Origin of the sequence: Streptomyces sp. NBC_01003 (assembly GCF_045162695.1) — a bacterium.
Classification (GTDB): domain Bacteria; phylum Actinomycetota; class Actinomycetes; order Streptomycetales; family Streptomycetaceae; genus Streptomyces.
The window spans coordinates 7,617,501-7,675,171 of sequence record NZ_CP108707.1; the positions used below are offsets into that span (position 1 = coordinate 7,617,501).

Consider the following 57,671-nt stretch of genomic DNA (forward strand, 5'->3'; position numbering starts at 1 on the left):
AAATAGTACCTGAAACCGTGTGCCTACAAGCCGTGGGAGCGTCGCGCAAGGAACTTGTTCCTTGCGTCGTGACTGCGTGCCTTTTGAAGAATGAGCCTGCGAGTTTGCGGTGCGTTGCGAGGTTAACCCGTGTGGGGAAGCCGTAGCGAAAGCGAGTCCGAATAGGGCGATTCAGTAGCGCGCTCAAGACCCGAAGCGGAGTGATCTAGCCATGGGCAGGTTGAAGCGGAGGTAAGACTTCGTGGAGGACCGAACCCACCAGGGTTGAAAACCTGGGGGATGACCTGTGGTTAGGGGTGAAAGGCCAATCAAACTCCGTGATAGCTGGTTCTCCCCGAAATGCATTTAGGTGCAGCGTCGTGTGTTTCTTGCCGGAGGTAGAGCACTGGATAGGCGATGGGCCCTACCGGGTTACTGACCTTAGCCAAACTCCGAATGCCGGTAAGTGAGAGCACGGCAGTGAGACTGTGGGGGATAAGCTCCATGGTCGAGAGGGAAACAGCCCAGAGCATCGACTAAGGCCCCTAAGCGTACGCTAAGTGGGAAAGGATGTGGAGTCGCACAGACAACCAGGAGGTTGGCTTAGAAGCAGCCACCCTTGAAAGAGTGCGTAATAGCTCACTGGTCTAGTGATTCCGCGCCGACAATGTAGCGGGGCTCAAGCGTACCGCCGAAGTCGTGTCATTCATACAATAGGGCCAACGCCCGTATGGATGGGTAGGGGAGCGTCGTGTGCCGGGTGAAGCAGCCGCGGAAGCGAGTTGTGGACGGTTCACGAGTGAGAATGCAGGCATGAGTAGCGATACACACGTGAGAAACGTGTGCGCCGATTGACTAAGGGTTCCTGGGTCAAGCTGATCTGCCCAGGGTAAGTCGGGACCTAAGGCGAGGCCGACAGGCGTAGTCGATGGATAACCGGTTGATATTCCGGTACCCGCTGTGAAGCGTCAAACATTGAATCAGGCGATGCTAAGTCCGTGAAGCCGTTCCGGACCCTTCGGGAAAGGAAAGTGGTGGAGCCGACGGACCAGACTTGTAGTAGGTGAGTGATGGGGTGACGCAGGAAGGTAGTCCAGCCCGGGCGGTGGTTGTCCCGGGGTAAGGGTGTAGGCCGTGTGATAGGTAAATCCGTCACACATTAAGGCTGAGACCTGATGCCGAGCCGATTGTGGTGAAGTGGATGATCCTATGCTGTCGAGAAAAGCCTCTAGCGAGTTTCATGGCGGCCCGTACCCTAAACCGACTCAGGTGGTCAGGTAGAGAATACCGAGGCGTTCGGGTGAACTATGGTTAAGGAACTCGGCAAAATGCCCCCGTAACTTCGGGAGAAGGGGGCCATCACCGGTGATTGAATTTACTTCATGAGCTGGGGGTGGCCGCAGAGACCAGCGAGAAGCGACTGTTTACTAAAAACACAGGTCCGTGCGAAGCCGTAAGGCGATGTATACGGACTGACGCCTGCCCGGTGCTGGAACGTTAAGGGGACCGGTTAGTGCACTTTCGGGTGTGCGAAGCTGAGAACTTAAGCGCCAGTAAACGGCGGTGGTAACTATAACCATCCTAAGGTAGCGAAATTCCTTGTCGGGTAAGTTCCGACCTGCACGAATGGCGTAACGACTTCTCGACTGTCTCAACCATAGGCCCGGTGAAATTGCACTACGAGTAAAGATGCTCGTTTCGCGCAGCAGGACGGAAAGACCCCGGGACCTTTACTACAGTTTGATATTGGTGTTCGGTTCGGCTTGTGTAGGATAGGTGGGAGACTTTGAACTCTGGACGCCAGTTCAGGGGGAGTCGTCGTTGAAATACCACTCTGGTCGTGCTGGATGTCTAACCTGGGTCCGTGATCCGGATCAGGGACAGTGTCTGATGGGTAGTTTAACTGGGGCGGTTGCCTCCTAAAGAGTAACGGAGGCGCCCAAAGGTTCCCTCAGCCTGGTTGGTAATCAGGTGTTGAGTGTAAGTGCACAAGGGAGCTTGACTGTGAGACCGACGGGTCGAGCAGGGACGAAAGTCGGGACTAGTGATCCGGCGGTGGCTTGTGGAAGCGCCGTCGCTCAACGGATAAAAGGTACCCCGGGGATAACAGGCTGATCTTCCCCAAGAGTCCATATCGACGGGATGGTTTGGCACCTCGATGTCGGCTCGTCGCATCCTGGGGCTGGAGTCGGTCCCAAGGGTTGGGCTGTTCGCCCATTAAAGCGGTACGCGAGCTGGGTTTAGAACGTCGTGAGACAGTTCGGTCCCTATCCGCTGTGCGCGTAGGAATATTGAGAAGGGCTGTCCCTAGTACGAGAGGACCGGGACGGACGAACCTCTGGTGTGCCAGTTGTCCTGCCAAGGGCATGGCTGGTTGGCTACGTTCGGAAAGGATAACCGCTGAAAGCATCTAAGCGGGAAGCCTGCTTCGAGATGAGTATTCCCACCCCCTTGAGGGGTTAAGGCTCCCAGTAGACGACTGGGTTGATAGGCCAGATCTGGAAGCCCGGTAACGGGTGAAGGTGACTGGTACTAATAGGCCGAGGGCTTGTCCTCAGTTGCTCGCGTCCACTGTGTTTGTTCTCAGATAACGAACAGTTGTGTCGGCTGAACGGCTGCACTACTTAATTGAAGAGTGTGCTTGTTCGCTGCCTTGTTCGGGAACCCGTTTCCTTGAAACGGGACACTGATAGGGTTTCGGTGGTCATAGCGTGAGGGAAACGCCCGGTTACATTCCGAACCCGGAAGCTAAGCCTCAAAGCGCCGATGGTACTGCAGGGGGGACCCTGTGGGAGAGTAGGACGCCGCCGAACAATTTTTAGAGGACCCCTGGTCCCAGCACACACGCTGGGACCAGGGGTCCTTTTTGTTTTGTCGAAGCGCGCCGGCTACCCGGCTGCGCGAGAATGACTGCGGTACCGAAGACAGGAGTCACCCATGTCCACCAACTCTCCCGACGAGCGACCGGAACGCGACCAGCGACGCCGGGACAGTGGTGACCGGGACCGAGGCGGACCGCGACGCGACAACGACCGCGGCGGCTACGCGCCCCGCCGGGACGACCGCGATCGCGGCGGCGACCGGGACCGTGGCGGCGATCGCGACCGTGGTCCCCGTCGTGACGGCGACCGTCCCCCCTTCCGTCGCGATGACCGCGGTGGCGACAACCGTGGCGGCGGCTTCCGCCGTGACGACAGCCGCGGTGGCGACAACCGTGGCGGTGGCGGTTACCGCCCGCGTGACGATCGCGACCGTGGTCCCCGTCGTGACGGCGACCGTCCCCCCTTCCGTCGCGATGACCGCGGTGGAGACGACCGTCGTGACAACGACCGCGGTGGATACCGCCCCCGCGATGACCGTCGTGACGACCGCCGCGATGACAACCGTGGTGGCGGTTTCCGTCGCGATGACCGTGGTGGCGACAGCCGTGGTGGTGGGTTCCGTCGTGACGACCGTGGTGGCGACCGCCCCGCCTTCCGACGTGACGACCGTGGTGGTGACAGCCGTGGTGGTGGGTTCCGTCGTGACGACCGTGGTGGTGACAGCCGTGGTGGCGGTTTCCGTCCGCGTGACGACCGTGACCGTGGGCCGCGTCGTGATGGTGACCGTCCCGGTGGCGACCGCCCCGCCTTCCGACGTGACGACCGTGGCGGTGACAGCCGTGGTGGCGGTTTCCGTCGTGACGACCGTGGTGGTGACAGCCGTGGTGGCGGTTTCCGTCCGCGTGACGACCGTGACCGTGGGCCGCGTCGTGATGGTGACCGTCCCGGTGGCGACCGCCCCGCCTTCCGACGTGACGACCGCGGTGGTGACAGCCGTGGTGGCGGTTTCCGTCGTGACGACCGCGGTGGTGACAGCCGTGGTGGCGGTTTCCGTCCGCGTGACGACCGTGACCGTGGGCCGCGTCGCGATGGCGACCGTCCCGGTGGCGACCGCCCCGCCTTCCGACGTGACGAGCGTCGCGACACCGACCGCGGTGGGTTCCGTCCCCGTGACGACCGGCGCGACGACCGCCGCGACGACAACCGTGGTGGCGGCTTCCGTCGCGACGACAGCCGCGGTGGTGGGTACCGCCCGCGTGACGACCGCGACCGTGGGCCGCGCCGCGAAGACCGTGGTGGGCGGCCCGGCGGGTTCCGTGGGCGTGACGACCGTGGGGGCGACGACCGCCGTGGTGGCGGACGCTACCGCGACGAGCGTGACCGCGACCGCGAGCCCATCCGCCGGCTGCCGATCCCCGAGGACGTCACCGGCGACGAGATCGACAAGGACGTACGGCAGGAGCTCCAGAGCCTGCCGAAGGGCCTGGCCGAGGACGTCGCCAAGAACCTGGTGATGGTCGCCAAGCTGATCGACGAGGACCCCGAGCAGGCGTACGAGTACTCGAAGATCGCGCTGCGGCTCGCCTCCAGGGTCGCCGCCGTGCGCGAGGCCGCCGGCTTCGCCGCGTACGCGAACCAGAAGTACAGCGAGGCGCTCGCCGAGTTCCGCGCCGCCCGGCGCATGACCGGCAACGTCGAGCTGTGGCCCGTCATGGCGGACTGCGAGCGCGGTCTCGGGCGGCCCGAGAAGGCCCTCGACATGGCCGGTGCGCCCGAGGTGGCCAAGCTGGACAAGGCCGGACAGGTCGAGATGCGGCTCGTGGCGGCCGGTGCCCGGCGGGACATGGACCAGCTCGACGCGGCCATCGTGACGCTGCAGGGCCCCGAGCTCGCCTCGAACTCCGTACAGCCGTGGACCGCGCGTCTGCGGTACGCGTACGCCGATGCGCTGCTCGCGGCCGGTCGTAAGGACGAGGCGCGCGAGTGGTTCGCGAAGGCCGTCGAGTCCGACCGGGACGCCAGCACCGACGCGTCCGACCGGCTCGCCGAGATGGACGGGGTCGAGTTCGTCGACGCCTTCGCGGACGAGTCCGGCGAGGCGCCCGCCGCAGCCGCGGGGCCCAAGGCTTCCGCGGGTGACGACGACGAGCCCTGGGTCGAGGACGACGAGGACGTCGAAGAGTTCTACGACGAGGACGACGAGGAGTTCGAGCCCGAGAACGACAAGGGCTGAGCTCGGCGCTGTGAGCGGCTGACCGACGGCCGCGCATGACGCAGCACGATGAACGGGCGGGATCCCAGCAATGGGGTCCCGCCCGTTCGTCGTATGCGCCTACGGCCCACGCGCGCGTGCCTCGCGGTCAGTCCGCGAGCGTGCGCAGCACCAGACCGGTCGCCGGCTTCGGGCCGAACGAAGTCGACTTGCGGGGCATCGTCACGCCCTGCCGTGCCAGGTCGCGGACCACTTCCTCGCGCACCGGGTGCATGAGGACCGCCGTGCCGCCGTCACGTTCCGCCTTCGCGACCGTGGCGGCCGCGTCGTGGATGTACGCGATGTGCTCCGGCGCGTCCTCGGGGATGCCCCAGACATGGTCCAGGAGCGTGGAGTGCAGGACCGTCGCGTCCAGCGTGCGCCAGGCCTCCGGGCGGTCGGCAGGGATCGTACGGGCCAGGAGGTCCGGGGACGGGGCGTCCGCCAGGTGGAAGGAGCCGGCGCCGGCGAGGAGGAACGCGTTGCCGTGGGCGGCCGCGTCGGCGAGGGCGTCCAGGGCGTGCGACAGCGGGCCGGGGACTTCACGCAGGCGGAAGGAGTCCTTCAGGGCTGCCAGGGCGTCCGGGACCGCGAGGCGGTGCAGGAGGCGATGGATGGCGCGGACGCGCAACGGGTAGCGGGCCGTGTCCACGAGGAGGACCAGGCCGAAGTCCCACGGGGAGGGGGACGGCTGTTCGGAGCGCAGGCGCAGATACGTCGCCCAGCGGTGGTGGCCGTCCGCGATCAGGGCCTGGTGGTGGGCGAGGTCCACGCGGATCTCCGCCAGCTCGGCCGGGTCGGTGACCGACCACATGCGGTGGCCGAAGCCGTCCTCCGTGGTCGTCGCGAGGAGCGGGGGGCGCTTGACCGTGCGTTCGACGACCGCGGTCGTGCCGGTCGCGTTGCCCTCGCTGCGGTAGGTGAGGAGCAGGGGTTCGAGGTTGGCGGCCGTGGCGCGCATCAGGCCCGCGCGGTCGGCGACCACGTGCGGCATGACGTCCTCGTGGGGCAGGACGACCCCTTCGGACGGCTCGGACAGGCGCAGGGCACCGATGACGCCGCGCTGGAGGTGGTCGCCGCCGCGCTGCTCGTAGACGTACAGCGCGGGGGTCTCGTCGGGGGCCAGGACGCCCTCGGAGAGCCAGCGGCGCAGGGTGTCGGCCGCGAGGGCGTTACGGGTGTCCGGGGAGACGGCCTGCGGGAGGATCAGGCGGACGATGTTGTGCGGGTCCGCGGACTCCAGGTGGTGCAGACCGTCGGGGCGTACGACCACGTCGTACGGCGGTGACGTCACGGCGGCGAGGCTGCCCACGCGCTCGGGGACGTACCGCACACCCCTGAACGGGATCAGGTCGAGGCCGTCGCTGTCTGTCGGACCTGGGGGACCTGCAGTGTTCATTGCTGCATCGTATGTGTGTCAGTGGCATGAGCGATGATCGGGGGAGTGGGATCGAACGAGGAGCGATGTGTAATGAGCCAGACCGTCAGGACGCGGCCCGAAGGCAGTGAGCGGGCGCTGAACGAGGCGTACGACACGGCGCTGCTCGACCTCGACGGGGTGGTGTACGCGGGCGGTGACGCCATCGCGCACGCCCCCGAGTCACTCGCTGTGGCGCGCGGCGCGGGCATGGGGCTCGCGTATGTCACGAACAACGCGCTGCGTACGCCGGACGCGGTGGCCGAGCATCTGACGGAGCTGGGAATTCCGACGGAGGCGGCGGATGTCATCACGTCGGCGCAGGCCGTGGCACGCCTGATCAGTGAGCAAGTGCCGGACGGGTCACGGGTGTTGGTGATCGGCGGGGAGGGGCTGCGGGTCGCGCTGAGAGAGCGCGGGCTGGAGCCGGTGGACTCGGCCGACGACGAGCCGGTGGCGGTGGTGCAGGGGTATGGCGGGCCCGACCTGGCCTGGGGGCGGTTCGCGGAGGCCTGTTACGCGATCGCGCGTGGTGTGCCGTGGTTCGCGTCCAATACGGACCTGACCATTCCGAGCGCGCGCGGCATCGCTCCGGGCAACGGCGCGGCGGTCGAGGTCGTCCGAATCGCGACGGGTGCGCAGCCGCAGGTGGCCGGCAAGCCGCTGCCTCCGATGCACCGCGAGACGATCCTGCGGACCGGCGCGGAGCGGCCGTTGGTGATCGGCGACCGCCTCGACACGGACATCGAGGGCGCGTTCAACGGGAAGGTGGACTCGCTGCTCGTCCTGACCGGCGTCACCGACGGCGCGCAGCTGCTCGCCGCGCCGCCCCAGCACCGGCCCACGTATGTCGACGTCGACCTGCGGGGCCTGCTCACCGGGCAGCCGGATGTCGTGGCGCAGGGGGACGGGTTCGCGTGCGGGGGCTGGGTCGCGACCGCGCGAAACGAGCATCTTGAGCTGGAGGGGGACGGCGAGGCGATCGACGGGCTGCGTGCCCTGTGCGCGGCGGCGTGGACGGCGGCGGGGGACGGGACCTGCGGGCTCGACGGGGCGAAGGCGCTGGCGCGGCTGGGGGTTTGAGGCGGCGGGGGCGGGGAGGCGTGCCGGTGGGTGCGGCGTTTCCCGCGCTTTCCCGCTGCCTGCTTCCTCGCGCAGCTCCCGTCGGCAGCGATGCCGGTAGCGACCTCGAAGGGCGGGGAGGGTAGGCTAACCTAACCACGTGTTGGTCGACAGTCCCCCCGAACAGCGCGCGGACACCGCCGCCGCGCCCCCGAACCGCTGGGCGATACGTACGGTCGGGCTCCTCGGAGCCGTCGTCGTACTGCTCGTGCTCCTGGTCATGAGCATCGCGATCGGGGCGAAACCCCTGTCCGTGGACCAGGTGTGGCACGGCCTGTTCGACGACAGCGGGACGTTCAGCGACGTCGTGGTCGGCGAGCGGCTCGCGCGTACGCTGCTCGGGCTCCTCGCCGGTGTCGCGCTCGGACTCTCCGGCGCGGTCCTCCAGGCGCTGACCCGTAACCCGCTGGCGGACCCCGGACTCCTCGGCATCAACATGGGCGCCTCGGCGGCCGTCGTCACCGCCATCAGCTTCTTCGGCGTCAGCTCGCTGACCGGCTATGTGTGGTTCGCCTTCCTCGGGGCCGCGGCCGTGGGCGTTCTCGTCTACGTCCTCGGGGGGACCCGCAGCGCGACGCCGGTGCGGCTCGCGCTCGCCGGGACCGCCATCGGTGCCGCTCTCTACGGCTATCTCCAGGCCGTGATGATCATGGACAACGCGGCGCTCGGCAAGATGCGCTTCTGGACGGTGGGTTCGCTCGTCTCCGCCGACATGTCGACGATCCGGCAGGTGCTGCCGTTCATCGCCGTCGGTACGGTGCTCGCCCTCGCGCTCGCGCGGCCGCTCAACGCCATGGCGATGGGCGATGACACGGCCCGTGCCCTCGGCGCGAACCTGAACAGGACGCGTGCGCTGTCCATGGCGGCCGCCACGCTGCTGTGCGGCGCCGCGACCGCCGCCTGCGGGCCCATCGTGTTCGTCGGTCTCATGGTGCCGCACGTCGTGCGCTCCTTCACCGGCCCCGACCTGCGCTGGATCCTGCCGTTCTCGGCCGTCCTGTCGCCCGTACTGCTGCTCGGCGCCGACGTCGCCGGCCGGCTCGTGGCACGGCCCGCCGAGATCCAGGTCGGCATCGTCACCGCGATCATCGGCGGCCCCGTCTTCATCTACCTCGTGCGCCGGCGGAAGGTCACCCAGCTGTGAAGGCGATCCGTATCCGGGGCGGTATCTCCCTGCGCCTCGACATCCGCGCGTTCGTCGTCGTCCTCGTGCTGCTGTGCGCCGCGCTCGCCGCGAGCGTCGCGCTGATCGGCACCGGCGACTTCCCCATCTCCGCCACCGACGTGATCCGCACGCTGCTCGGCAACGGTGACCCGGGGCAGGAGTTCATCGTCAACGACCTGCGGCTGCCCAGGGTCCTCGTGGGCCTCCTCGTGGGCGCGGCGCTCGCGCTCGGCGGCGCGCTCTTCCAGGCCATCTCCCGTAATCCGCTGGGCAGTCCGGACATTCTGGGCCTCGGCCAGGGTTCCACGGCCGGTGCGCTCGTCATGATCGTGCTGTTCTCGGGGGGAGCCGTCCAGGTCGCGCTCGGGGCGCTCGTCGGCGGTCTGGTGACCGGGTTCGGCATCTATCTGCTTGCCTGGAAGCGCGGCGTGCACGGATACCGGCTCGTCCTGGTCGGCATCGGAATGTCCGCCATCATGACGGCGGTCAACGGCTATCTGCTGACCAAGGCCGACATCGTCGACGCCGCCCGCGCGACGGTCTGGATGACGGGATCGCTCGACGGTCGCGACTGGAAGCAGGTCTGGCCCCTGCTCGCCCTGTGTGCCGTCCTCGTACCCGTGGTCCTCACGTACGCGCGGCCGCTGCGCATGCTGGAGATGGGCGACGACGTGGCGAACGCGCTCGGGGTGCGGGTCGAGCGGACGCGGCTCGTCCTGCTCGTGGCCGCCGTGCTGCTCACCGCCGCGGCCACCGCCGCCGCGGGACCCGTCGGATTCGTCGCGCTGACCGCCCCCCAGCTGGCCCGGCGGCTGACCCGCTCGCCCGGTCCGAACATCGCGGCGTCCATGTGCATGGGCGCGGCCCTGCTCGTCAGCGCCGACTGGATCTCGCAGCGCGCCTTCGGCGCCGACCAGCTGCCCGTCGGGGTGGTCACCGGAGTCGTCGGCGGTGTCTATCTGCTGTGGCTCCTGGTCTCCGAGCGGAAGGCCGGCCGGATATGAGCGACAGGAACCCCAGCCAGAGCAGCAACCGGAGGAGCAACACCGTGAACCGACTGTCCGCCGAGAACGTCACCCTGGGCTACGACCAGCGTGTGATCGCGTCGGAGCTCTCGGTCGAGATCCCCGACAACTCCTTCACCGTGATCGTCGGCCCGAACGCCTGCGGCAAGTCCACGCTGCTGCGCGCGCTGTCGCGGATGCTGAAGCCCTCGGCGGGCCGGGTGCTCCTCGACGGGCAGGCCATCCAGTCGATGCCGGCGAAGAAGGTGGCACGCACGCTCGGGCTGCTGCCTCAGTCGTCGATCGCGCCCGACGGCATCACCGTCGGCGACCTCGTCTCCCGCGGCCGCTACCCCCACCAGGGCCTGCTGCGCCAGTGGTCCGGCGAGGACGAGCGGATCGTGCAGGAGTCGATGGCCTCCACCGGAGTCGCCGAACTGGCCGATCGCTTTGTCGACGAACTGTCCGGCGGTCAGCGCCAGCGCGTATGGATCGCGATGGCGCTCGCCCAGCAGACCCCGCTGCTCCTCCTCGACGAGCCGACCACGTATCTCGACATCCAGCACCAGATCGACGTACTGGACCTCTGCGCGGAGCTGCACGAGGAGCAGGGGCGCACGCTCGTCGCGGTCCTGCACGACCTCAACCACGCGGCCCGTTACGCCACCCACCTGATCGCCCTGCGCGGCGGCGAGGTCATCGCCGAGGGAGCGCCGGGCGACATCGTCACCGCGGACCTGGTCGAGCGGCTCTTCGGGATGAAGTGCCAGGTCATCGACGATCCGGAAACCGGCACGCCGCTGGTGGTGCCGGCCGCGCGGAAGGCCAGGAAGGGTCTGGTGCGGGACGCGGAGGCGCCCGCGAAGGCGGTGGCTAAAGCAGCGTCCTGAGCCGCAGCAGGTCGCGGAAGCCGGCCTCCAGCCTGATCCGGCCGGAGGCCCAGGCCTTCGCGAAGTTCAGCCTGCCGTCGACCATCGCGACCAGGTCGTCGCCGGTCATCGCGAGCCGGATCTGCGCCCGGTCGGGCGGCGGCCCGTCGACCGTGTCGAGCACCTCGATCCGGCCGTTCTCGAGCCGGCCCGTGAACGTGATCTCGAGGTCCGTGACATGGCAGCTCAGAGAGCGGTCGAGCGCAGCAGCGCTGCGTACCCCGCCCTCCGCGCCCGCCAGATTGTCCGAGAGTTTGTCGAGTGCGGCACGGCACTCCTGCGTCGTCGCCATCGCGGTCGACCGTACCCCAGTGCTACGGGGTAGCGTCGTGGCATGAACGACTCTCATCCGGACCCCGACCAGGTGCCGGACCAGGCGGCCGGGGCCCCGGAGGTCCAGGACGAACCGTCGTACGAGCCTGCGGCCCCGGCCCTCCTCGGCGTCCCGCGCACCCCCACGGGGAACGCGGACGTGGACACCGGGCTCGACCGGCTCGCCGACGTCGACCACCTCACTGCCGACGGACACATCGAGGTGTACGAGGATGTACACGGGGGCCTGCGTGACGCGCTGACCGCGCTGGACGCACGCCCCGAGCCCTCACCCTTGAACCGACACAGGAGCTGAACCGAACGTGGCAGGAGTGGCACGACGCCGCCTCGACGCCGAGCTCGTCCGCCGGAAGCTCGCCCGCTCGCGCGAGCACGCGAGCCAGCTGATCGCCGCGGGGCGCGTCACGGTCGGCAAGACCACCGCGACCAAGCCCGCCACGCAGGTGGAGACAGCCGCCGCGATCGTGGTCACGCAGGACGACAGCGACCCCGACTACGTCTCGCGCGGCGGCCACAAACTCGCGGGGGCGCTCGCGGCCTTCGTGCCGCAGGGGCTCGCCGTCGAGGGGCGCCGCGCGCTCGACGCGGGGGCCTCCACGGGCGGGTTCACCGACGTACTGCTGAGGGCCGGCGTCGCCCATGTCGTCGCCGTCGACGTCGGGTACGGGCAGCTCGCCTGGTCGCTGCAGAGCGATGAACGCGTCACCGTCAAGGACCGTACGAACGTACGCGAGTTGACGCTGGAGGCGATCGATGGAAAACCCGTGGACCTGGTCGTCGGAGACCTGTCCTTCATCCCGCTCGGCCTGGTGCTGCCCGCCCTCGCGCGGTGCGCCGCGCCCGACGCGGACCTGGTGCTCATGGTGAAGCCCCAGTTCGAGATCGGCAAGGAGCGGCTCGGCAGCGGCGGTGTCGTGCGGAGCCCGGAACTGCGGGCCGAGACGGTGCGCACGGTGGCCCGGCAGGCGTTCGAACTCGGCCTCGGCGTACGGGGTGTGACGGCGAGCCCGCTGCCCGGGCCGTCCGGAAACGTCGAGTATTTTCTGTGGCTCCGCGCCGGTGCGCCAGAACTCGACCCGGCAGACGTTGACCGTGCAGTGGCGGAGGGGCCGCGTTGACACAGACTCGAGCTCGAACTGTTTTCCTGCTCGCGCACACCGGGCGGCCCGCCGCCATCCGGAGTGCCGAACTCGTCGTCGAGGGGCTGCTGCGCAGCGGCATCGGCGTGCGGGTCCTGGAGTCGGAGGCGGCGGACCTGCCGCTCCCGGCGTCGGTGGAGCTCGTCAAGGAGGCGACTCCGGAGTGCCTCGACGCCTGTGAGCTGCTCGTCGTCCTCGGCGGCGACGGGACGCTGCTGCGCGGCGCCGAGTTCGCCCGCGCCTCCGGCGTCCCGATGCTCGGGGTGAACCTCGGCCGCGTCGGCTTCCTCGCCGAGGCCGAGCGCGACGACCTCGACAAGGTCGTCGACCGCGTCGTCACCAAGGCGTACGAGGTCGAGGAGCGCATGACGATCGACGTCGTCGTGCACAGCAACGGCGATGTCGTGCACCGCGACTGGGCGCTCAACGAGGCAGCCGTGCAGAAGATGTCGGCCGAGCGGATGCTCGAGGTCGTCCTGGAGATCGACGGGCGTCCCGTCACCGGCTTCGGCTGCGACGGCATCGTGTGCGCGACGCCCACCGGCTCCACGGCCTACGCGTTCTCCGCCGGCGGGCCCGTCGTGTGGCCCGAGGTCGAGGCGCTCCTCATGGTGCCGATCAGCGCGCACGCCCTGTTCGCCAAGCCGCTGGTGACGTCGCCGGAGTCGGTGCTCGCCGTCGAGGTGCAGCACCACACTCCGCACGGCGTGCTGTGGTGCGACGGACGGCGGACCGTGGAACTGCCCGCGGGGGCGCGGGTCGAGGTGCGGCGCGGGGCGGTGCCGGTGCGGCTCGCGCGGCTGCACCACGCCTCGTTCACGGATCGACTTGTCGCCAAGTTCGCGCTGCCCGTCTCCGGCTGGCGCGGTAAGCCCCAATGAGTACGTAGGTGATCACGTCCGTACGACGGTGATCGCGCGGTGGCGCATCACCGACCGCACCGGGACACCGGTCGCGAGCAGCGTCAGCAGGAGCGTGCCCGCGACCGTCCCGGCAGCCAGGGTCCAAGGGACGTACGGCACCGGGGAGCCGAACGCCGTGTCGAGGATCGGCGCCAGCGTGACGAGCGCGATCAGGACGCCGAGCAGCAGCGCCGTACCGGCGACGACGACGGCCTCCCACGCGGCCATGGAGCGCACCTGGCCGCGCTGGGTGCCGACGACCCGCAGCAGGGCCACATCCCGTCGCCGCTCGAACGAGATCATGGCGAGCGTGTTGGCCGCGGCGATGGCGGCGAACCCCGCGTACAGCGCCGTACCCATGTAGTCGAGCCACACTTCGCCGGTGCTGCCCGCCGAGCCCGTGCGGTGCTGCGCCGTCGTGTGCAGCGTGACCTTGGTGAGGCCGAAGCCGACGACGAGGACGAGCGGGACGACGGCGGCCGAGAAGCGGCGGGGCTGCGAGCGGACGTTGAGCATCGCGAGCCGCGCGCTCGCGCCGAAACGGCCCACGAGCGCCGAGACCAGCCAGGCCGCGGGGCCCACGATGCGCGGCCCGAGCAGGCCCACTCCCACGCAGAACAGGATCAGGACGAGGAACGCGCCCTGGCCCGCCTCCTCGGCGTCCTGCCGGGACAGCAGCACCGAGAGGAAGCACGCCCCGGCCACCGCGACCAGGCCGAGCGGCGCCCTGAGCAGGCCGAGGCGCCGCCTGCCCGCCGCCGCCTCGGACAGTGCGCGGGCTGGGCGCAGGAGCGAGAACCGCAGCGACGAGAGCAGCGCGGCGGCCGTCGACGTCACCACGGCCACCCCGAGACAGACCGGCAGCGCGACCCAGCTGAAGCGGAACGGCACCCCCGGCGGGATCAGGCCGTGCGTGACCATCCCGGAGAACCAGGCCCTGGCGAGCAGCCCGCCTGCCGCGAAACCCGCGAGCGCCGCGGGGACGGACGCGGCGAGTGCCTGCCTCGCCACCGCGCGGCGCACCTGACGCGGGCGGGCCCCGATCGCGCGCACGAGGGCGAGCTCGCGGTGCTGCTGCGTGACGGCCGTACCCATCGTCGAGACGACCACGAAAATCGACATGTAGATCGAACCGATGAGGAGGACGGCCGCGATGTCGCCGACGCCGTTCTCCGTGATGCGGTGGCGTGCGCCGGCCGGCAGCCCGTCGGTGCTGGTGGCGAGCAGCACCGTCGTCGACGCGCTCACCACAGTCGCCGCGAACAGTGCGGCGACCGCCGTGCCGACGAAGGCGGGACGGTGTGCCCCAAGGGCCGCTCGGGCCAGTCCGGTAGTCATGGGATCCAGGGTGCGGGCGCCCGGGGTGCGGGCACCATACGGCGGGCATCCGCTCCGGCAGGGGGATATCCCCACCCTCGCGGGTGACAACGGATGACAAAAGGGCCGGACGCAGCCGCTCACGACCTGCGAATTCGGTCCAAGGGGAGGGAAGCGGGGCAGGGCCCGTCGCACACATGGCTCCCGACCTCGTAAGGTCGTGTCCGTGTTGGAGGAGATGCGGATACGGTCGCTCGGAGTCATCGACGACGCGGTGGTCGAGCTGTCGCCGGGATTCACCGCCGTGACCGGCGAGACCGGTGCGGGCAAGACGATGGTGGTCACCAGCCTCGGCCTGCTGCTCGGCGGGCGCGCGGACCCAGCCCTCGTAAGGATCGGCGCCAAGGCGGCGGTCGTCGAGGGCCGGATCACCGTGCCCGAGGGCACCGCGGCCATCGTGCGCGCCCAGGAGGCGGGCGCCGAGCTCGACGACGGGGCGCTGCTCATCAGCCGTACCGTCTCTGCGGAGGGGCGCTCACGGGCGCATCTCGGCGGGCGTTCGGTGCCGGTGGGCATGCTGACCGAGCTCGCCGACGAGCTCGTCGCCGTGCACGGCCAGACCGACCAGCAGGGGCTGCTCAAGCTGTCCCGGCAGCGAGGGGCCCTCGACCGGTACGCGGGAGACGCGGTCGCCGTGCCGCTCACCAAGTACCAGGCCGCGTACCGTCGGCTCCGGGCCGTCAGCGCCGAGCTCGACACCATCGTCACCCGCGCGCGTGAACGCGCTCAGGAAGCCGATCTGCTGCGTTTCGGACTCGACGAGATCGCGGCCGTCGAGCCGCGCGCCGGCGAGGACGTCGAGCTGTCGGCGGAGGCCGAGCGGCTCGGTCACGCGGAGGCGCTCGCCTCGGCCGCCTCCGCCGCGCACGCCGCGCTCGCGGGCAACCCCGAGGACCCCGAGGGCGTCGACGCCACCACCCTCGTCGGCGGCGCGAACCGGGCGCTCGACGCCGTACGTTCGCACGACCCGGCCCTGTCCGCGCTCGCCGACCGGATCGGCGAGATCGGCATCCTCCTGTCCGACGTGGCGGGAGAACTCGCCGGATACGCCGACGATCTCGACGCCGACCCGCTGCGGCTCGCCGCGGTCGAGGAGCGGCGGGCGGCGCTGACACAGCTGACGCGCAAGTACGGCGGGGCCGGCGGGAGTACGGACGAGGTGCTCGCCTGGGCCGAGCAGGGCTCCGCGCGGCTGCTCGAACTCGACGGCGACGACGACCGGATCGGTGAGCTGACCGCCGAGCGGGACGGGCTCCGCGGTGAACTGGGCGGCCTGGCACAGGCGTTGACGGACTCCCGCACGGAAGCGGCGTCACGCTTCGCCGCGGCCGTCACGCAGGAGCTGGCCTCGCTCGCCATGCCCCACGCGCGCGTGTCCTTCGACATCCGCCGCACCGACGACCCGGACGGCGTCGAGCTCGACGGGCGCACGGTCGCGTACGGCCCCTCCGGCGTGGACGAGGTCGAGCTGCTGCTCGCCCCGCACCCCGGCGCCCCGCCGCGGCCGATCGCCAAGGGGGCCTCGGGCGGTGAGCTGTCCCGCGTGATGCTCGCCGTGGAGGTCGTGTTCGCCGGGACCGATCCCGTGCCCACGTATCTGTTCGACGAGGTCGACGCGGGCGTCGGCGGCAAGGCTGCCGTGGAGATCGGCAGGCGTCTCGCCAAGCTCGCCAAGTCGGCGCAGGTCGTGGTCGTCACGCACCTTCCGCAGGTGGCGGCGTTCGCCGACCGGCAGCTCCTCGTCGAGAAGACGAACGACGGGACCGTGACCCGGTCCGGTGTCACCGTCCTCGAGGGCGAGGACCGGATCCGTGAACTGTCCCGGATGCTGGCGGGCCAGGAGGACTCCGAGACGGCGCGCGCGCACGCGGAGGAACTGCTCGCCACCGCCCGAGCGGACGCGTAACCGCCCATGGAAAAGCGTGTGGTGGGCCGGTTCGCGGCCCTCGCGGCCGGTGCCGTCGTGGCCCGGGCAGGGTTTGCGGCGCTGCGGCGGGCCAGGCCGGGTGGGCCGGGTCTGTGGGAGCGGACGAACTTCGCGGGCCGGGCCGTCGACCTGTGCGCCGGGCCGGCCGTCGTGGCCGGTGCCGTCGCCGGTGCGGCCGCCGCCACCTCGGGTCGGGATCGCCGGGCCGCGGTCCTGGCCGTGCTCGCCGCCGGGGCGTGCGGCGCGTACGACGACGTGGCGGGTGCCGGTGATCCGCGCAGCGGGTTCCGGGCCCATCTGTCGGCGCTGCGCGACGGTGAACTGACCAGCGGGGCCGTGAAGTTGATCGGTATCTCCGCCGCGGGGCTCGCCGCGGGTTCGCTGCTCGAGGAACGGATCGTGGACAAGGCGCTCGCCGGTGTCGTGATCGCCGGCGCGGCGCACTTCGTGAACCTGGTGGACGTACGGCCCGGGCGGGCGGCCGCGGCCGTGCTCGCGCTCGGGGCGCCCGGACTGCTGATGGGGGCCATCGCCGCGGCCCCCATGGGCGCGGTGGCCGCCGTCCTGCCGGAGGATCTCGACGGGCGCACCATGATCGGCGACACCGGGGCACACGCCCTGGGCGCGGCGCTCGGCGTCGCCGTCGTCGCGGGGAACGGGCGCGCCGGACTCCTCGCCCACGCGGCCGGACTGGTCCTCGCCGCGGCATACGGGGACAAAGTGACTGCAATGGCCCGCGGGGCGGAGTCAGTTCGACACGCCTGAATTCACGCGTGTGGGTGATCCCGTACGACGTGTTGCCCACTCCGACACGGTGGGGACTCCGGGCCGGTGCCGGAACGCCCGTACGGGCTGGCATCCTTGGCCCAGACCGTTACGGCGCGACATCCCGCGCGTCCCGCACCGACCGACCCAGGAGCCCCGGCCACGTGAGTCACGTGAGCAGCCAGCCAGCGCACGGCCAGTCACCGCTGCGCACCGTGCAAGTGCTCGGCGGCGGCAGCGCCGGAAGCAGCACGCACGTCAGGTCGCTGGCCGCCGGGCTCGTCGCCAGAGGCGTACGCGTCACGGTGTGCGCACCCGTCGAGGTCGCACACGTCTACGGCTTCGCGGACGTCGGCGCGCAGCACGTCACCGTGCCCCGCAGCAGCGACCCCGGGTCCGTCGCGGCGCTCCGGGTCGCCTGCGCCGACGCCGACCTCGTCCACGCGCACGGGCTGCACGCCGCGCTGCGGGCCTCCCTCGCACTCAGCGGCAGGACCACGCCCCTCGTCGTCACCTGGCACACCCGCTCCCACGCCGAGGGCGCCCGCGCCCATCTGCTGCGTCTGCTCGAACGGCGCGTGGCCCGGGCCGCGTCCGTGGTCCTCGGCACCTCGTCGGACCTCGTCGAGCGGGCCCGCGTCCGCGGCGCCCGCGACGCAAGGCTGGCCGCGGTCGCCTTCCCGGCGCCGCGCCGCCCCGATGCATCGGAAGCCGCGCCGGTGCCGGGACCCGAGGGGCCCGAGGACCCGGAGCGCCTGCGGCACAAGTCACGGGCCGAACTCGGCGCTGTGGACCGGCCGTTGCTGATGGCCGTCGGCAGCCTCGTGAAACACCGCGGGTACGGGACGCTGCTGGACGCCGCGCGCACCTGGCGCCATCTCGACCCGCTGCCGCTGCTCGTCATCGCGGGCGAGGGGCCGGAGCGGGGCGCGCTCCAGCGCCGCATCGAGAGCGAGCAGCTGCCGGTACGGCTCGTGGGGCGCCGTGACGACGTCTCCGAGCTGCTCGCGTCCGCCGATGTGGCTCTGCTGACCAGCAGTTGGGAGTCCCGGTCGATCCTCGCGCAGGAGGCGCTCCACGCGCGCGTGCCGCTCGTCGCGACGGACGTCGGCGGTATCCCCGAACTCGTCGGCGACGCCGCGGAACTCGTCCCTTACGGCGACGCACGGGCCCTCGCCGACGCCGTCACCCGTCTCCTGTCCGACCCCGCGCGCCGCGACCGACTCAGGGAGCGTGGCGCCGTACAGGCGGCGTCGTGGCCGACGGAGGACGAGACGGTGGCCCAAGTGCTCAGCGTCTACGACGAGTTGACGGGCGCACGGGCGTAGGGCCGACCTGCTTCAGCCCTGGCGGCACGCTCACCCCACATGCCTGCGCGCCCGCAGAGCAAGGCTCAACGCGAGCACCGTCTGCGGGTCGTCGAGGTCCGTGCCGAGCAACTCGCTTATGCGGGCGAGGCGGTTGTAGAGCGTCTGGCGGTTCAGATGGAGTTCGCGGGCCGTCTCCGCCTTGCGGCCCGCGTGCGCCAGATACGTCTGGAGTGTGGGAAGCAGCGGGGGCTTGGCGCGGCGGTCGTGGGCCTGGAGGGGGCCGATCGCGCGCTCCACGAACGCCGCCAGGTCCGGGTGGTCCCGCAGCCGCCACAGCAGCAGGTCGATGTCGAGGCGCCGCGCGTCGTACCAGGGCCGGTCCGACAGGCCCTGCGCCGCCGTGGCCGTCTCGGCCGCGTGCCGCAGGCCGGCCGCGGCCGCGGCCCAGCCGCCCGCGCCGCCGACCACGACGACCGGCGGCTGCGTCCCGGCACGCTGCATGCCCGCCCGCTCGACCCCCGCCCGCAGCGCCGCGGCCACCCGGTCCGCGACCGCCGTGCGCTCCGAGTCCGACCGCAGCCCGAGCAGCAGGGGAACGCGCCCCTCGACGGGCCGTACGCCGAGCAGGACCGGAACGCCCACCGCGGCCAGCTCCTCGGCCACCGCCCTGGCGAGGACCGCCCAGCCGCCGCCGGGGGAGAGGCCCACCGAGCCCACCGACGCCTCGGGCAGCCGCATCACGACCGGCAGCAGCGGCCCCTGGCCACCCGGCTTGAACCCGAGGACGCGCGCCTGCGCCGGGGCGTCGTCCGGCGTGATCCGGCCCTCCGCGAGATCCGTGAGGAAGTCACCGCGGCCGCGCGCCGCCAGCTCCTCCTCCTGGCGGGCCTGCATCAGCACGACGGCGAGGCTGCTCGCCGCCCGTTCCGCCGCGATCCGGTGCACGGGCGCCAGCGGTGCCGCGACCGGCAGCAGCACGAGGCGTGCCCGCACGGACCCGGTACCGGGCCCGCCGCCCGGCACGTCGACGAGCACGGCTCCGGCGGGAGGCTCGTCCCGGTCGGCGGGCTTGCCGCGCATCCCTTCCCACACCTGGAGCGGGTCTGCGACCTCGGGCTCGCCCCCGGCCGCGTACAGGAGCTGCCCGTCGGCTGTCTCCAGGAACACCGGGTTGCCGCTGAACTCCGCGAGGATGCGCAGGACTTGGGGCACTCCGCCGCCGCCGAGCAGGGCCTCGGTGCAGCGCCGGTGCACCTCCTCGGCGCGCTGGAGGAGCGCGTAGTGCCCGTTGACGATCTCGGTGTGGACCTCCTCGGTGACCGTCACGAACGGCACCTCGCGGTGCAGCTGCACCAGGGGGAGGCCGGCCGTGCGCGCGGTCTCCACGAGTGCGGCCGGCAGCCGTGCGAAGCGCTGGCCCAGCTCGATCACGAGGGCGGAGATGCCGCGGTCGGCGAGCTTGCGGACGAAGGCCCGCTGCTCGGCGGGGCGCGTGCCGATGCCGAACCCGGTGGTCAGGAGCAGCTCGCCGCCCTTGAGGAGCGAGGCGATGTTGGGCACCTCGCCGGCGTGCACCCAGCGCACCGTGCGCTGCAGCCGGTCCGCGCCCGCCACCACTTCCGGGAGCCCGCTGCGCAGACCTGGCAGTTCCAGGGCCCGCTGCACGGTGATGCCGCCCTGGGTGCCGGGCGCGCTGCTGTGGGGGGCCTGAGTGTCCATGGTGCGGACGCTACCTGCGCGCACGTTCCTGGAAAACCTCCGGCCACCAGGCAGGACGCGCCGACGCCGCCGGCGGCGCGTCCCCAGGGGGAACGCGCCGCCGGAAAGGTGATCAGGGAGCCGGGTGTAGGTTCCGGTGAGCCGTGAGCAGGGGCGTTTGTGCGACCTGCGTTTTCACGCCTCGATTCCGCGCTCGTGTCGGTGGCGCAGTCCCGTCTTCGTGTCGTTTTTCTCAGCCGCTGGCGTGCTGTCCCAGGGTGGCGCCTGGAGGAAATCTCCAATGGCGCTGTGCCCGTTGGCGGGTTCCGGTGAACGTCTTTGCTCGGCACGACGTAGCGGGGCCGTTCGATCAGCCTGTGGCGGCGAGGCTGCCTGAAGGTTGGCCCGGTCCATGTCGGACACGACGCACTCCGGCAAATCCTGTCTGGCCCAGGTGGCCGTGGCGGGCGGAGCGGACCTGCCTCGGGGTCGCGGGCGGCGACGGCACCCAGGCGCGCGATCAGGCGCCCCCTGGCGAGCCGCCGTGGCTCATGGCGGCTGGTGCTGCTCAGCCTGGGCAGCCGGGTCTGAGATTGACCGTTCGCTCGGCCTTGCTCCTACCTGCCGGCCAGAGCTTCGGCCTCCGTACGGGCCCGCACCGCCTCCAGCGCAGCGTATTCCGCCTCCAGGATCGCGGAGCCGGCGTAGTCGATCGCGAACGACGCGTACCCCTCCGCATCATCCGCCTTGAGCTCGGCATGCTTCACGTCAAGCTCGCCCTTGCGCTCCTGGAGATGGCTCTTGACCGTCGCTACGTGCTCCTGCCACTTGTTCCTTGCCTCTTCCAGTGACGCAGCGGCAGCGGCGTTCTGCTCGGCTCCCTCACGGCGGAGTTGCTCTGCCCGCTGTTCCGTCTCCCGCTGAACCTGTTCGATCGCGGCCGCCAGATCCTCCTGGTCCTTGGCGATGGCACTCTGCACCTGCTCTTGTGCGTGCTTCGACCAATCCGTCAGTTGGGTGATGCGGTCCGTCATCTGCGTCATGGTCCTGCCCTTCCGATTGCTCTAAAAGGAGGATTCTCATTAATTCGAACATATCCGGCGGGTGGCTGCTACTCGCGTGGCAGCGGACAGAGCGGGACGTGACCGTCGCCACGTCCAGGGCGGCTCGCCACTGGACGCCTGATCGGCGGATTGAGCCTCCTGCAGCGCGCTCTCACCAGCGTGACCGGATATGCCGCGCCGTTGCACGCCGCCGGTCTCGGTCAGCGGCGCCGCGGACATGCGCGGGGGCGCGACAGCGGTTAGACAAGAAGGGTGATGGTCAACAGACTGGAAGATGTCAGAATCCCACCCGAACTGTCTGTTCTGTGTGGACCGTTGATCCGTGGCCGGTCGGACACCCACGCGCCTGTGCCGGAATCGTCGTCCATGCGCACTCGTGAGCCGGGCCACGACGGCACGCCGGTGACCGGCGTGGTCTCCCGCGAGCACGTGTCCGAGCTGGTGGTCAGGCAGTCGACTCGGCCGGAGCCCCCTCCGCTGGGTGCAACCAAGGCCGCCCGGCTGGCTGTTGCGCCCCTTGGTCTCCCCTACGTCCGTCAATGACGCAGCCGGACCCCGGCCAGGAGCCGCAGCCGCCTGAAAGGCCCCCGCCTTCCGAAGGCGAGGCCGCAGAGGCGGGCGGTGCCGCCCGGATGCCCCGGTGGCTGCCGCGTGCCATGGTGCTTGCGCTTGCCCTGGTGGCCGCCTTCCAGCTTGGCAGCTGGGCGTTCCACAGACTTACTGGTCTGCTGGTCGGCATTCTGATCGCGTCTTTCCTGGCCCTGGGAATCGAGCCGCCGATCGGCCGGATGGTGGCCCGGGGGATGCGCCGGGGCCTGGCCGCCCTTCTGGTGTGCCTCGCCGTGGTCCTTGTGGTGGCGGGGTTCTTCGCGCTGTTCGGCTCGTTCCTGGCGGGCCAGATCAGCGGCATCGTCGAGCACTTCCCGCGGTACTTCGACTCTTTCATCGGCTGGATCAACCGGACGTTCCACACGGATCTGTCGCGGGTCGACATCCAGGGCCGGCTGTTGCGCGCGGACTGGCTGCGTACGTACGTGCAGAAGAGCGCGGGCGGCGTGTTCGACTTCTCGGCTTCCGTGCTGGGCGGTCTGTTCCGGCTGCTGACGATCTTCCTGTTCGCGTTCTACTTCGCCGTGGACGGCCCCCGGCTGCGCCGCGCGCTGTGCTCGCTGCTGCCACCGGCCAAGCAGACAGAGGTGCTGCGGGCCTGGGAGATCGCGGTCGACAAGACGAGCGGATACCTCTACTCCCGTGGGCTGATGGCCCTGATCTCCGCGGTCGCCCACTTCGTCATGCTGGCACTGCTGGGCGTGCCGTATGCCCCGGCGCTCGCCGTGTGGGTAGGCGTGGTGTCGCAGTTCATCCCGGTCATCGGCACCTATCTGGCCGCGGCCGTGCCCATCCTGGCCGCGTTCGCCGTCGACCCCTGGTACGCGGTGGTGGTGCTGATCTTCGTAGTGGTCTACCAGCAGTTCGAGAACTACCTGATCCAGCCGAAACTCACGTCCAAAACCGTGGACATCCATCCAGCGGTGGCCTTCGGCTCCGTGATCGCGGGCACCGCGCTGCTCGGTGTGGCCGGCATGCTGATCGCCATTCCGGTGGTAGCCACTATGCAGACGTTCTTCAGTGCATATGTGAAGCGATACCACGTGGCAGATGATCTGGAGAAACAGAACGGCCGGCATGACCCGCGCGGGGACGGGCCGTCGCTGCGGGCGCGGCTGCGCGGACTGCTGCGCCGCCGCGGCCGTTCCTGATCGGGCTTGCGAAGACCTCCGCCAGGTGAAACAGGCCCGGTTGGGTGACGATGGAGGTGTACGACCCGACCGTGCTCTTCCAGGAGGAGGCAGCGGCATGACTTATCCCTCCGATTCCTCGGGCACCGGCCCTGCGCGCGGCACCGAGCCACAAGACGCCCCCCTGACCGAAGACCTGGGTGCCTTGGCGAACATGGGCTGGCAGATCCTGCTCACCATGGGCCTGGCCACCATCGCCCTGGGCGTCGTCGTTTTCGCCTGGCCTGAGGAAACGCTGCGGGTCGTCGGCGTACTCTTCGGCATCTACCTGCTGGCCACCGGCGTCTTCCAGCTGGCCGCCGCCTTCGGCACGCACGTCCCCCGGCATCTTCGGGTGCTGCACTTCCTCACGGGTGCGCTCTCCGTCCTGCTGGGGCTGATCTGCTTCCGGGGCACCCTGCAGTCGATCTTCCTGCTCGCCCTGTGGATCGGCTTCAGCTGGCTGCTGCGCGGCATCATGGTGACGGCTGCGGCGGCCTCCGCCAAGGACATGCCGGCACGCGGCTGGCAGTTGTTCTACGGGATCATCAGCACTGTGGCGGGAATTGTGCTGATCGTCTCGCCGTTCACCTCGATCGGCGCACTCACCCTGGCGGTGGGCATCATGGCCGTGGTCCTGGGGGTGGTCGAGGTGTTCCAGGCCGTCAGGATGCGCGTCGAAGTCGGTCGCCTCGCTCCTGGCGGCACTGCCGCCGAGCGGCGGCCCCTGTTCCACCGCCCGCACCCTCAGCACTGATCGCGGCGCAGACTCCGGCGACCCGCTCGTGCGGCGCGCGCCATACCGGGCGTTTGTGGCCGTCCATCTGCCCGGCTGCCGCAGCGCACGGGTGTGCCGCCAACCGGCACTGACGACCGATGCCGCAGTCACGCCGCCGGGAGGCGACCGATGTCTTACGTCAACGGGGCCGCCGAAGGTCGGCCTGAACGTCGAGAGCGGGTGCGGTAATGGCCGGCACTCGGACACGTGTCCGGGTTGTGGTCGTGGCGAATCCACGCTCGGGCGGCGGCAAGACGGCTCGTTACGGCCTGGTACGGCGGGCCGAGGACATGGGAGCCCAGGTCTGGACGACCAGTGCGGAAGGGGACGCGGCGTCGCTCGCGAGGACGGCCGTCGAGGAGGGTGCGCAGGTGTTGGGGGTCGCGGGCGGCGACGGCACCGTGTCGGCGGTCGCCGCGGTGGCCGCAGACACGGACCGGTCGCTGGTCGTGGTCCCGGCGGGCACCCGCAACCACTTCGCCCGGGACCTGGGCCTCGATCTGCGGGATCCGGGGCGGGCGCTGGACGCTCTGGTCGACGGTGAGCCCGCGCAGGTGGACCTGGGGGTGATCGGCTCGGGTGTCTTCGTCAACAACGTCTCTTTCGGTATGTACGCCGACGCCCTGCTGGAGCCCGGGTATCGGGAGGACAAGCCACGCGCCTTCGCCGCGGTGGCGCCCGACTACGTCAAGGGCAAGCAGTGGGTCGAGGCCCGCGTGGACACACCATGGGGGACCGTCGAGTTCCCGCAAGTGGTGCTGATCTCCAACAACCCCTACCACCTGGCCACACCGCGCTGGCTGGGCCGTCGCTTCTCACTCACCACGGGACAGCTGGGCGCCATCGTCCTCAAGCGCCCGACTCAGGCGCCCCCGGATCTCCTGCGGCACCTGCGCGGCGAACTGCGACAGCACAAGCGCGGTGCCGGCCCGGCGGATGAAGGGGCCGTCACCTGGTCCGCTCCCGGCATCACACTGCACGGTGATGTGCAGTATCTGGACGCCGGCATCGACGGCGAAGCGGTGCGGCTTCCTCTCCCCGTCCTGTGCGGAATCCGGCCCGGTGCCCTGCGTATGCTGCTGCCGAAGGACCGGCCGGGGATCCCGCCCGAGCGCGCGGTGCGCCATTGAACGGAAGCTTTCGGCTGCGGCTCAATCTCGATCGTGCGCTACGAAAACGAGCCCGGACACTGGACCGCCCGGAGATTGAAAGGGCAGGCAGTCGTGCTCGTGATCGTATTACGAGCTCAGGGATCAAGCAGTCCCTTCGGGGCGCCCACTCAGATTTCCGGCGGGAGAACGTGGACAGGGATCAGACGGGCCAGGGTGGTCAAGGTGTAGTAGGTGCGGCCACGTCCGCCGCGGCACGGTCGTTCGTCTGTCGCCTCTCGCCGACTTCGCAGCCATCCAGCGGTTTCCAGACGGCGCAGCTGCTTGTAGAGGGTGTTGATCGGGATCCCGATAGCGGTGTGAAGTCCTGTCGCGTAGACCTCTTGGCCGGCGTGGGTCAGTAGGTGCCGTGCAAGGGGCAGCACGGGCAGAGGGACGCTGATTCTGTCCGGGAGCTTGCCGAGGTCGGTCAGATCGGTCAGCGTGCGCGACTCGGCGCCGAAGGCTGCTTGCGCGGCGGCTCGGTTCTCCTGGTTCGGCATAGGGACGATGCTGTGTCCGAGCGCGTTGTGCATGAGTTGTCGGATGTGTGTCTCATCCAATTGCCGAAGTAACGCTGTGCCCCGGGGGCTGGGGCGTTGTGGTTCACGTCCTGTTGCCCGGCTGGCTGCATAGGGGAGAAGCGAGAGCGCCTGTAGATGAGGTCCGAGACCGGTTGGCGGTCCGACAGGCCCGGGATGTTGGTTAGAACTGACACCGCGGTGTGGCCGAACGCTTGTCTTCTTTTGGTGCTTGTGGCTGATGATGCGCAATTGGCAGGGTGATGCCGTGATCCTTCCCTTCACTCGAGATGGTGAGACCGGCAATGTGACGGTGGCTCTTAACCAGGTTGATGAGCCGTTGACGGTCGGCAAGCACCCTGAAGCGCGCGGGTTTCCGTGCTGCACGGCTGTGGTGGACTATCCCGGCACGGGGTATCGAGCCATGTTCGGCTGGGTCCAGCTGGTCCAGTCCACAGACAACTCGTCCGGCGGTGTCGACTTCGATATGGACCCGTTCGTCCTGTTCGAAGATGCGCCTTCCCCCTACGCCTTCTTCGGCGTCAGCCCCACTCTGTTCGACGCCCCGTCACGAGCCGAACGTGAACCCATGGCCTGGCTCGCTCACAGCTTCCTCGCATGGACACCTTTGGACCAGGCCCAGCGGCGCGTCTTGCCGGTGGTCGGCTTCTCCTGGGGGTTCGACATCGATGCGGCCGGCCACATCACCCTCCGGCTCGCGAAGCCACTGGCAGCCGTCGAGTGGGACGGGCACCTGCCCTATTTGAGCACCTGTTATCCGGCCTGGGAGTTCGATGAATGGCAAGCGGGGGCTGCCTTGCCGCAGTGACCATCTCGCCGTCGAATCAGCCGGCCGCCTGTTGTTCAGCCCGCGCTCGAGTCTTGGCAAGACGGTAGGAGTCGGTGCCGGTCTCGATGATGTTGCCGCCGAAGGTGAGGCGGTCGACGATGGCCGCGCAGAGCCGGGGATCGGTGAAGGTCTTGGTCCAGCCAGAGAAGGACTCATTCGAGGCGATCGCCACGCTGTTCTTTTCCTCCCGCTCGGTCAGAACCTGGAAGAGGAGTTCGGCGCCGCGGCGGTCGAGCTCCATGTAGCCGAGCTCGTCGATGCACAAAAGATCAACGCGGCCGTAGCGGGCGATCGTCTTGGTCAGCTGCTTCTCGTCTGCGGCTTCGACGAGCTCGTTGACGAGCTTTGTGGCCAGCACGTACTTGACCCGGTAGCCGGCCATCGCTGCTTCGGTGCCGAGGGCGATCAGCAGGTGGGACTTGCCGGTGCCGGAGTCGCCGATGAGGCAGAGCGGCAGGCTCTTCTTGATCCATTCACACTTGGCGAGGGTGTGGATCAAGGCGGCGTCAATGTTCGGATTGGCATCGAAGTCGAACTTGCGAAGCGACTTGTCACGGGGAAACCCGGCGGCCTTGATCCGGCGCTCGGAGCGGCGCCGGGCCCGGTCGTCGCACTCGGCCAGCAGCAGCTCGGAGAGGAAGCCGAGGTAGGACATCTGCTCTCGACCGGCGGTCTCGGCGAGTTCTGGGAACTGGGACCGGATGGTCGGCAGCCGCAGCATCCGGCATGCCTGGTCGACCGCCGCGGTGGCAGCCTGCTCAGTGAGTCCTCGCTGGCGGGGAATGGTCACAGTCGTTCTCCTTCAGGATGTGGGGCGGTCCGGCCGACGCAGTCGCAGCAGCTGGTCGTAGTGGGCGACCGAGGGAAGCGGACGCTTGTCGGGAGGCAGGTGCGCCAACCGGCGTGAGGTCAAGGAGGTGACCTTCGACCGGTCGGCCGTCGGCGGCACGTGCTCCGCAGGGGTGTTGCTGTCCTCTTCCGCAGCCTTGCGGGCCTCAAGCGCGACGGCGTCCGCGGTCAGCGCGCCCGTGTTCAAGGCTGCAGCAAGGCCCGTGACCAAGTGCTCGTGAGGCAGGTGCCGGCCAAGAAGGAGGACTTCGATGAGCGCGCGGGTGCCATCCCGTTCGCCGTGGGCCTTGACGGCCGCCGCCCACCAGGCGTCGTGGACCGGGGTGAACCTGCCCGCGGAGCGAGCCTGGTCGAGCGCCGTCGCGCCCGGCAGGGCGCCGGGCTTGCGCACGAGGGCCTCCAGGTAGTGGTCCAGCTCAAGCCGGGTGCCGCCCTTGGCGATCAGCCGCTCGTGCCGGGCAACCTCCTCGCGGCCGTCGTAAACGACCAGTTCAGACGCATGCAGCATCGCTCGGACACTCCGGCCGATCAGCCGCACCGGTACCGAATAGCGGTTGGTCCGGACGCTGATCTGGCTATAGCGGTCAACCCGCAATGTGAAGAGCCGGCCCGTCTCGAACGGTTCCTCCGGCAGCGGTGCCAGCAGCGGCTGTTCGGAGGCGAAGTACTCGCCGATCGTGCGGGGCCGTGAGCGGATCCTCCGGGCGTTGTCCGCCTCGTCCCACCGCTCGATCATGGCGTTGAGCTCGGCGAGGGTGTCGACTTCCGGGACGGGGACGAGGTGGTTTCTGCGGAACCAGCCAATCTGGCCCTCGACCCCGCCCTTTTCGTGGGCACCGCGGATTCCGGGCTGGCAGTAGAGAGCTTCCAGGCCGTAGTGCGAGCGGAACGCGGTCCAGCGTTCGGCCTCCACCCGCTGCCGCGAGAAGCCCAGAACCCGGGCAACTGCGGCTCTAAGGTTGTCGTAGCGGACCTTCCCGGTCGGCACTCCACCCAGCACGTTGAGAGCGTGGACGTGGCCCTCGAAGAACGCCTCCTGTCCGGCCGACGCGAAGATGCGGTGCACCGCCTTGCCCGAGTAGGACAGGCGGAACGCGAACAGGTAGCAGGTCACCACCTCGCCGGCCAACCGCACCGTCACGTCCCCGAAGTCGACTTCCGCCTCTGCCCCGGGCTTGTGGGTCTGCGGGACGAACGCCTCCACCACACCCCGACCGACCTGGACCCGGATCTCCTCACGGCGCGTGGCCACGTACCCGCGGACCATCTGGTAAGAGATCTCGTCCGCACCGTGCTCATCCAGCAGCCGCTCGAAGATCCGCTTCACCGTGTGGCGCTGCTTGCGCGGCGCGTCCAGGTCCGCCCGCAGCATCTCGTCGATCAACGGCTTAAAAGGATCCAGCCGGGTCGCCCGCGGCGGCAGCTTCTTGCGCGGCTCCGGCCAGGCCGACGACAACGCCTTCTGCACGGTCAGGAACCCGACGCCGTACTTCCGCTGGAGGGCACGGTTCGACAGGCCCTGACGCGCATCACGGCGGATCGCCGCGTACAGATCGACCTTGGACTTCGGCAGCACCCCGGCCCCCTCGTCGTGCAGAGCACAACCATGGTCCCGAAGCAAGCATCCAGGTGCTCTCAAAACTCGGCGACATCACTCTCCCGTGGAAGGGAGTGCTCTCGCCCCTGAGCTACAGGCGCTCTCGTAACTCACTAACAAAGCCACCCGGCGGAACAGTTCCGCGCCGACGGCGCGCTCCAACCGGCTGAACTGCATACTCAGCGCGCCGCGCTCCACGTTGAGATAGTCCGCGGTGGCCGACAGGGTCGGCAAGGCCATGTGGATCTGGAAGCGGTGCAGGCGCAGCCAGCCGTGCAGAGTGCCTTCCACCGCTGCCCGGATGTCGCGGGGCACCGAGTCGTCGAGCTTCGCGAGCATGTCTCGTCGGCTGTGGGCGCCGACGGGGCGGATGGCGATACCGAGCTCGGCGAGACGACGCTGGACGGGCCCGTCACACGTGCCGGCTGCGCGGCCGATGTCCCGAACGCTGCGTAGCTGGACCACATATTGATCACGCAGCCAGTCGTCATCGAAATGGTGAGGGCGGGTACCTCCGGGATGGATCTTGATGCCGAGATCCTTGGCCCGCTGGACCACGATGCGTTGTGGCAGACCGAGACTCTCGGCCAGCTCCCGCAAAGACCTCCTGCGCTCCTCGTGCTCCCGGTGCAGGAACTCGGGTGTAAGGAGGGCATGGGCGCGTTCCCGCAGGCGCCATCTGCCGAACTGCGTGGTGGGGTCGGTGACCTCGCTGAGTGCCTGTTCCCAGGCTCTGCGTGAGGTAGCGTCCAGGGTGGCGAGGTCAACTGGCGCAAGTTGGGTCGTCGGCTTGGCGAGCAGCCGGTCCACGTTCGCGAACACGGATTCGGGGACGTCGTGTCCATGGACGGGGATGAGGTCGAGCTGCTCCTGAGTGCTGAGGAGAGGATGCTGCGGCGCAAGCGGCAACGGTCGGGCGGTGCTCAGGTCGGTGCCACACCTGCCTCTTCGGCGTGTGGGCTTGTTCAGGCACTGGCCGGGGCGTTGCTGGTGGACTTCACTCGGAATCGTCTGGCGTGGAGGGTATTTGCAGCGGGGGCAGATCGGGTGAAGCAGGGCTCGGTGCCGGGTGCAGGCAAACGTCCAGGGCAGCCACCAGCGCAGCATCCAGCGTCCCTGCGTCTCCTCCAGGCATTGCGGGCAGAAGCGGCAGCGCGGTGCGCGACGGCCGAAGAGGTCTGCCTGAGCGATGGTCTGGTCGAGTCGGCCCGTGGGGAGCCGGAGGCATTCCTCCAGGGCCCGCAGACGCTGTTCGGGCAGGCCCGTGACGAGCTGGTGGATGCGTTCGGGCGGCGGCAGCTGGAGGGTGGACAACAGCGCGGGCAACGGCATCCAGCAGCGACGGGCGAGTGCTTCCAGCCAGCTGTCCATGCTCTCGCCCGGCAGCGGTGTCACGCGGATCGTCAGGGTCCGCAGTTCGTTCATGCCGCCTTCTTCGGCCGGCTGGCCAGGCGGCCTGAGTCGAGGGCTTGCTGAAGCTCCTCGCGGGCTTTCTCGGCGGCGGCGTCGTTCTTGACCTGGTCCAGCAGTGCCTTGTCCAGGCGCTCGGCGCCGGTGCGTACGGCTCTCTGACAACCGCGGTTGACCAGTGTCATGAGTGAGCCGATATGTCCGGTGCTGCGGGCGAACATGTAGTCGGACAGATCGTCCGCGAGCATGCCGGGGTACTTCTCCGCCAGAACGACGCGTTCCTCGATCGCGAGCAGAGTGTTGCGCCAGTCGGTGCGGCCTTGTTCGGAATCGATCGTGAAGGGAGCCAGATCAAGGGGGGTGGTGCGGCGCCCGGTCTGGGCCAGGACTGCGTTGGTGTAGCTGCCGCCCTCGCTGAACAGCCCCTTGGCCTCCAGCCCGACCCCGATCATCAGCAAGGTGACGGGGAACTCGTTAGCGATGTACTTGAAGTGGTTGCTCACTTCGATGCCGGATTTGTTTCTCCAGCGAAGAAAGTGCAGATCATCAACGATCAAGAGCTTCGTCTCGGCCGACAGGACGCAGTCCAGGGCGCGGTAGCCGAACTCCGCGGCGGTGCCGCGGAATCTGCCTGGGTGCCCGTAGTACTCCAGGATCGCCCGGTTGAAGTCGCGCATTCCGGTGTTGGCGGTCAGGCCGACCCGGCAGACCGGCCACCGTTCGTGCCCGGCGTGGGTGAGCTGGCCTTCTTCCAGGATGACGCGGCGGTGGAGCTTTCGGGCGAAGGCGAGAACGGCCGTCGTCTTGCCCAGCCCGGGGAAGGCGTCCAGGGCGATGCTGCCCTTGGCCTTGTCGCCGTCCTGGTCGTTGCTGTCGAAGATGTCCCACAGGTCCTCGTGCAGGGCGTCCATCTGCGGGGTCCGCAGCGGACCGAGATTGGCGTGCCACTTGCGCCGGCCGCGGTTGTACTCCTCCAAGGCCGCCTCACCCAGCAGCTTGATCCGGCGGCGGGTGAGCCGGTCGGGCTGCGGCCGTGGCGGGGCGTCCGCCAGCCGCTGGAAACCCTCCTTGCGGGACAGCGTGAGGTGATCGAGCCGGGAACGAAGGTCATCCGGGTCGGCGGCAGTGCGGGAACGGTCATCGTCGTCGACGTCCTTCAGGGCCGTGGCATAGAAGTCCAGTTCCTCGCCCAGTTCCTCCAGGCCGTCAGCGTCGACATCCCCCGCTTCAGTCTCTGCGGCAGGCTCGACAGCGGGCGCCGCGGGCTGCTCAGGCAGGGACAGAACGTGGGCGACCGACGGCAGGTCACTGACCGGAGCGGGCCGCTCAGAGGGCAGTCCAAGGGCGTTCTGCTCCCGGGAGAGCCGAAGCGCCATCCGCCGTTCGACGAGGGAGTCGCCGAGCCCGAGATTCCACCGTTCCAGCAGCAGCGCGACGGCGAGTCGGTCGTTGGGGTAGGTGTACTTCCTCGCCGCCAGGCGCCGGGCGAACTGCAAGGCTTCTTCGCTCAGCGGCATCTGGAGACTCGGTGCGTGCTCCCAGCGCAGCGTGCGCCACGTGTGTTTCACGTCGCGGAAGTAGATGCGGCTGATGTCGTCCGGATCCGCGCAGAAGGCATGGCGCCGCTTGGACAGCTCGATGCCGGAGCCGGCCATGTCCCGCAGGCCGTCAAGACCCTCCCCGTTGTATCGGCGGCCGTCGATCTCGACGCCGTAGTGCTGGACGGTCCGCATGGTGACTTGCAGGAACTCGTAGGCAAGGTCCGGATCGCGCGGGACCTCGATGTAGCCGGCCCGCGCGAGCCCGTGCTCGAACATCGCCGTCGGTGACAATTCCAGCTTCGGCAGGTGCGGGTCGACCAGCCCACTGTGCGGCCGCCGGTGATAGACCATGGCGGTCCACTCGCGGACGATCGCCTCAAGTTCGTTTAGGAGGAAGAACGCGTCCTTCTCCGGGTTGAGCCCGCGCGAGTGGATGTCGGGTCCCTTGTAGCCGGGCAGCACCTGGAGCAGGTCCTCCCGCAGCGCCCTGAAGAATCTCTCGATCGGGCCCTTGTCCCGGCCTGTCCGCAGCCGGGCCGGCTGCAAAGAGATCCCCAACCGGCGGCAGACGCTGGTCAGATGCTCAGAGAGATAGATCTTGCCGTGGTCCACCACAAGCGTCTCCGGCACCAGAGCCGGACCGGTAGCCCCCGTGATCGGGCCGTGAACCGCCTCGGCATCCACGAGCACACCCCGGGGGATGCCGTGGTCGGGCCACGCCGCCTCCTTGGGCCAGGTTGGCGGGATCGGCCGGGGCCGGTAGGTCTGGAACAGGACGGCTGCCGCATCCACCGCCTTCGTCGACACCGGAGTGACCCGAATGCCAGTGATGCAGCGGGTGTACCAGTCCATCGCGACGGTCAGCTCCGCCTGCACCCACCGCAGCGTGGCCGGATCCAGAGCGAAGACGTCCAACCGAGTGGTGTCCATCAGCACGTACTCGCCCGGCCGGGTCGGCCGCAGTTTCCCGTAGACACCGTCGGGACGATCGGCGATCTCCCGGTTCCGCTTGGTACTCAGCCGGAAGGTTGGCCGACGCCGCTCAAGCTCCTGCATCCACCGGTAACCCGCCGTCCGCTTGGGCAGTGGCACCGCTCCCGGCCCGAAACGCACCTCCAAACGGGCCTGCACCCGCTCCAGCACCAGCTTCACTGAGGGACGGGACTCCTCCGCGTACTCGCCCAGCACCTCCTCGGCCGCCTCCACCCAGCGCGGATCGGCGTTGGCCAGCCCGCACTCCGCCTTTCCCCTTTTCGGGACGAGCCCGGCCTCGCCGTTCGCGAGGAAGGCCTGTGCCCAGCGCTCCACCGTTCGCTTGGTCACACCGAGCTCGGACGCCTTGGCCGTATACCGCTGTCCCATCGATCGGCCGGGAGCGTATTCAGGCCGGGGCTCGCCCTGCCGTGCCAGCCCCTCGGCGCCGGAACGGTAGCCCGTCAGCATCTCCCGGACGTGCTCAGCGCGCTCCAGGACATCCTTCCTCTCCTCCTTGGACAGCCGGGTCAGCACCACAGCAGCCAGCTCCCCGTCATCGGCGGCCGGCCCCGGCACGGTGGGGATCATCTGCGCACGTTGCGAGGCCAGCAGCTCGCGCACCGACATCCTCACTAGTCGGTGACGTGCGTCCTTGAGGATGACCTCCATCCCGGTGGCCAGGCTCACGAACTCCACGACCTCGACCGTCTCGCCGTCGAGCCGCAAGCGCGTCCCGACGCCCAGCCGCGTGCCGGCCCCGCTCACGCCGCCCGCTTCAGCACGGCCCCAGCGCACAGCGGCCGGTCCAGATCCGTCGATACGTGCCCCGACCACAGCAGATGCAGCACCGCCGACTTCACCAGCGGCCGAGGACGTTCGGGCAGGAGCCGGAAGGCATCTCCCAGCGTCCTTCCATCGAGCTCCGTACTGCGCAGGCCGTCCAGGAGGACAGGGGCGAAGAGCCAGCTCCGGCGATAGCCGGCCAGAACGCGGACGTTCTCCAGTTCACAGGGGTCCGGCTCGCTCCAGACCTCGTACTGCCACCCACGGGACTCGACGGCCTGCTTCGTCCACGCGAAGGTGAAGGCGATCTGCGGCCGCTCCAGCCGATGCCGCGGTTTGACATCCACGACTACCGGGCCGCCGTCCGTGAGCAGCAGATAGTCCGGGATGTGCCGCCGTAGCTTGCCCTGCACCTCGGCCTTGATCAGGAACGGCTGAGCGACGATGTGCCGGACCTCAGGATCGAAGTCCGCGAACAGCAGCCGCCCCAGCTCCAGCCGCGACTCGTAGATCACGTGGTCGCCTACCGTCGCCGACCAGTACGTCCCGGAGTAGTGCTTCTGGCCCCTGTGCCAGCGGAACGTTCGCCACGGCTGCGCGTTCCGCAGGAGATCGAGTGAGACGGACGCCCACTCCAGATCCTCCTCCAGACCCTGGTCAGCTCGCCGCACGCTCAGCTGCACTGGCCCGGCCAGACTCGCCCTGCTCATCGGACCCCCAAGCCACGCTCCTTCAGGGCGGCTTGATCACCGCCGACGCTGCTGGCATGCCCCGGTCGTTCGCATTGATGACGACCGGGGCGATCCGATACACAAAGGGTGGAACTACCGACGCTGGAGGCATTAATCCCGCTGCCGTGTCGTATCCGACATGGCGACGACATCGCCGCACGGAATACGACACGGGAAACGGGAACCTACACCGGGCTAGCCGCCGTACGCCCCCGAGGCCGTCAGCCGCAGGGCCGTGTCGATCAGCGGCACGTGGCTGAACGCCTGCGGGAAGTTGCCGACCTGGCGCTGCAGACGTGAGTCCCACTCCTCGGCGAGCAGCCCCAGGTCGTTGCGGAGCGACAGGAGCTTCTCGAAGAGCGTGCGGGCCTCGTCCACGCGGCCGATCATCGCCAGGTCGTCGGCCATCCAGAACGAGCAGGCGAGGAACGCGCCCTCGTCGCCCTCCAGGCCGTCGACGCCCGCGTCTTCGCCCGTCGTCGGGTACCGCAGGATGAAGCCGTCCGGCGTCGAGAGCTCCCGCTGGATCGCCTCGATCGTGCCGATGACGCGCTTGTCGTCGGGCGGCAGGAAGCCCATCTGCGGGATCAGGAGCAGCGAGGCGTCCAGCTCCTTCGAGCCGTACGACTGGGTGAACGTGTTGCGTTCCTTGTCGTAGCCCCGCTCGCACACGTCCCGGTGGATGTCGTCGCGCAGCCCGCGCCACTTCTCCAGCGGCCCGTCCGCGTCACCCGACTCGATCAGCTTGATCGTGCGGTCCACGGCGACCCACGCCATCACCTTCGAGTGAACGAAGTGCCGGCGCGGCCCGCGGACCTCCCAGATACCCTCGTCCGGCTCGTCCCAGTGCTTCTCCAGGTAGCGGATCAGCTTGAGCTGGAGCAGGGACGCGTAGTCGTTGCGGGTCAGGCCCGTCATGTGCGCCAGGTGCAGCGCCTCGGTGACCTCGCCGTAGACGTCCAGCTGGAGCTGGTGCGCCGCGCCGTTGCCGACCCGCACCGGCGCCGAGTTCTCGTAGCCGGGCAGCCAGTCGAGCTCCGCCTCGCCCAGCTCGCGCTCGCCCGCGATCCCGTACATGATCTGCAGGTTCTCGGGGTCGCCCGCGACCGCGCGCAGCAGCCAGTCGCGCCAGGCGCGGGCCTCTTCGCGGTAGCCGGTGCGCAGCATGGACGAGAGGGTGATCGCCGCGTCGCGCAGCCAGGTGTAGCGGTAGTCCCAGTTGCGGACACCGCCGATCTCCTCCGGCAGCGATGTCGTCGGCGCGGCGACGATGCCGCCGGTCGGCGCGTACGTCAGTGCCTTCAGCGTGATCAGCGAACGGACCACAGCCTCGCGGTAGGGCCCGTGGTACGTACAGTGCTCGACCCACTCGCCCCAGAACTCCTCCGTCGCCTCAAGTGACCCCTCGGGGTCGGGGAGGGCCGGAGGCTTCTGGTGCGAGGGTTGCCACGAGAGGGTGAACGCGATCCGGTCACCCGGCGCCACCGTGAAGTCCGAGTACGTCGTCAGGTTCTTGCCGTACGTCTCCGTGGACGAGTCGAGCCACACGGAGTCGGGGCCCGCGACAGCGACCGTGCGGCCGTCGACCTTGTGCACCCACGGCACGATCCGCCCGTACGAGAAACGCATGCGCAGCGCCGAGCGCATCGGGACGCGGCCGCTGATGCCCTCCACGATCCGGATCAGCTGCGGTGCGCCGTCACGCGGCGGCATGAAATCGGTCACTCGGACCGTCCCGCGGGGGGTGTCCCACTCGGATTCGAGGATCAGTGAATCGCCGCGGTACGTCCGGCGCGCCGCGGTCGGCGGTTCGGCCTCCGCGGCGTGCGCCGGTCCCAGCCGCCAGAAGCCGTGTTCCTCCGTGCCGAGCAGGCCGGCGAAAATGGCATGCGAGTCGAAGCGTGGGAGGCACAGCCAGTCGACTGTTCCGTCCCGGCAGACCAGGGCAGCGGTCTGCATGTCTCCGATGAGTGCGTAGTCCTCGATGCGCCCGGCCACGTGCATCTCCAGTCGAACGGCCACGTACGCCCCCGGAAGGGCGATCGCTCTGCGGTCTCTGCGGTCAAGGGTTCGTGTTGGTGCGTCGTCGTAAAAACGAACTGACGAGCTCTTGTTCCGGGAGTAACGGGCGGGGGTAGTGCCGTTTGCCGGCCTGGCTCGGCAGCGAGTGTCCGAGCAGGATACGACGCAGCGCAGTGATCCGCGCGCCCGTCCCGGCAACCAAGGTGGGCCGAAAGAGTGAGCGGTGGGTGAGGCTTCTGTGATGCTGTGGTGAGGCATGTGCGGAGCGTGGCCGGAAGCGGCCTCGCCCACTCGCTGTTACCCTGGTAGCCCGTGGACCGGTGCGCTTCTGCAAGCAGTCGAAGCCCCCGAACCGCAGCGACGGCACCCCCGGAAATCTCCGGACCAGGCAAGCCGGTACGCATTCCAGACCGCGACCACGGGAGCCCCCTCTTGGCCATGACGCCCAAATCCACGACGACCAAGCACATCTTCGTCACCGGGGGTGTCGCTTCCTCCCTCGGCAAGGGGCTGACGGCCTCCAGCCTGGGTGCGCTCCTCAAGGCGCGTGGTCTGCGGGTCACGATGCAGAAGCTCGACCCGTACCTGAACGTCGACCCCGGCACGATGAACCCCTTCCAGCACGGTGAGGTGTTCGTCACCAACGACGGCGCCGAGACGGACCTGGACATCGGCCACTACGAGCGCTTCCTCGACGTGGATCTGGACGGCACGGCCAACGTCACCACCGGCCAGGTCTACTCGCAGGTGATCGCCAAGGAGCGGCGCGGCGAGTACCTCGGCGACACCGTCCAGGTCATCCCGCACATCACGAACGAGATCAAGCACCGCATCCGCCGCATGGCCACGGACGACGTCGACGTCGTCATCACGGAGGTCGGCGGCACGGTCGGTGACATCGAGTCCCTGCCGTTCCTGGAGACCGTCCGTCAGGTCCGCCACGAGGTCGGCCGCGACAACGTCTTCGTCGTGCACATCTCGCTGCTGCCCTACATCGGCCCCTCCGGCGAGCTGAAGACCAAGCCGACCCAGCACTCGGTCGCCGCACTGCGCAACATCGGTATCCAGCCGGACGCGATCGTCCTGCGCGCCGACCGCGAGGTGCCCATCGCGATCAAGCGCAAGATCTCCCTGATGTGCGATGTCGACGAGGCGGCCGTCGTCGCGGCCATCGACGCCCCGTCGATCTACGACATCCCGAAGGTCCTGCACACCGAGGGCCTGGACGCCTATGTCGTGCGCAAGCTGGACCTGCCGTTCCGTGACGTGGACTGGACGACCTGGGACGACCTGCTCGACCGCGTCCACAACCCCGACCACGAGATCGTCATGGCGCTCGTGGGCAAGTACATCGACCTGCCCGACGCCTACCTGTCGGTGACCGAGGCGCTGCGCGCCGGCGGCTTCGCCAACAAGGCCCGCGTCAAGATCAAGTGGGTCGCGTCCGACGACTGCAAGACCGCGGCCGGCGCCAAGAAGCAGCTCGGCGACGTGGACGCGATCTGCATCCCCGGCGGCTTCGGCGACCGCGGTGTGTCCGGCAAGGTCGGCGCGATCCAGTACGCCCGCGAGAACAAGATCCCGCTGCTCGGCCTCTGCCTCGGCCTGCAGTGCATCGTGATCGAGGCCGCTCGGAACCTGGCCGACATCCCCGACGCGAACTCCACCGAGTTCGACGCCGCCACCGCCCACCCGGTCATCTCCACGATGGCCGAGCAGCTCGACATCGTCGCCGGTGAGGGCGACATGGGCGGCACCATGCGCCTGGGCATGTACCCGGCGAAGCTCGCCGAGGGCTCCATCGCGCGCGAGGTGTACGACGGCAAGGAGTACGTCGAGGAGCGCCACCGTCACCGCTACGAGGTGAACAACTCCTACCGCGCCGAGCTGGAGAAGAACGCCGGTCTGCAGTTCTCCGGCACGTCGCCGGACGGCAAGCTCGTCGAGTACGTGGAGTACCCGCGCGAGGTGCACCCTTACCTGGTCGCGACCCAGGCGCACCCCGAGCTCCGCTCCCGCCCGACCCGCCCGCACCCGCTCTTCGCGGGCCTCGTGAAGGCGGCCGTCGAGCGCAAGACCGGCGGCGCGGCGAACGGCAAGAAGGCCAAGTAAGCCATGTAGGACAAGGGTTGTACGGTTGCCGGGGTACGTGCCTTTTGGGGTGCGTGCCCCGGTTTCTGTTTACGTGCGTAGGAGGACGTGTCGACATGACGACGATCAAGGACACCGCCGAGGAGTGGGAGGTCCGGGCGACCGCGACCCCCTTCGTCGGGAACAAGACCTCTGTGCGCACCGACGACGTGGTCATGCCCGACGGCTCGGTCGTCCGCCGCGACTACCAGGTCCACCCAGGCTCCGTAGCCGTCCTCGCCCTCGACGACCACGGCCGCGTCCTGATCCTCAAGCAGTACCGCCACCCCGTGCGGCACAAGCTCTGGGAGATCCCGGCCGGACTGCTCGACATCCCCGGCGAGAACCCGCTGCACGCGGCCCAGCGCGAGCTCTACGAGGAGGCGCACGTCAAGGCCGAGGACTGGCGCGTCCTCACCGACGTCTACACGACCCCCGGCGGCTGCTCCGAGGCCGTCCGCGTCTTCCTGGCCCGCGACCTGTCCGAGGCGGAGGGCGAGCGCTTCGAGGTGGAGGACGAGGAGGCCGACATGGAGCTGGCCCGCGTCCCCCTGGAGGAGCTCGTACGCGGCGTGCTGGCCGGCGAGCTGCACAACAACTGCCTGGTGGTGGGGGCGCTCGCGCTGACCGCCGCGCAGGCCGGTGGCGGCCTGGAGTCGCTGCGGCCGGCCGAGGCTCCCTGGCCCGCCCGTCCGTTCGAGGCGTAGGCGCGGGCTGTGCACCGGAGGGGCCGATTCCTGTCGGCCCCTCTGGTCACACCATCCGCTGATCCGATTGAGGGACATCCCCGCGCCGCCCGCCAGGGAACGCCGTTCCGCCTGAACTAGGCTCTCAAAGCGTCCCGCCCGAACCCCCGGCGGGTTCGGCACAGGTGGACGGAGCGTGGCCCGTGACGGATCAGGCGGTCGAACCGAAGGACGGACTGAAGAGCAGTCAGTTCCTGGGCCGCAGCCGTGAGTTGAAGGAACTGCGCGCCGACATCGAGCGCGCCGGACTCGACACGATCGCCGGACGCAAAGCGCCACGCGCGCGCGTGCTGCTCATCGCCGGCCGTCCCGGATCCGGTCGCACCGCGCTCGCCGAGGAACTCCTGAGCCAGGTCGCCGCCGGCTACCCGGACGGCATCCTGCGTACCCGCCTCACCGCCCCGGACGGCACCCGCGTCCCCACCGAACGCACCGCGCGCGAACTCCTCGACAGCCTCGACCTCCCGGCGCCCCCCGGCGAGGGCGAGGACGACCTCGCCGAGCGGCTGCGCGAAGGACTCTCCGTACGACGGGCCGTGCTGTTCCTCGACGACGCGGCGGACGCCGAACAGGTCGACCCGCTGCTGCCGGAAACCCCCGACTGTCTGGTCGTCGCCGTGTCCGAGGGGCCGCTGACCGGGATCTCCGACGTGCGGCCCTGCACGCTCGGCGGCCTCGACACGAAATCCGCCCTCGAGCTGCTCGGCCGGCACACCGGATCGGTCCGCATCACCGTCGACCCGCGCTCCGCGGAGTCCCTCGTCGAGGAGTGCGGGTCCCAGCCCGCGGCGCTGATGCTGGCGGGCGGCTGGCTCGCCGTACGTCCCAAGGAGGCCGTGGCGGACCTGGCCAAGCAGCTGCACGCCCAGGCCGACGACGGGCCCGCGCTCGCCCGCGTCTTCCAGCATTCCTACGCGTCCCTGCCGGTGCCCGCCGCCCGGATACTGCGCTACCTGTCCCTCGCTCCCGAGGGCCATGTCGACCCGCACACCGCGTCCGCGCTGGCCGGCTGCTCGGTCTCCGCCGCCCAGACCACCCTCGACGACTTCACCGTGCTGGGCCTGGTCGGGCGGATCGACTCCGAGCAGCCGCAGTACGAGGTGCCCGGCTGCCTGATGCCGCTGCTGCGGGGCCTGACCGAGGCCCACGACCGGCCCGGCGAGGTGCAGCTCGCCCGCGCCCGGATGCTGGAGCGCACGGTGCGCCTGCTCCAGTCCTGCCGCGCGATCACCGAACCGGAAGGCTCGCCCGCCCGCAAGAAGCTCGCGGGGCTGCCCCGCGCCCTGCGCTTCCCGAACCCCGCTGCGGGCGCCGAGTGGCTGCGGGTCCGGCGGCCCGCGCTCCTGGCCGCCGCCCGCCTCGCCGTCGCCGACGGGGAGCTCGACACCCTGGCCAGGCGCCTGATGGCGGCCCTGACGCGGGCCCTGGCCGCCCACGTCGGCACCGAAGCCGCCGCCCCCGACCTCTACGGCATCCACCGCCTCGTCCTCGACGTCGCCGAGCGCAGGAAGCTGCCCCGCGAGAAGGCCGCGGCCCTCCTGAACCTCGCCGACCTCGACGCGCGGACCGGCCGCACCCAGGAGGCGCTCACCCGCTACCGGGCCGCTCTGGACGCCGGACGCGAAGCCAGGGACCCGTACGCGACCGGCCGCGCGATGGAATCCGTAGGCGGCACGTACCAGGAGCTGGGGGACTGGCACCGGGCCGCCGACTGGTACGGGCGCGCCCTCGCCCAGCGGCTCACCCGCGGCGAGCGCGCCGACGCCGCGCGGCTGCACGGACGCATCGGCACGGTGAACACGTACGCGGGCCGCTACGGCGACGCGCTGCGCAGCTGGCGCTCGGCCGCCGCCGGGTACCGCAAGGAGGGTGATGTCGCAGCTCAGGCGCGGGCGTTGAGCGAGATGGCGCGTGTCCAGGAGTACGCGGGCCGGCCCGAGGAGTCGCTGCGCACCTGTCATGAAGCGGTCGAGTGGGCGCGCCAGGCCAAGGACGTGCGACTGCAGGCCGCGCTGCAGCTCCGCCTGGCCGACACGCTCGACCGGCTCGGCGACCCCGCGGCCGCCAAACTGCACCGTGGTGCGGCCGAGCGCATGCTGGGAGAGGAGCTGCCGATCGAAGGAAAGACCCCAGAACAGGGCGCTGACACCTACGAAATCCGCAGTGCATCCGAAGAAGATTGATGCTTTGAAAGGCTAGACAGCTAGAAATCCTTCATTAGACTGGCTCCGCCGCGTACTTCCGTGGTGTCTCCCGGTGCGCCCCCTGACGCGCTGGTATGTAGTGCATTGCCCGAGAAATCCCTGAGCCAAGGACCGTGATCGACGATGAAGGTCGGCATCCCCCGCGAGGTCAAGAACAACGAGTTCCGGGTGGCCATCACCCCCGCCGGTGTGCACGAGCTCGTGCGCAACGGCCACCAGGTCTTCGTCGAGCAGAACGCCGGTGTCGGCTCCTCGATCACGGACGACGAGTACGTCTCGGCCGGTGCGCAGATCCTCGGCACCGCCGACGAGGTCTGGGCCACCGCTGACCTGCTCCTGAAGGTCAAGGAGCCGATCGCGGAGGAGTACCACCGCCTCCGCAAGGACCAGACGCTCTTCACCTACCTGCACCTCGCCGCCTCCAAGGAGTGCACGGACGCGCTCCTCGAGTCCGGCACCACCGCCATCGCGTACGAGACGGTCGAGACCCCGAACCGCGCGCTCCCGCTGCTCGCCCCGATGTCCGAGGTCGCGGGCCGCCTGGCCCCGCAGGTCGGCGCCTACCACCTGATGGCCGCCAACGGCGGCCGCGGTGTCCTGCCGGGCGGTGTCCCGGGCGTGCTCGCCGCCAGGGCCGTCGTCATCGGCGGCGGCGTCTCCGGCTGGAACGCCGCGCAGATCGCCATCGGCATGGGCTTCCACGTGACCCTGCTCGACCGCGACATCAACAAGCTCAAGGAAGCCGACAAGATCTTCGGTACGAAGATCCAGACCGTCGTCTCCAACGCCTTCGAGCTCGAGAAGGCGTGCCTCGAGGCCGACCTCGTCATCGGTGCCGTCCTCATCCCGGGTGCCAAGGCCCCGAAGCTGGTCACCAACGAGCTCGTCTCCCGCATGAAGCCGGGAAGTGTCCTTGTCGACATCGCGATCGACCAGGGCGGCTGCTTCGAGGACTCGCACCCGACGACGCACGCCGAGCCGACCTTCCCGGTCCACAACTCGGTCTTCTACTGCGTCGCCAACATGCCCGGCGCCGTGCCCAACACGTCGACGTACGCGCTGACGAACGCCACGCTGCCGTACATCGTCGAGCTCGCGAACCGCGGCTGGGTCGAGGCCCTGCGCCGCGACCCGGCGCTCGCCCTGGGCCTCAACACCCATGACGGCAAGGTCGTTTACCGCGAGGTCGCCGAGTCCCACGGCCTCGAGTACACCGAGCTGGAGTCCCTGCTCGGCTGACGCCGACGACTCATCGACCACTTTCGTCAACGGAAGTCGTCAATCTCACGCCTGCGGCCGGACCTTGTGAGGGGTCCGGCCGTATGCGTATCACTTACGCATCAATGCGGACTTGGTCAACTCGCCTCGAACGTAACCCTTTAACCGATTCGCGCACCCGCGAAACGCTTCGAACCGACGCCGTGCACCCTTGACACAAGGGTGTTCCGTTGCCGACACATCGGGCCGGGTACGGCGGATTGTGTTGCTGCGGACCGGTGACACGCCATAGAGTCGCCAACCGTCGGCATGGTGCCACGCTGACCTATCTAGAAGTTTCCTGGTCACCAAGGAGGTAAGACGACTTGTGAATGAGTCGACATTTACTCCCGGGGGTGGTCAACCAGGAACGGTTGCGAGGGAGCAAGGTCCCGCGGGGCTCGAGGCTGTCGGCTCCGTCGCGGTCCGTACCTTTGCCGCCCGTCAGAGCAGCCCCCTGCAGACGCAGACAGCACCCCAGAGCATGGATGGCCATCACGTGAACGCCATGGCCGGCGACCGAAGTGGCGAACGCACCCACTTCGCCGACTACGACGAACTGCCCGAGGGGCACTTCTACGACCCCGACGCCGAGTACGAGCCGGACCCCGAGTACGCGGCCACGCTCGCGCCCGACGCTGCCCGTCAGCGCCGCGAGCGTGTCGGCCCGACCGGGCGCCCGCTCCCGTACTTCCCGATCCCAGGCCCGCTGACCGACCACGGCCCCGCGAAGATCATCGCGATGTGCAACCAGAAGGGCGGCGTCGGCAAGACCACGTCGACCATCAACCTGGGTGCCGCGCTCGCGGAGTACGGACGCCGGGTCCTGCTCGTCGACTTCGACCCGCAGGGCGCGCTCTCGGTCGGTCTCGGCGTGAACCCGATGGAACTCGACCTGACGGTCTACAACCTGCTCATGGAGCGGGGCATGGCCGCGGACGAGGTCCTCCTGAAGACCGCGGTCCCGAACATGGACCTGCTGCCGAGCAACATCGACCTGTCCGCCGCCGAAGTGCAGTTGGTGAGCGAGGTCGCGCGCGAGTCCACGCTCCAGCGGGCGTTGAAGCCGCTGATGGCCGACTACGACTACATCGTGATCGACTGTCAGCCCTCGCTCGGCCTGCTCACCGTGAACGCCCTGACGGCGGCTCACAAGGTGATCGTGCCGCTCGAATGCGAGTTCTTCGCGCTGCGCGGTGTCGCGCTGCTCACGGAGACCATCGAGAAGGTCCAGGAGCGGCTCAACCCCGACCTGGAGCTCGACGGCATCCTCGCCACGATGTACGACTCCCGCACGGTGCACAGCCGTGAGGTGCTCGCGCGTGTGGTCGAGGCGTTCGACGATCACGTCTACCACACCGTGATCGGCCGGACCGTGCGCTTCCCGGAGACCACGGTCGCCGGTGAGCCGATCACGACGTACGCCTCCAACTCGGTCGGCGCGGCCGCCTATCGCCAGCTCGCCAGGGAGGTGCTCGCCCGGTGTCACGCCGAGTGAGTCTGCCGGGGGCCGACGAACTGTTCCGTACGACCGGAGGGATGGGGCTCCAGGCGTCCTCCCCGAGGCGGCCGGTCAACGGCGAGGCGCGGGTGCCCGCGCCGGCGGGTGAGAGCGACGCCGTCGCCGCCGAGGAGAAGCAGCGCGGCGAGGGCGGTGAGAGCGCCGAACACGCGGCGGCGGACGACGAGTCGGGCGAGTCCCGCAGCCGTGCCACCGAGGGCGACAAGCCTGCGGGGCGCCGTCCGCCGCAGGGGCAGGAAGGTTCTGCCTCCGCGGGGTCGTCGCGCAAGCGCTCCCGGGCGGCCGCCAACCGGCGGCCCAGCGGGCGTGAGCGCCACGACGAGAAGATCACGGTGTATGTCTCCGCCGAGGAGCTGATGGACCTCGAGCACGCGCGCCTCGTGCTCCGCGGGGAGCACGGGCTCGCCGTGGACCGCGGCCGCATCGTCCGCGAAGCGGTCGCCGTCGTGCTGGCCGACCTCGAATCGCGCGGAGACGCGAGCATTCTCGTACGCCGACTGCGCGGGCGGTAGCGGTAACGTCCGCCTGATGTCCGCGAACGACGACGACTCCTCCACGCCCGGCCGGGGCGCGCGGCGACGCGCGCTGGGCCGGGGGCCGGGGACGACGCGGCTGCCGTCGCCGGAGCCGGAGATCGGTCCCGAGCCAGAGCTCGTTCCTGAGCCGGATGCCGACCCGGAGCCGGAAGTTCAGGAGCTTGCGGGTCCCGGCCCGGATCTGGGGATTCAGGAGGCCGCGGGCTCCGACGCGGAACCGGAACTTGAGCAGCCTGTGCCCGATGACGGGCGGTTCAAGGTACGGCTGGCGAACTTCGAGGGGCCCTTCGATCTGCTCCTCCAGCTGATCTCCAAGCACAAGCTGGACGTCACCGAGGTCGCCCTGTCCAAAGTGACCGACGAGTTCATGGTGCACATCCGCGCCATGGGGTCCGAGTGGGATCTCGACCAGACCACCGAGTTCCTCGTCGTCGCCGCCACGCTCCTCGATCTCAAGGCCGCCCGGCTGCTGCCGACCGCCGAGGTCGAGGACGAGGCCGACCTCGCACTCCTGGAAGCGCGTGACCTCCTGTTCGCCCGGCTGCTCCAGTACCGCGCGTACAAGAAGATCGCCGACATCTTCAGCGAGCGGCTCGACGAGGAGGCGCGGCGCTATCCGCGGACCGTCGGTCTGGAGCCGCACCACGCCGAGCTGCTGCCGGAAGTCGTCATCAGCATCGGGGCGGAAGGATTCGCCCGGCTCGCGGTGAAGGCCATGCAGCCCAGGCCGAAGCCCCAGGTGTACGTCGACCACATCCACGCCCCGCTGGTCAGCGTGCGCGAACAGGCCGGGCTCGTCGTGGCGCGGCTGCGGGAGCTGGGCGAGGCGAGTTTCCGGGTGCTGGTGGAGGACGCCGACGACACCCTGACCGTCGTGGCCCGCTTCCTGGCGCTCCTCGAGCTGTACCGGGAGAAGGCCGTGAGCCTGGAGCAGGAGGAGGCCCTGGGGGAGCTTCTCGTGCGCTGGACCGGAGGGGAGAGCGAGGGGGAGCCGACCGTCACGGACGAGTTCGACAGGCCTCCCGAGACGGCCGGCAAAGACGGTGCAGAGACGAAGGCCGAGCGGGGCGGGGCGGAGGAGAAGCAGGCATGACGGGCATGAGCGGGCAGGAAGTCGTCGCCGGGGCCGACCGGGTCGCCGAGCTGGATCTCAGGCCGGCCCTGGAGGCCGTACTGATGGTCGTCGACGAGCCGGCGACCGAGGAGCACCTCGCGAAGATCCTGGACCGGCCCCGAAGGGCCGTGGCGGACGCTCTGCGGGCGCTGGCGGACGAGTACACGGTTCAGGGCCGCGGCTTCGAGCTGAGGCTCGTGGCGGGCGGCTGGCGGTTCTACACCCGGCCGCAGTACGCGGCGGCCGTGGAGCGTTTCGTGCTCGACGGGCAGCAGGCCCGGCTCACCCAGGCGGCTTTGGAGACGCTCGCGGTCGTCGCGTACCGCCAGCCGGTCAGCCGCTCGCGGGTCTCCGCGGTGCGCGGAGTGAACTGTGACGGCGTGATGCGGACCCTCCTCCAGAGGGGCCTCGTGGAGGAGGCGGGCGCGGAACCCGAAACAAGTGCGATCCTGTACAGGACGACGAACTACTTTCTGGAGCGGATGGGCCTGCGCGGCCTGGACGAGCTCCCGGAACTCGCGCCCTTCCTTCCGGAGGCGGACGCGATCGAGGCCGAGACGCAGGAAGGGGTCCCGTCGTTCGACCCGGACGCACCCGATGCGCCGGGTTACGAGGACGCAGACGACTAGACGGAACTTTTGATGCGAAGCAGCAGCAGCGGCAGGAACAGCAGCGGAAACAACGGCGGGAGCCGTGGTGGCAACAGCGGCGGCCGCGGCAGCAGTGGCGGCGGTGGCGGTCGCGGCGGCAGCACGGGCGGCGGTGGCCGCGGCGGCAGCGGTGGTGGCGGCGGTGCTCGCGGCGGCAGCGCCGGCGGCGGTCGCGGGAACTACCGGGGTGCCGGCAACGACCGTGACGACAAGCAGGGCCGGCCGAGCAAGCCGCGTCCCGAGGAGCGTCGCTACGACGTGAGCCCCGGCGACAGCGGCGGCGCCGGGCCGAGGAAGGGCCGGGGCGCGGCAGCGCGCGGCGGCGCCAAGGGCGGCCCCCGTACCTCTCAGGGCACCGGTGCCCGCGGCAGCGGTCGCGGCGCCCCGTCGACCTCTCGGGAGTACGACGTCCGGCAGGAGGAGCGCAACCGCGACCGTTACGCGGGCAAGCCCACCGTCAAGACCCCCAAGACCTTCCCGGGTGCCGAGCAGGAGGGCGAGCGGCTCCAGAAGGTGCTCGCGCGGGCCGGTTACGGCTCCCGGCGCGCCTGCGAGGAGCTCGTCGAGCAGGCCAGGGTCGAGGTCAACGGCCAGATCGTGCTCGAGCAGGGTCTGCGCGTCGACCCCGAGAAGGACGAGATCAAGGTCGACGGCCTGACCGTGGCCACGCAGTCGTACCAGTTCTTCGCGCTGAACAAGCCGGCCGGTGTCGTCTCCACCATGGAGGACCCCGACGGCCGCCAGTGCCTGGGCGACTACACGAACAACCGCGAGACGCGGCTGTTCCACGTCGGGCGGCTCGACACCGAGACCGAGGGCATCATTCTGCTCACCAACCACGGAGAGCTGGCCCACCGCCTCACGCACCCCAAGTACGGCGTGAAGAAGACCTACCTCGCGCACATCGTGGGCCCGATCCCGCGCGACCTGGGCAAGCAGCTCAAGGACGGCATCCAGCTGGAGGACGGGTACGCGAAGGCGGACCACTTCCGCGTCGTCGAGCAGACCGGCAAGAACTACCTCGTCGAGGTCACCCTGCACGAGGGCCGCAAGCACATCGTGCGGCGCATGCTCGCGGAGGCCGGGTTCCCGGTCGACAAGCTGGTGCGGGTGTCCTTCGGGCCGATCGCGCTGGGCGACCAGAAGTCGGGCTGGCTGCGGCGCCTGTCCAACACCGAGGTCGGCATGCTGATGCAGGACGTCGACCTCTGAGTGGTCTCTTGAAGCGCCCGAGCCCGCCGCTCCTGCGGTGCCTGGCTCTTGTGTGTGCCACCCCCCTCTCTTTATAGTCGTTAGGACCATAAAGAGAGGGGGGTGGTGTGCGTGCGGGGCTATTACAAGTACGCCTTCGAGCCCTTCGCCGTCACCGTCGATCTGGCCGTATTCACGATCCGGGACGGCGCGCTGAGAGTGCTGCTCGTCGAGCGGGGACAGGACCCGTACGCGGGACACCTGGCGCTGCCCGGCGGTTTCGTCCTGCCCGACGAGTCCGCGGAGACGGCGGCGGCGCGCGAACTGGCCGAGGAGACCGGCCTGTCCGACGTCACCGGACTGCACCTGGAACAGCTGCGCACCTACAGCGACCCGGACCGCGACCCCCGCATGCGGGTCGTCTCCGTCGCGTTCGCGGCCCTCGTGCCCGACCCGCCCGAGGTGCGCGGGGGCGGTGACGCCGCCCGCGCGGACTGGCTGCCGTACGGCACGGGCGCGTACGGCCCGCTCGCCTTCGACCACGACCGGATCCTCGCCGACGCGCACGACCGCGTCGGCGCCGGCATCGAGAACACCTGCCTGGCCACGGCCTTCTGCCCACCCGAGTTCACCCTCGGCGAGCTGCGGGGGGTCTACGAAGCGGTGTGGGGCGCCGGCCTCGACCCCGCCAACTTCCGGCGCAAGGTCCTCGCCACCCCAGGCTTCGTCGAACCGGTGCACGGCGCCGCCCGGCTCACCGGCGGCCGCGGGAAACCCGCCGCGCTCTACAAGGCCGGGCCCGCCACCGCCCTGCACCCGCCCCTGCTCAGGCCCCCCGTGGAAGGACCACCTTCATGAAGAAGCGTGCGGCGACCGGCTCCCTCGTAGGGCTCGCTCTGGGGGACGCGCTCGGGTTCCCGACCGAGTTCAACGACGTGCCGTCGATCCTCGCAAAGTTCGGGCCCTGGCGGCAGATGGCCCTGGCCGAGCCCGCGATCGTCACCGACGACACGCAGATGACGCTCGCCCTCGGGCGCGGTCTGCGCACCGCGATGGACCGCGGCGTGCTGGAGCCCCTGCGCATGACGCGGCCCGTGCGCGAGGAGTTCATCGACTGGTACCAGTCACCGGAGAACAACCGCGCCCCCGGCAACACCTGCCTCCAGGCCTGCGATCTCCTCACGCGCGGCAAGCCCTGGCGGGAGGCCAGCCGCATCGGGTCCAAGGGCTGCGGCGCCAACATGCGCGTCGCGCCGGTCGGCCTGGTCCCCGGCCTCAGCGGCGAACAGCGCGCGGGCGTCGCCCAGTTGCAGTCCGCACTCACCCACGGCCACCCCACGGCCCTCGCCGCCTCCGACCTCACCGCGCATGCCGTCCACCTCCTGGCGCAGGGCGCGGAGCCGGCCGGTCTCGTCGGGATGCTGCGCTCGTACGCGTACGAGAACCGGCAGAAGTACCACGAGCCCTGGCTCGGCGACCTGTGGGCGCACGCCGTCGACCCGAGCCCGGAGCACTTCATCGCGCGCGGCTGGGACGACTGCCTGGCCGCTCTCGAACGGCTCCAGGAGGCGCTGGCCTCGCCGTCGCCCGAGACCGACCCGTGCCTGGCCACCGGGGCGGGCTGGATCGCCGAGGAGGCGCTCGCCACGGGCCTGCTCTGCTTCCTGCTCTTCGTCGACGAACCCGTCACCGCCCTGCGCCGCGCCGCCTGCACCTCGGGCGACTCGGACTCGATCGCCTGCCTCACGGGGGCTTTCGCCGGGGCGTACCTGGGCGACGAGGTGTGGCCGGCGGACTGGTCGGAACGGATCGAGTACCGGAGCGACCTGCTGTCGCTCGGCGCGCTCTGGGACGCTTGATCGATGACGACGGACGAAGCCATGACGACGTACGGGTCCCCGCCGGAGGGCGACAGGGACGCCCTGCGTGCCGCGGGCGTGCCCGACGCCGAGCTCGGGCGGATCGTCGCCGAGCAGGCGGACCCGCTGCTGTTCGCGACGGTCTCGGGGGCGCACCTCTACGGGTTTCCCTCCCGGGACTCCGACATCGACCTGCGCGGTGTCCATCTGCTGCCCGTCGAGGCGCTCGTCGGACTGCGCGAGCCGGAGGAGACCCGGACCCGGATGTGGGACACCGGCGGTCTTGAGATGGACCTCGTCACCCATGACCTGCGCAAGTTCGTCCGTCTGCTGCTCCGGCGCAACGGTTACGTGCTGGAGCAGCTGCTTTCCCCGCTCGTCGTGCACACCACCGACGCCCACGCCGAACTCGCGGGGCTCGCGCCCGGTGTCCTCACCCAGCACCACGCCCACCACTACCGCGGCTTCGCCAACACCCAGTGGCGCCTGTTCGACAGGACGCGGGAGCTCAAGCCGCTGCTGTACACGTTCCGGGCGCTGCTCACCGGCATCCTCCTGATGCGCACCGGCGAGGTGCAGGCCCATCTGCCCACGCTCCTGGGCGAGTTGGAGGCACCCTCGTATCTGCCGGAGCTGATCGCGGCGAAGGCGGAGGCAGAGCACGGGGCGGCCGACATCGGCCACGCGCGCGTGGCCGACGACATAGAAACGCTGCACGCCGTCCTCGACGCCGCGCAGGAGGGCTCAGCGCTGCCGGACGCCCCGACCGTCCACGACGCCCTGCACGACCTCGTCGTACGGCTCCGGCTGAAGGGCTGACGCCCGCCGGACCTCGAACAGGAAGTCCGCCACCCGCGCCCGGTCCGGCTCGGCCGGCAGCGGGGTGCGGACGGCGGCCTCCTCCGCCTCGGCGCCCAGGCGCGCCATCCGGGCCACCACGTCGTCCCAGGAAACCTCGCCCCGCTTCACCGTGAGCAGCGCCTCACGGGCATCACCCACGTCGAGGGTCAGCCGGCCGGTGCGGAGCAGATCGCGGCAGGAGGCGAGGAGCCGAAGTAGATGCATCGCGTGCTTCCAGCGCGGAGCGCCGTACTGGCGGACATCGGCGTCGAGCTTCTTGCGCTGGCCCAGCGCGTAGCCCGTGAACGTGGCGTGGACCTGCTGGGACAGGAACGCCTCACGCAGGTCGAGCAGTTCGCGACCGGTGTCGGTGACGTGCTCGACGAGCGGTGAGTGCAGGCACTCCAGGATGTTCGGATTGGCCCGCAGGGCGAGCTCGCAGAAGCGCTCCAGTTCCCAGGAGAACTGCTCGTCCGCCGGACCGTCGACATGCGTCGGCGGCTTCTCGAACCGCCAGAACATCGGCGTCGGCGCCACGAAGACGCCCCGGCGGTCGGTGTCGCTGCCGTCCGTGGCCAGGCCGAACGCCCGCGACCCCATCACGCAGGAGTAGATCGTGTGGTCGCGCACCAGGTCGAGGCCCTCCGTCATGGACGGAGCGTACGGGCTGCCCCCGGCCGGGGCGGAGCGAATTTCCGGCGTCCGTGATCTTCGGGAGGGCGGGCCGGCGAGGGCCGCCTGAGTGGCGACCGTGTGTGGTTCGGGTCACATTGGCATGGTCCGTGGACTCCAGAAGTGGGCCCACGCAAGACCCCAAGAACGTTCCGAAAGGCGTGACCATGGCGGGTGACGACGATCTGGGAAGCCTGCTCAGCGGCCTCCTCGGTGACAAGGCGGGCGGTTCGGCGGGCGGGGTCCTGACCTCGCTCCTGGCCGCGTTCGCCAAGAGCCAGGGCGGCTCGCAGGGTGGCAATTCGCTGGGCGGCCTCCTGGAGACACTCGCCAAGTCGGGCCTCGGCGGGCAGGCGCAGTCCTGGGTCGGCACCGGCTCGAACGAGCAGCTGACCCCGGACCAGGTCAAGGAGGCCCTGCCGGACGACACGCTCCAGAAGGTGGCGGCCGAGTCGGGCGTCACCCCGGACCAGGCGGCGCACGACATCGCGAGCGCCCTGCCCGCGGCCGTCGACAAGCTGACCCCGCAGGGCGAGGTGCCGAGGGTCTCGCTCGACGAGCTGGTCAAGGAGCAGAAGCTCTGAGGCGGCGCACCGCATCGAACCCCAGCGCGGCGTCCCGTCTCGGCAGGCGGGCGCCGCGCGCCGGTGTCCGGGGGGCTGGCTAGGCTTGGCACCTCATCAGCCTGAACGTACGCGAGCAAGGAGCGACACCGTGGCGGTACGAGCGGTCCGGGGCGCCGTCCAACTCGAACGGGACGAAGCCGGACACATGGACGAGCAGGTCAGTGAGCTGCTCACCGCCATCCTTGAGCGGAACGCGCTGACCTCCGACGACCTGATCTCGATCTGGTTCACGGCCACGCCCGATCTGCACTCCGACTTCCCGGCCGCCGCCGCGCGCAAGCTGGGCATCGTCGACGTGCCGCTGATCTGCGCGCAGGAGCTCGACATCGAGGGAGCGCTGCCGCGCGTCGTGCGCGTCCTCGCCCATATCGAGTCCGAGCTGCCGAAGTCCGGGATCGCGCACGTGTACCTCGGTGCCGCGGCCGCCCTGCGCAAGGACATCGCCCAGTGAGAACCGCCCTCGTCATCGGCACCGGTCTCATCGGTACCTCCGCCGCCCAGGCGCTCGCCTCGCGCGGCGTGCAGGTGCACCTCTCCGACCACGACCCGACGCAGGCCCGCACCGCCGCCGCACTCGGAGCCGGCACGGACGAGGCGCCCGAGGGACCCGTGGACCTGTGCCTCGTGGCCGTGCCGCCCGCGCACGTCGCGACGACCCTGGCCGACGCGATGCGGCGCGGAGTGGCCCGCGGATACCTCGACGTCGCCAGCGTCAAGGGCGGCCCGCGCCGCGATCTTGAGGCGCTCGGCCTCGACCTCAGCCCCTACATCGGTACGCACCCCATGTCGGGCCGCGAGCGCAGCGGGCCCCTGGCGGCCACCGCGGATCTCTTCGAGGGCCGCCCCTGGGTGCTGACCCCCACCCGCGACACCGACACCGAGGTCCTGAACCTCGCGCTGGAACTGGTCGCGCTGTGCCGGGCCGTCCCCGTCGTCATGGACGCGGACGCCCACGACCGCGCCGTCGCCCTCGTCTCCCACATGCCGCACCTGGTCTCCAGCATGGTCGCGGCGCGCCTCGAGCACGCCGAGGAGTCGGCCGTACGCCTGTGCGGCCAGGGCATCCGGGACGTGACGCGCATCGCGGGCTCCGACCCCCGCATGTGGATCGACATCCTCTCCGCGAACCCGGGCCCGGTCGCCGACCTGCTCTCCGCGGTCTCCGCCGACCTCGACGAGACGGTGAGCGCCCTGCGCTCCCTCCAGTCCTCGGACGAGGCGAAGCGGAGCGAGGGCGTCACCGGCATCGAGGAAGTCCTGCGCCGCGGGAACGCGGGCCAGGTCCGCGTCCCCGGAAAGCACGGCGCGGCCCCGGCGGCGTACGACACCGTGGCGGTCCTCATCTCCGACCAGCCCGGCGAGCTGGCCCGGATCTTCGCCGACGCGGGCGCCGCGGGCGTCAACGTGGAGGACGTCCGCATCGAGCACGCGACCGGCCAGCAGGCGGGCTTCGTCCAGTTGCTGGTCCAGCCGGCCGCGGCCCCGAAACTGACGGCCGCGCTGCGCGACCGCGGCTGGGCGATGCGCCAGTAGGGCCTGTCGTCAGGGGCTGTAAGGGCAGGGTGCCTGAGCCAGTAACCTTGTGCGGGGCGCCTTTGCGCCCCGCCTCCCTGTCCCGTGCACTGAGAAAGGTGTCCGCAGCCCCGTGGAAACCGCCGCAACCGCCGCAAGCGCCGCCCCGGCAGCAGTGATCGTCGCCATCGACGGCCCCTCCGGCACGGGCAAGTCGAGCACCTCGAAGGCCGTCGCCGCCCAGCTCGGGCTCAGCTACCTCGACACCGGCGCCCAGTACCGGGCGATCACCTGGTGGATGGTGAACAACAACATAGACCTGACCGACCCGACGGCCATCGCCGCTGTGGCCGGCAAGGCCGAGATCGTCTCCGGCACCGACCCGTCCGCCCCGACGATCACGGTCGACGGTGTCGACGTCGCCGCTCCCATCCGCACCACCGAGGTCACCTCGAAGGTCAGCGCCGTCAGCGCCGTCCCCGAGGTGCGTGCCCGCATCACCGAGTTGCAGCGCTCCATCGCCGCCTCGGCGGAGCAGGGCATCGTCGTCGAGGGCCGTGACATCGGTACGACCGTCCTGCCCGACGCCGACCTGAAGATCTTCCTCACCGCGTCGCCGGAGGCCCGCGCGGCCCGCCGCAGCGGTGAGCTCAAGGGCGCCGACGTGAAGGCGACCCAGGAGGCCCTGATCAAGCGGGACGCCGCGGACTCCAGCCGCAAGACGTCCCCGCTGGCCAAGGCCGGCGACGCCGTCGAGGTGGACACCTCCGAGCTCACGCTCCAGCAGGTCATCGAGTGCGTCGTCACCCTCATCGGGGAGAAGCGGGCAGCGAAGTGACCGCGGCTTCCCCCTCGGAAAGAGGCGCGGAGGTCGGCCGCCGCATCGGGGTCGGCCTCATGTACGGGCTGTGGAAGCCCCGCGTCCTCGGCGCCTGGAAGGTCCCCGCGACCGGCCCGGTGATCCTGGCCGTCAACCACGCGCACAACGTCGACGGGCCGATGGTCATGGGCGTCGCGCCCAGGCCGACGCACTTCCTGATCAAGAAGGAAGCGTTCGTCGGGCCGCTCGGCACGTTCCTGGGCGCCATCGGCCAGGTCGAGGTGGACCGGTCGACGGCGGACCGTACGGCGATCACGCGTGCGCTGAGCGTGCTCGACGAGGGGGGAGTCCTCGGGATCTTCCCGGAGGGCACCCGAGGGGGCGGCGACTTCGCCTCCCTGCGGGCCGGTCTCGCCTACTTCGCCGTGCGCAGTGGGGCGCCCATCGTGCCGGTGGCGGTCCTGGGAAGCACGAAGGGGCGGGGCCGGTTGATAAAGGCGCTGCCGCCACTGCGCAGCCGCGTCGACGTCGTCTTCGGGGACCCGTTCCCGGCGGGCGACGGCAGCGGGCGGCGTACGCGCAAGGCGCTGGACGAGGCGACCGTGCGCATCCAGGAGCGGCTCACCGCCCACCTGGAAAACGCCAGGCGCCTCACCGGCCACTGAGCGAGACTTTCAGTAGTGGACCGCCGTAAGCGATCAGACGGTCCACCGATCACCACGATGAACGACGAGGTACGGACTTCATGAACGACCAGATCCAGCCGGAGGGCTCGGCCGAGCACGAGCACGGGGCCCTTGGCGACGCGGAGTACGCGGAGTTCATGGAGCTCGCCGCGGTAGAGGGCTTCGACATCGAGGACGTCGAGGGCGCGATCGAGGAGGCGGGCCACGGCCCGCTGCCCGCACTCGCCGTCGTCGGCCGCCCCAACGTCGGCAAGTCGACCCTGGTGAACCGCATCATCGGCCGCCGCGAGGCCGTCGTCGAGGACAAGCCGGGCGTCACCCGCGACCGCGTCTCGTACGAGGCCGAGTGGGCGGGCCGCCGCTTCCGGCTCGTCGACACGGGCGGCTGGGAGCAGGACGTCCTCGGCATCGACGCGTCCGTGGCCGCGCAGGCCGAGTACGCGATCGAGACCGCCGACGCGGTCGTCTTCGTCGTCGACGCGACGGTCGGCCCGACGGACACCGACCTCGCGGTCGTACGGCTGCTGCGCAAGGCCGGCAAGCCGGTCGTGCTGTGCGCCAACAAGGTGGACGGGCCGAGCGGCGAGGCGGACGCCACCGCCCTGTGGTCCCTCGGCCTCGGCGAGCCGTACCCGGTCTCTGCCCTGCACGGCCGCGGCACCGGCGACATGCTGGACGCCGTCATCGAGGCGCTCCCCGACGCCCCGGCGCAGACCTTCGGCACCGCGATCGGCGGCCCCCGCCGCATCGCCCTCATCGGCCGCCCGAACGTCGGCAAGTCCTCCCTCCTGAACAAGGTGGCGAACGAGGACCGCGTCGTCGTGAACGAGCTGGCGGGCACCACCCGCGACCCGGTCGACGAGCTGATCGAGCTCGGCGGCAAGACCTGGAAGTTCGTCGACACGGCGGGCATCCGCAAGCGGGTCCACCTCCAGCAGGGCGCGGACTACTACGCCTCGCTGCGCACCGCCGCCGCCGTCGAGAAGGCGGAGGTCGCGGTCATCCTGATCGACGCGTCCGAGTCGATCTCGATCCAGGACCAGCGCATCGTGACGATGGCCGTCGAGGCGGGCCGCGCGATCGTCGTCGCGTACAACAAGTGGGACACGCTCGACGAGGAGCGGCGCTACTACCTGGAGCGCGAGATCGAGACGGAGCTCGCGCAGGTCGCGTGGGCGCCCCGGGTGAACGTGTCGGCGACGACCGGGCGCCACATGGAGAAGCTCGTCCCCGCGATCGAGACGGCACTCGACGGCTGGGAGACGCGCGTTCCGACGGGCCGGCTCAACGCCTTCCTGGGTGAGCTGGTGGCCTCGCACCCGCACCCGATCCGCGGCGGCAAGCAGCCCCGCATCCTCTTCGGTACGCAGGCCGGCACGAAGCCGCCGCGGTTCGTGCTCTTCGCCTCCGGCTTCATCGAGGCCGGCTACCGACGGTACGTGGAGCGGCGCCTTCGGGAGGAGTTCGGTTTCGAGGGGACGCCGATCCATATTTCGGTCCGGGTGCGCGAGAAGCGCGGCCGCAAGAAGTGAGTTAGCGCCTACCGTTCGCGGCGTGGACCGGGCGGCAGTGCGGCAGGGAGGTTGCTCCCGGTGCTGTGCTGCCGCCCGTTCGTGTGCCAGGAGCCGGACGGCGGCGAGCTGGGGACGTGCTGCGGTTCGTGGTACGACGTGCTGTGCCGGGCGCTGGTGCTGTGATGCACGGCGTACGTGCCCGAGCCGAACGCGGAGAACGAGAGGTTCTCCTCGCCACTGCGGTCGCCCGGCAGGGCCCGGAAGGACCGGCGGTACTCCGAGTACAGGGCGTCGTAGATCGGTGTGGCCGAGCGGCCACCCGCCGATTCGTGCGTCCCGCGCATGGCGGGGATCGGGGTCGGATACTGCGGGCGGCGAGGGAGGTCGTATGCGTGCACGTAGGTGCCAACGACCCGCACACCCTCACGGATGCGGCCCGGTCTGCGCTTTCGCAGGCCGAGGGGGGTGCGGGCGGCGCACGCGGAGGTGCACGGAACGGCGTCCGGGGGCCGGGTACGACCGTGGGCCGGGCATGCGCCCGGCCCAAGGTCACCTCGGCTCGTGACGGAACGTCACGTACCGGCCAGCGGCATCGTCGCGCCGACGAGCAGCCCGTTCGCCGCGGCCTTGTCGAGGGCGTCGCGGAGCAGGTCCTCACGGGGCTGACGGCCGATCGTGCCGGACGGGGCGGCGAAGACGAGGACGGAGTTCGTCTTGTTCGCCGCGGCGCGCCAGCTGTCGGTGACGTGCAGCGGCTGGTGCGCCTGCCACCACGCGACCTGACCCGCAACGACGGTGCCGGGCTGCAGTACGGCGTGCAGCTGGCCCATGACGAGCAGCACGGACCAGCCGTGCAGCACCGGCGGCACCTGGCCGACCTGGGCGGTCGGCGTGAAGCCCTGCTCCACGAGGAGGGTCAGGAACTCGTCGATGCCGCCCGTCGCGCCGGGGCGGGCGATCGGCCCGGTCGGCTCGACGACGAGCGCGGGGTGCAGCTCACCCGAGATCAGGACGAGCCCGCTGGTCACGCCGAGCACGGCCTGCTGCGGCTGCGGGGCGGCCTGCCCGGGAATGGGCTGCGCCGCGGGGGAGGGGACGGGGGACCCTGCGGCGGGTGCGCCGCCGTCGCCGGTGATGGAACGTACGGCTCCCTGCAACTGCTCCTCGGACACCTGGACGACCTGCGAGGGCAGGCAGGTGGAGTGGGCGAAGGCGAGGACGGCGGTCTCGTCGCCGATGAACAGGACGGTGCTGGTGCGCTCCTGTTCCGAATCGCCCGGAGTACGGCAGGACGTGCAGTCGTACGTGCCCGGGGCGTTCTCTCCGGCGAGCAGCCGGTCGGCTTCTGCGTCGCCGATCTCGGCGCGTACGTCGTCGCTGACGTCGAGCATGCGCGGCACGGGTGGCTCCTCGGATTCGGTGTGTTGCTGCGTCGAATGTGGCCGGGCGGCCCCCGGCTCATAAAGAAGACAACGGATGATCTGTGCCGGGGGTCACGCCCGGAAGGGGACGGAATCGACCCATCCGGCGCACGGCGCGAACCGGCGGCCGGAATCAATCGCTCCGCATCAACTCTCTTTGTGTCTAAGGGAATTGATGCGGGGA

At 70.0% G+C, this 57,671-nt stretch carries 49 protein-coding genes and 2 rRNA genes (1 of these 51 only partly in view); 36 read left to right on the forward strand and 15 right to left on the reverse strand.

The features are described from left to right. From OG698_RS34765 to OG698_RS34780, 4 genes are all read left to right on the forward strand, one after another. A 23S ribosomal RNA gene (locus OG698_RS34765) occupies positions 1–2,535 on the forward strand (it extends 586 nt beyond the left edge of the window). Between the two features lie 140 nt (positions 2,536–2,675). Further along, positions 2,676–2,792: ribosomal RNA gene (gene rrf / locus OG698_RS34770) — 5S ribosomal RNA — on the forward strand. Positions 2,793–2,974: 182 nt separating this feature from the next. After that, positions 2,975–4,315 (forward strand): hypothetical protein, encoded by a 1,341-nt coding sequence (locus OG698_RS34775; RefSeq protein WP_406111760.1) that lies wholly within the window; start codon positions 2,975–2,977, stop codon positions 4,313–4,315. Next, positions 4,207–5,034, forward strand: coding sequence for a hypothetical protein (locus OG698_RS34780; protein ID WP_406111471.1), 828 nt, complete (start codon positions 4,207–4,209; stop codon positions 5,032–5,034). Before OG698_RS34775 ends, OG698_RS34780 begins: the two co-directional genes overlap by 109 nt. Before the next feature lie 127 nt (positions 5,035–5,161). Here the strand turns inward: OG698_RS34780 and OG698_RS34785 are convergent, their stop codons facing one another. After that, a complete protein-coding gene (locus OG698_RS34785) occupies positions 5,162–6,451 on the reverse strand; it encodes a DUF1015 family protein (RefSeq protein WP_406107734.1) in 1,290 nt (429 codons plus the stop codon). 72 nt (positions 6,452–6,523) lie between these two features. Between OG698_RS34785 and OG698_RS34790 the strand changes: the two genes are divergently transcribed. The 4 genes from OG698_RS34790 (at position 6,524) to OG698_RS34805 (ending at position 10,650) form a co-directional block, all read left to right on the forward strand. Next, the gene (locus OG698_RS34790; RefSeq protein ID WP_406107735.1) at positions 6,524–7,552 is read left to right on the forward strand and encodes an HAD hydrolase-like protein; all 1,029 of its coding nucleotides are present in this window, start codon (positions 6,524–6,526) and stop codon (positions 7,550–7,552) included. 139 nt (positions 7,553–7,691) lie between these two features. Then, positions 7,692–8,735, forward strand: coding sequence for a FecCD family ABC transporter permease (locus OG698_RS34795; RefSeq protein WP_406107736.1), 1,044 nt, complete (start codon positions 7,692–7,694; stop codon positions 8,733–8,735). After that, complete coding sequence (locus OG698_RS34800) at positions 8,732–9,760, forward strand: FecCD family ABC transporter permease (protein ID WP_406107737.1); 1,029 nt, start codon at positions 8,732–8,734, stop codon at positions 9,758–9,760. The genes OG698_RS34795 and OG698_RS34800 overlap by 4 nt, the downstream gene beginning before the upstream one ends. Then, the gene (locus OG698_RS34805) at positions 9,757–10,650 is read left to right on the forward strand and encodes an ABC transporter ATP-binding protein (protein ID WP_406107739.1); all 894 of its coding nucleotides are present in this window, start codon (positions 9,757–9,759) and stop codon (positions 10,648–10,650) included. The genes OG698_RS34800 and OG698_RS34805 overlap by 4 nt, the downstream gene beginning before the upstream one ends. On the opposite strand, the gene OG698_RS34810 is transcribed toward OG698_RS34805, so the two are convergent. Beyond that, positions 10,634–10,981 carry an SCP2 sterol-binding domain-containing protein gene (locus OG698_RS34810; protein ID WP_326776456.1) on the reverse strand — a complete coding sequence of 116 codons (348 nt, stop codon included), beginning with the start codon at positions 10,979–10,981 and terminating at the stop codon, positions 10,634–10,636. The genes OG698_RS34805 and OG698_RS34810 overlap by 17 nt on opposite strands. Before the next feature lie 42 nt (positions 10,982–11,023). Here OG698_RS34810 and OG698_RS34815 point away from each other — a divergent pair, with 42 nt between their 5' ends. The 3 genes from OG698_RS34815 to OG698_RS34825 are packed head-to-tail and all read left to right on the forward strand — an operon-like array spanning position 11,024 to position 13,042. After that, a complete protein-coding gene (locus OG698_RS34815) occupies positions 11,024–11,317 on the forward strand; it encodes a hypothetical protein (RefSeq protein ID WP_406107740.1) in 294 nt (97 codons plus the stop codon). A gap of 7 nt (positions 11,318–11,324) precedes the next feature. After that, the gene (locus OG698_RS34820) at positions 11,325–12,140 is read left to right on the forward strand and encodes a TlyA family RNA methyltransferase (protein ID WP_384250983.1); all 816 of its coding nucleotides are present in this window, start codon (positions 11,325–11,327) and stop codon (positions 12,138–12,140) included. Continuing rightward, on the forward strand, positions 12,137–13,042 hold the full coding sequence (locus OG698_RS34825; protein WP_399984118.1) for an NAD kinase: 906 nt from the start codon (positions 12,137–12,139) through the stop codon (positions 13,040–13,042). Before OG698_RS34820 ends, OG698_RS34825 begins: the two co-directional genes overlap by 4 nt. A 12-nt stretch (positions 13,043–13,054) precedes the next feature. Here OG698_RS34825 and OG698_RS34830 read toward each other — a convergent pair whose 3' ends face one another. Then, positions 13,055–14,401, reverse strand: coding sequence for an FtsX-like permease family protein (locus OG698_RS34830; RefSeq protein WP_406107742.1), 1,347 nt, complete (start codon positions 14,399–14,401; stop codon positions 13,055–13,057). A 217-nt stretch (positions 14,402–14,618) separates the two neighbouring features. Between OG698_RS34830 and recN the strand changes: the two genes are divergently transcribed. The 3 genes from recN to OG698_RS34845 all read left to right on the forward strand — a co-directional run bounded on the left by recN (position 14,619) and on the right by OG698_RS34845 (position 18,460). Next, complete coding sequence (recN, locus tag OG698_RS34835; protein ID WP_399984146.1) at positions 14,619–16,346, forward strand: DNA repair protein RecN; 1,728 nt, start codon at positions 14,619–14,621, stop codon at positions 16,344–16,346. A gap of 6 nt (positions 16,347–16,352) precedes the next feature. Continuing rightward, positions 16,353–17,132, forward strand: a complete 780-nt coding sequence (locus OG698_RS34840) for a hypothetical protein (protein ID WP_406107744.1) — start codon at positions 16,353–16,355, stop codon at positions 17,130–17,132. Between the two features lie 164 nt (positions 17,133–17,296). Beyond that, on the forward strand, positions 17,297–18,460 hold the full coding sequence (locus OG698_RS34845; RefSeq protein ID WP_406107746.1) for a glycosyltransferase family 4 protein: 1,164 nt from the start codon (positions 17,297–17,299) through the stop codon (positions 18,458–18,460). Positions 18,461–18,490: 30 nt separating this feature from the next. Here OG698_RS34845 and OG698_RS34850 read toward each other — a convergent pair whose 3' ends face one another. After that, complete coding sequence (locus OG698_RS34850) at positions 18,491–20,161, reverse strand: PucR family transcriptional regulator (protein ID WP_326776462.1); 1,671 nt, start codon at positions 20,159–20,161, stop codon at positions 18,491–18,493. A gap of 596 nt (positions 20,162–20,757) precedes the next feature. Continuing rightward, positions 20,758–21,183: a hypothetical protein gene (locus tag OG698_RS34855; RefSeq protein WP_406107748.1), complete on the reverse strand. Its 426-nt coding sequence runs from the start codon at positions 21,181–21,183 to the stop codon at positions 20,758–20,760. A gap of 560 nt (positions 21,184–21,743) precedes the next feature. On the opposite strand from OG698_RS34855, the gene OG698_RS34860 reads away from it, so the two are divergent. The 3 genes from OG698_RS34860 to OG698_RS34870 all read left to right on the forward strand — a co-directional run bounded on the left by OG698_RS34860 (position 21,744) and on the right by OG698_RS34870 (position 24,890). Further along, positions 21,744–22,964 (forward strand): AI-2E family transporter, encoded by a 1,221-nt coding sequence (locus OG698_RS34860; protein WP_406107749.1) that lies wholly within the window; start codon positions 21,744–21,746, stop codon positions 22,962–22,964. Between the two features lie 97 nt (positions 22,965–23,061). Further along, positions 23,062–23,739, forward strand: a complete 678-nt coding sequence (locus OG698_RS34865) for an HdeD family acid-resistance protein (protein ID WP_406107751.1) — start codon at positions 23,062–23,064, stop codon at positions 23,737–23,739. 245 nt (positions 23,740–23,984) lie between these two features. Beyond that, entirely contained in the window at positions 23,985–24,890 is a 906-nt protein-coding gene (locus OG698_RS34870) for a diacylglycerol/lipid kinase family protein (RefSeq protein WP_406107752.1), read from the forward strand. Positions 24,891–25,039: 149 nt separating this feature from the next. Here OG698_RS34870 and OG698_RS34875 read toward each other — a convergent pair whose 3' ends face one another. Next, positions 25,040–25,444 (reverse strand): hypothetical protein, encoded by a 405-nt coding sequence (locus tag OG698_RS34875; protein WP_406107754.1) that lies wholly within the window; start codon positions 25,442–25,444, stop codon positions 25,040–25,042. Between the two features lie 226 nt (positions 25,445–25,670). Between OG698_RS34875 and OG698_RS34880 the strand changes: the two genes are divergently transcribed. Further along, positions 25,671–26,258, forward strand: a complete 588-nt coding sequence (locus OG698_RS34880) for a hypothetical protein (RefSeq protein WP_406111473.1) — start codon at positions 25,671–25,673, stop codon at positions 26,256–26,258. 16 nt (positions 26,259–26,274) lie between these two features. Here OG698_RS34880 and istB read toward each other — a convergent pair whose 3' ends face one another. The 6 genes from istB to OG698_RS34910 all read right to left on the reverse strand — a co-directional run bounded on the left by istB (position 26,275) and on the right by OG698_RS34910 (position 36,169). Next, complete coding sequence (gene istB, locus OG698_RS34885; protein ID WP_406107755.1) at positions 26,275–27,069, reverse strand: IS21-like element helper ATPase IstB; 795 nt, start codon at positions 27,067–27,069, stop codon at positions 26,275–26,277. A 12-nt stretch (positions 27,070–27,081) separates the two neighbouring features. Beyond that, positions 27,082–28,701, reverse strand: a complete 1,620-nt coding sequence (istA, locus tag OG698_RS34890) for an IS21 family transposase (RefSeq protein ID WP_406111475.1) — start codon at positions 28,699–28,701, stop codon at positions 27,082–27,084. A gap of 78 nt (positions 28,702–28,779) precedes the next feature. Further along, on the reverse strand, positions 28,780–30,150 hold the full coding sequence (locus OG698_RS34895; protein WP_406107756.1) for a TniQ family protein: 1,371 nt from the start codon (positions 30,148–30,150) through the stop codon (positions 28,780–28,782). After that, positions 30,147–33,446, reverse strand: a complete 3,300-nt coding sequence (locus tag OG698_RS34900; protein ID WP_406107758.1) for an AAA family ATPase — start codon at positions 33,444–33,446, stop codon at positions 30,147–30,149. The genes OG698_RS34895 and OG698_RS34900 overlap by 4 nt, the downstream gene beginning before the upstream one ends. Beyond that, on the reverse strand, positions 33,413–34,144 hold the full coding sequence (locus tag OG698_RS34905; RefSeq protein WP_406107760.1) for a TnsA-like heteromeric transposase endonuclease subunit: 732 nt from the start codon (positions 34,142–34,144) through the stop codon (positions 33,413–33,415). The genes OG698_RS34900 and OG698_RS34905 overlap by 34 nt, the downstream gene beginning before the upstream one ends. A 216-nt stretch (positions 34,145–34,360) precedes the next feature. Beyond that, positions 34,361–36,169 (reverse strand): glycoside hydrolase family 15 protein, encoded by a 1,809-nt coding sequence (locus tag OG698_RS34910; protein WP_399984143.1) that lies wholly within the window; start codon positions 36,167–36,169, stop codon positions 34,361–34,363. Between the two features lie 456 nt (positions 36,170–36,625). Between OG698_RS34910 and OG698_RS34915 the strand changes: the two genes are divergently transcribed. From OG698_RS34915 to OG698_RS34970, 12 genes are all read left to right on the forward strand, one after another. Further along, complete coding sequence (locus OG698_RS34915; RefSeq protein ID WP_406107761.1) at positions 36,626–38,299, forward strand: CTP synthase; 1,674 nt, start codon at positions 36,626–36,628, stop codon at positions 38,297–38,299. A 95-nt stretch (positions 38,300–38,394) separates the two neighbouring features. Further along, a complete protein-coding gene (locus OG698_RS34920; RefSeq protein ID WP_329574718.1) occupies positions 38,395–39,024 on the forward strand; it encodes an NUDIX hydrolase in 630 nt (209 codons plus the stop codon). Between the two features lie 182 nt (positions 39,025–39,206). Beyond that, positions 39,207–41,246 (forward strand): tetratricopeptide repeat protein, encoded by a 2,040-nt coding sequence (locus tag OG698_RS34925; RefSeq protein WP_406107763.1) that lies wholly within the window; start codon positions 39,207–39,209, stop codon positions 41,244–41,246. 144 nt (positions 41,247–41,390) lie between these two features. Next, complete coding sequence (gene ald / locus OG698_RS34930) at positions 41,391–42,506, forward strand: alanine dehydrogenase (RefSeq protein WP_116502891.1); 1,116 nt, start codon at positions 41,391–41,393, stop codon at positions 42,504–42,506. A 346-nt stretch (positions 42,507–42,852) separates the two neighbouring features. Next, entirely contained in the window at positions 42,853–44,022 is a 1,170-nt protein-coding gene (locus OG698_RS34935; protein WP_100599009.1) for a ParA family protein, read from the forward strand. Further along, positions 44,007–44,558 (forward strand): hypothetical protein, encoded by a 552-nt coding sequence (locus OG698_RS34940; RefSeq protein ID WP_326776466.1) that lies wholly within the window; start codon positions 44,007–44,009, stop codon positions 44,556–44,558. The genes OG698_RS34935 and OG698_RS34940 overlap by 16 nt, the downstream gene beginning before the upstream one ends. 16 nt (positions 44,559–44,574) lie before the next feature. Beyond that, entirely contained in the window at positions 44,575–45,675 is a 1,101-nt protein-coding gene (locus OG698_RS34945) for a segregation and condensation protein A (protein WP_406107764.1), read from the forward strand. Then, the gene (gene scpB, locus OG698_RS34950; RefSeq protein WP_398377150.1) at positions 45,672–46,325 is read left to right on the forward strand and encodes an SMC-Scp complex subunit ScpB; all 654 of its coding nucleotides are present in this window, start codon (positions 45,672–45,674) and stop codon (positions 46,323–46,325) included. Before OG698_RS34945 ends, scpB begins: the two co-directional genes overlap by 4 nt. Positions 46,326–46,337: 12 nt before the next feature. Beyond that, positions 46,338–47,558, forward strand: a complete 1,221-nt coding sequence (locus OG698_RS34955) for a pseudouridine synthase (protein WP_406107766.1) — start codon at positions 46,338–46,340, stop codon at positions 47,556–47,558. 105 nt (positions 47,559–47,663) lie between these two features. Beyond that, positions 47,664–48,395, forward strand: coding sequence for an NUDIX domain-containing protein (locus OG698_RS34960; protein ID WP_406111477.1), 732 nt, complete (start codon positions 47,664–47,666; stop codon positions 48,393–48,395). Next, the gene (locus OG698_RS34965; protein WP_406107768.1) at positions 48,392–49,396 is read left to right on the forward strand and encodes an ADP-ribosylglycohydrolase family protein; all 1,005 of its coding nucleotides are present in this window, start codon (positions 48,392–48,394) and stop codon (positions 49,394–49,396) included. Before OG698_RS34960 ends, OG698_RS34965 begins: the two co-directional genes overlap by 4 nt. A gap of 3 nt (positions 49,397–49,399) precedes the next feature. Beyond that, positions 49,400–50,215, forward strand: a complete 816-nt coding sequence (locus OG698_RS34970) for a DNA polymerase beta superfamily protein (RefSeq protein ID WP_406107769.1) — start codon at positions 49,400–49,402, stop codon at positions 50,213–50,215. On the opposite strand, the gene OG698_RS34975 is transcribed toward OG698_RS34970, so the two are convergent. Further along, positions 50,141–50,887 (reverse strand): DNA polymerase beta superfamily protein, encoded by a 747-nt coding sequence (locus OG698_RS34975; protein ID WP_406107771.1) that lies wholly within the window; start codon positions 50,885–50,887, stop codon positions 50,141–50,143. The two genes, OG698_RS34970 and OG698_RS34975, sit on opposite strands and share 75 nt — an antisense overlap. A gap of 188 nt (positions 50,888–51,075) precedes the next feature. Between OG698_RS34975 and OG698_RS34980 the strand changes: the two genes are divergently transcribed. The 6 genes from OG698_RS34980 (at position 51,076) to der (ending at position 56,084) form a co-directional block, all read left to right on the forward strand. Further along, entirely contained in the window at positions 51,076–51,492 is a 417-nt protein-coding gene (locus OG698_RS34980) for a YidB family protein (protein ID WP_406107772.1), read from the forward strand. Positions 51,493–51,622: 130 nt separating this feature from the next. After that, on the forward strand, positions 51,623–51,985 hold the full coding sequence (gene aroH / locus OG698_RS34985; protein ID WP_100599003.1) for a chorismate mutase: 363 nt from the start codon (positions 51,623–51,625) through the stop codon (positions 51,983–51,985). After that, on the forward strand, positions 51,982–53,067 hold the full coding sequence (locus tag OG698_RS34990; RefSeq protein ID WP_406107773.1) for a prephenate dehydrogenase: 1,086 nt from the start codon (positions 51,982–51,984) through the stop codon (positions 53,065–53,067). Before aroH ends, OG698_RS34990 begins: the two co-directional genes overlap by 4 nt. A 112-nt stretch (positions 53,068–53,179) precedes the next feature. After that, a complete protein-coding gene (gene cmk, locus OG698_RS34995) occupies positions 53,180–53,884 on the forward strand; it encodes a (d)CMP kinase (RefSeq protein WP_406107774.1) in 705 nt (234 codons plus the stop codon). Further along, positions 53,842–54,531 (forward strand): lysophospholipid acyltransferase family protein, encoded by a 690-nt coding sequence (locus tag OG698_RS35000; protein ID WP_406107775.1) that lies wholly within the window; start codon positions 53,842–53,844, stop codon positions 54,529–54,531. Before cmk ends, OG698_RS35000 begins: the two co-directional genes overlap by 43 nt. An 80-nt stretch (positions 54,532–54,611) precedes the next feature. Continuing rightward, complete coding sequence (gene der, locus OG698_RS35005; RefSeq protein WP_100598999.1) at positions 54,612–56,084, forward strand: ribosome biogenesis GTPase Der; 1,473 nt, start codon at positions 54,612–54,614, stop codon at positions 56,082–56,084. Positions 56,085–56,092: 8 nt separating this feature from the next. On the opposite strand, the gene OG698_RS35010 is transcribed toward der, so the two are convergent. Both OG698_RS35010 and OG698_RS35015 read right to left on the reverse strand, forming a co-directional pair. Next, positions 56,093–56,410, reverse strand: coding sequence for a hypothetical protein (locus tag OG698_RS35010; protein ID WP_406107777.1), 318 nt, complete (start codon positions 56,408–56,410; stop codon positions 56,093–56,095). Between the two features lie 228 nt (positions 56,411–56,638). After that, the gene (locus OG698_RS35015; RefSeq protein ID WP_406107778.1) at positions 56,639–57,466 is read right to left on the reverse strand and encodes a hypothetical protein; all 828 of its coding nucleotides are present in this window, start codon (positions 57,464–57,466) and stop codon (positions 56,639–56,641) included. Positions 57,467–57,671 lie beyond the last annotated feature (205 nt).

Excerpts from the sequence above, each read along its gene's own strand:
- OG698_RS34785 (WP_406107734.1), bottom strand. The coding sequence starts at position 6,451 with ATGAACACTGCAGGTCCCCCAGGTCCGACAGACAGCGACGGCCTCGAC.
- OG698_RS34790 (WP_406107735.1), top strand. The coding sequence starts at position 6,524 with ATGAGCCAGACCGTCAGGACGCGGCCCGAAGGCAGTGAGCGGGCGCTG.
- OG698_RS34805 (WP_406107739.1), top strand. The coding sequence starts at position 9,757 with ATGAGCGACAGGAACCCCAGCCAGAGCAGCAACCGGAGGAGCAACACC.
- OG698_RS34810 (WP_326776456.1), bottom strand. The coding sequence starts at position 10,981 with ATGGCGACGACGCAGGAGTGCCGTGCCGCACTCGACAAACTCTCGGAC.
- OG698_RS34815 (WP_406107740.1), top strand. The coding sequence starts at position 11,024 with ATGAACGACTCTCATCCGGACCCCGACCAGGTGCCGGACCAGGCGGCC.
- OG698_RS34830 (WP_406107742.1), bottom strand. The coding sequence starts at position 14,401 with ATGACTACCGGACTGGCCCGAGCGGCCCTTGGGGCACACCGTCCCGCC.
- recN (WP_399984146.1), top strand. The coding sequence starts at position 14,619 with ATGCGGATACGGTCGCTCGGAGTCATCGACGACGCGGTGGTCGAGCTG.
- OG698_RS34840 (WP_406107744.1), top strand. The coding sequence starts at position 16,353 with ATGGAAAAGCGTGTGGTGGGCCGGTTCGCGGCCCTCGCGGCCGGTGCC.
- OG698_RS34850 (WP_326776462.1), bottom strand. The coding sequence starts at position 20,161 with ATGGACACTCAGGCCCCCCACAGCAGCGCGCCCGGCACCCAGGGCGGC.
- OG698_RS34855 (WP_406107748.1), bottom strand. The coding sequence starts at position 21,183 with ATGACGCAGATGACGGACCGCATCACCCAACTGACGGATTGGTCGAAG.
- OG698_RS34860 (WP_406107749.1), top strand. The coding sequence starts at position 21,744 with ATGACGCAGCCGGACCCCGGCCAGGAGCCGCAGCCGCCTGAAAGGCCC.
- OG698_RS34865 (WP_406107751.1), top strand. The coding sequence starts at position 23,062 with ATGACTTATCCCTCCGATTCCTCGGGCACCGGCCCTGCGCGCGGCACC.
- OG698_RS34875 (WP_406107754.1), bottom strand. The coding sequence starts at position 25,444 with ATGCACAACGCGCTCGGACACAGCATCGTCCCTATGCCGAACCAGGAG.
- OG698_RS34880 (WP_406111473.1), top strand. The coding sequence starts at position 25,671 with ATGATGCGCAATTGGCAGGGTGATGCCGTGATCCTTCCCTTCACTCGA.
- OG698_RS34895 (WP_406107756.1), bottom strand. The coding sequence starts at position 30,150 with ATGAACGAACTGCGGACCCTGACGATCCGCGTGACACCGCTGCCGGGC.
- OG698_RS34905 (WP_406107760.1), bottom strand. The coding sequence starts at position 34,144 with ATGAGCAGGGCGAGTCTGGCCGGGCCAGTGCAGCTGAGCGTGCGGCGA.
- OG698_RS34910 (WP_399984143.1), bottom strand. The coding sequence starts at position 36,169 with ATGCACGTGGCCGGGCGCATCGAGGACTACGCACTCATCGGAGACATG.
- OG698_RS34915 (WP_406107761.1), top strand. The coding sequence starts at position 36,626 with ATGACGCCCAAATCCACGACGACCAAGCACATCTTCGTCACCGGGGGT.
- OG698_RS34920 (WP_329574718.1), top strand. The coding sequence starts at position 38,395 with ATGACGACGATCAAGGACACCGCCGAGGAGTGGGAGGTCCGGGCGACC.
- ald (WP_116502891.1), top strand. The coding sequence starts at position 41,391 with ATGAAGGTCGGCATCCCCCGCGAGGTCAAGAACAACGAGTTCCGGGTG.
- OG698_RS34945 (WP_406107764.1), top strand. The coding sequence starts at position 44,575 with ATGTCCGCGAACGACGACGACTCCTCCACGCCCGGCCGGGGCGCGCGG.
- scpB (WP_398377150.1), top strand. The coding sequence starts at position 45,672 with ATGACGGGCATGAGCGGGCAGGAAGTCGTCGCCGGGGCCGACCGGGTC.
- OG698_RS34955 (WP_406107766.1), top strand. The coding sequence starts at position 46,338 with ATGCGAAGCAGCAGCAGCGGCAGGAACAGCAGCGGAAACAACGGCGGG.
- OG698_RS34965 (WP_406107768.1), top strand. The coding sequence starts at position 48,392 with ATGAAGAAGCGTGCGGCGACCGGCTCCCTCGTAGGGCTCGCTCTGGGG.
- OG698_RS34970 (WP_406107769.1), top strand. The coding sequence starts at position 49,400 with ATGACGACGGACGAAGCCATGACGACGTACGGGTCCCCGCCGGAGGGC.
- OG698_RS34975 (WP_406107771.1), bottom strand. The coding sequence starts at position 50,887 with ATGACGGAGGGCCTCGACCTGGTGCGCGACCACACGATCTACTCCTGC.
- OG698_RS34980 (WP_406107772.1), top strand. The coding sequence starts at position 51,076 with ATGGCGGGTGACGACGATCTGGGAAGCCTGCTCAGCGGCCTCCTCGGT.
- der (WP_100598999.1), top strand. The coding sequence starts at position 54,612 with ATGAACGACCAGATCCAGCCGGAGGGCTCGGCCGAGCACGAGCACGGG.
- OG698_RS35010 (WP_406107777.1), bottom strand. The coding sequence starts at position 56,410 with ATGCGCGGGACGCACGAATCGGCGGGTGGCCGCTCGGCCACACCGATC.